Annotated in this window: 50 protein-coding genes (2 of these 50 cut by a window edge); 43 read left to right on the top strand and 7 right to left on the bottom strand. The window is 68.6% G+C overall.

Annotated elements, in window-relative coordinates; translation table 11 throughout:
- The 8 genes from mftG to C8K38_RS08020 form a co-directional block, all read left to right on the top strand.
- Positions 1-1120, top strand: partial view of a mycofactocin dehydrogenase MftG gene (gene mftG / locus C8K38_RS07985; RefSeq protein WP_097211011.1) — the 3' portion only. 377 nt of this gene lie to the left of the window's left edge; only the last 1120 of its 1497 coding nucleotides appear in the window; the start codon falls outside the window, past its left edge; its stop codon occupies positions 1118-1120.
- Positions 1121-1234: 114 nt separating this feature from the next.
- Positions 1235-2473, top strand: coding sequence for a transcriptional regulator (locus C8K38_RS07990; protein WP_257017313.1), 1239 nt, complete (start codon positions 1235-1237; stop codon positions 2471-2473).
- 116 nt (positions 2474-2589) lie between these two features.
- The gene (adh, locus tag C8K38_RS07995) at positions 2590-4113 is read left to right on the top strand and encodes an aldehyde dehydrogenase (protein WP_027500587.1); all 1524 of its coding nucleotides are present in this window, start codon (positions 2590-2592) and stop codon (positions 4111-4113) included.
- A gap of 154 nt (positions 4114-4267) precedes the next feature.
- Entirely contained in the window at positions 4268-4819 is a 552-nt protein-coding gene (locus C8K38_RS08000; protein ID WP_245221160.1) for a DUF779 domain-containing protein, read from the top strand.
- A gap of 110 nt (positions 4820-4929) precedes the next feature.
- Positions 4930-6363, top strand: a complete 1434-nt coding sequence (gene eat, locus C8K38_RS08005) for an ethanolamine permease (RefSeq protein ID WP_097211013.1) — start codon at positions 4930-4932, stop codon at positions 6361-6363.
- Positions 6360-7772: an ethanolamine ammonia-lyase subunit EutB gene (locus C8K38_RS08010; protein WP_097211014.1), complete on the top strand. Its 1413-nt coding sequence runs from the start codon at positions 6360-6362 to the stop codon at positions 7770-7772. Before eat ends, C8K38_RS08010 begins: the two co-directional genes overlap by 4 nt.
- The gene (eutC, locus tag C8K38_RS08015; RefSeq protein WP_097211015.1) at positions 7769-8566 is read left to right on the top strand and encodes an ethanolamine ammonia-lyase subunit EutC; all 798 of its coding nucleotides are present in this window, start codon (positions 7769-7771) and stop codon (positions 8564-8566) included. The genes C8K38_RS08010 and eutC overlap by 4 nt, the downstream gene beginning before the upstream one ends.
- 111 nt (positions 8567-8677) lie before the next feature.
- Positions 8678-9973: a haloacid dehalogenase-like hydrolase gene (locus C8K38_RS08020; RefSeq protein WP_373560238.1), complete on the top strand. Its 1296-nt coding sequence runs from the start codon at positions 8678-8680 to the stop codon at positions 9971-9973.
- A 53-nt stretch (positions 9974-10026) separates the two neighbouring features.
- On the opposite strand, the gene C8K38_RS08025 is transcribed toward C8K38_RS08020, so the two are convergent.
- The 3 genes from C8K38_RS08025 to C8K38_RS08035 all read right to left on the bottom strand — a co-directional run bounded on the left by C8K38_RS08025 (position 10027) and on the right by C8K38_RS08035 (position 12989).
- Positions 10027-11373: an MFS transporter gene (locus tag C8K38_RS08025; RefSeq protein WP_097211016.1), complete on the bottom strand. Its 1347-nt coding sequence runs from the start codon at positions 11371-11373 to the stop codon at positions 10027-10029.
- A gap of 49 nt (positions 11374-11422) precedes the next feature.
- Complete coding sequence (locus tag C8K38_RS08030) at positions 11423-11809, bottom strand: carboxymuconolactone decarboxylase family protein (protein WP_097211017.1); 387 nt, start codon at positions 11807-11809, stop codon at positions 11423-11425.
- A gap of 175 nt (positions 11810-11984) precedes the next feature.
- Positions 11985-12989 (bottom strand): AraC family transcriptional regulator, encoded by a 1005-nt coding sequence (locus C8K38_RS08035; protein ID WP_097211018.1) that lies wholly within the window; start codon positions 12987-12989, stop codon positions 11985-11987.
- A gap of 245 nt (positions 12990-13234) precedes the next feature.
- On the opposite strand from C8K38_RS08035, the gene C8K38_RS08040 reads away from it, so the two are divergent.
- The 16 genes from C8K38_RS08040 (at position 13235) to C8K38_RS08115 (ending at position 30497) form a co-directional block, all read left to right on the top strand.
- Complete coding sequence (locus C8K38_RS08040) at positions 13235-14209, top strand: quinone oxidoreductase family protein (protein ID WP_097211019.1); 975 nt, start codon at positions 13235-13237, stop codon at positions 14207-14209.
- 80 nt (positions 14210-14289) lie between these two features.
- Positions 14290-15138 carry a TauD/TfdA dioxygenase family protein gene (locus C8K38_RS08045; RefSeq protein ID WP_097211099.1) on the top strand — a complete coding sequence of 283 codons (849 nt, stop codon included), beginning with the start codon at positions 14290-14292 and terminating at the stop codon, positions 15136-15138.
- A gap of 58 nt (positions 15139-15196) precedes the next feature.
- Positions 15197-16252 (top strand): 3-keto-5-aminohexanoate cleavage protein, encoded by a 1056-nt coding sequence (locus C8K38_RS08050; RefSeq protein WP_097211020.1) that lies wholly within the window; start codon positions 15197-15199, stop codon positions 16250-16252.
- A 158-nt stretch (positions 16253-16410) separates the two neighbouring features.
- Positions 16411-16992, top strand: a complete 582-nt coding sequence (locus C8K38_RS08055; RefSeq protein ID WP_097211021.1) for an RBBP9/YdeN family alpha/beta hydrolase — start codon at positions 16411-16413, stop codon at positions 16990-16992.
- On the top strand, positions 16989-17753 hold the full coding sequence (locus C8K38_RS08060; RefSeq protein WP_097211022.1) for a CoA transferase subunit A: 765 nt from the start codon (positions 16989-16991) through the stop codon (positions 17751-17753). Before C8K38_RS08055 ends, C8K38_RS08060 begins: the two co-directional genes overlap by 4 nt.
- 76 nt (positions 17754-17829) lie before the next feature.
- Positions 17830-18477 (top strand): 3-oxoacid CoA-transferase subunit B, encoded by a 648-nt coding sequence (locus C8K38_RS08065; RefSeq protein ID WP_097211023.1) that lies wholly within the window; start codon positions 17830-17832, stop codon positions 18475-18477.
- A 43-nt stretch (positions 18478-18520) separates the two neighbouring features.
- A complete protein-coding gene (locus tag C8K38_RS08070; RefSeq protein WP_097211024.1) occupies positions 18521-20092 on the top strand; it encodes a long-chain-fatty-acid--CoA ligase in 1572 nt (523 codons plus the stop codon).
- A gap of 62 nt (positions 20093-20154) precedes the next feature.
- Positions 20155-21009: an alpha/beta fold hydrolase gene (locus C8K38_RS08075; protein WP_257017277.1), complete on the top strand. Its 855-nt coding sequence runs from the start codon at positions 20155-20157 to the stop codon at positions 21007-21009.
- 99 nt (positions 21010-21108) lie between these two features.
- The gene (locus C8K38_RS08080; protein WP_097211025.1) at positions 21109-21627 is read left to right on the top strand and encodes a hypothetical protein; all 519 of its coding nucleotides are present in this window, start codon (positions 21109-21111) and stop codon (positions 21625-21627) included.
- A gap of 127 nt (positions 21628-21754) precedes the next feature.
- Entirely contained in the window at positions 21755-23089 is a 1335-nt protein-coding gene (locus C8K38_RS08085; protein ID WP_097211026.1) for an MFS transporter, read from the top strand.
- Between the two features lie 159 nt (positions 23090-23248).
- Positions 23249-24922 (top strand): AMP-binding protein, encoded by a 1674-nt coding sequence (locus C8K38_RS08090; RefSeq protein ID WP_097211027.1) that lies wholly within the window; start codon positions 23249-23251, stop codon positions 24920-24922.
- A 12-nt stretch (positions 24923-24934) separates the two neighbouring features.
- Positions 24935-26602 carry a sigma-54-dependent Fis family transcriptional regulator gene (locus C8K38_RS08095; RefSeq protein WP_097211028.1) on the top strand — a complete coding sequence of 556 codons (1668 nt, stop codon included), beginning with the start codon at positions 24935-24937 and terminating at the stop codon, positions 26600-26602.
- Positions 26603-26687: 85 nt separating this feature from the next.
- Positions 26688-28190 carry an aldehyde dehydrogenase family protein gene (locus C8K38_RS08100; RefSeq protein WP_097211101.1) on the top strand — a complete coding sequence of 501 codons (1503 nt, stop codon included), beginning with the start codon at positions 26688-26690 and terminating at the stop codon, positions 28188-28190.
- Between the two features lie 22 nt (positions 28191-28212).
- On the top strand, positions 28213-29322 hold the full coding sequence (locus C8K38_RS08105) for an NDMA-dependent alcohol dehydrogenase (RefSeq protein ID WP_097211029.1): 1110 nt from the start codon (positions 28213-28215) through the stop codon (positions 29320-29322).
- A gap of 182 nt (positions 29323-29504) precedes the next feature.
- A complete protein-coding gene (locus C8K38_RS08110; protein WP_179800489.1) occupies positions 29505-29768 on the top strand; it encodes a GlsB/YeaQ/YmgE family stress response membrane protein in 264 nt (87 codons plus the stop codon).
- Positions 29769-29825: 57 nt separating this feature from the next.
- Positions 29826-30497, top strand: a complete 672-nt coding sequence (locus tag C8K38_RS08115; RefSeq protein ID WP_097211030.1) for a YoaK family protein — start codon at positions 29826-29828, stop codon at positions 30495-30497.
- A 111-nt stretch (positions 30498-30608) separates the two neighbouring features.
- Here C8K38_RS08115 and C8K38_RS08120 read toward each other — a convergent pair whose 3' ends face one another.
- Entirely contained in the window at positions 30609-31208 is a 600-nt protein-coding gene (locus C8K38_RS08120) for an SACE_7040 family transcriptional regulator (protein ID WP_097211031.1), read from the bottom strand.
- A gap of 116 nt (positions 31209-31324) precedes the next feature.
- On the opposite strand from C8K38_RS08120, the gene C8K38_RS08125 reads away from it, so the two are divergent.
- The 12 genes from C8K38_RS08125 (at position 31325) to C8K38_RS08180 (ending at position 46845) form a co-directional block, all read left to right on the top strand.
- Positions 31325-32926: a carboxyl transferase domain-containing protein gene (locus tag C8K38_RS08125; RefSeq protein WP_097211032.1), complete on the top strand. Its 1602-nt coding sequence runs from the start codon at positions 31325-31327 to the stop codon at positions 32924-32926.
- 5 nt (positions 32927-32931) lie between these two features.
- Complete coding sequence (locus C8K38_RS08130; protein ID WP_097211103.1) at positions 32932-34977, top strand: acetyl/propionyl/methylcrotonyl-CoA carboxylase subunit alpha; 2046 nt, start codon at positions 32932-32934, stop codon at positions 34975-34977.
- Entirely contained in the window at positions 34974-36137 is a 1164-nt protein-coding gene (locus C8K38_RS08135) for an acyl-CoA dehydrogenase family protein (RefSeq protein WP_097211033.1), read from the top strand. Before C8K38_RS08130 ends, C8K38_RS08135 begins: the two co-directional genes overlap by 4 nt.
- On the top strand, positions 36134-36619 hold the full coding sequence (locus C8K38_RS08140; RefSeq protein WP_077040797.1) for a MaoC family dehydratase: 486 nt from the start codon (positions 36134-36136) through the stop codon (positions 36617-36619). Before C8K38_RS08135 ends, C8K38_RS08140 begins: the two co-directional genes overlap by 4 nt.
- Positions 36616-37452 (top strand): HpcH/HpaI aldolase/citrate lyase family protein, encoded by an 837-nt coding sequence (locus C8K38_RS08145; RefSeq protein WP_097211034.1) that lies wholly within the window; start codon positions 36616-36618, stop codon positions 37450-37452. The genes C8K38_RS08140 and C8K38_RS08145 overlap by 4 nt, the downstream gene beginning before the upstream one ends.
- A gap of 59 nt (positions 37453-37511) precedes the next feature.
- Complete coding sequence (locus tag C8K38_RS08150) at positions 37512-38708, top strand: acetyl-CoA C-acetyltransferase (RefSeq protein ID WP_097211035.1); 1197 nt, start codon at positions 37512-37514, stop codon at positions 38706-38708.
- Between the two features lie 65 nt (positions 38709-38773).
- Positions 38774-39121 (top strand): carboxymuconolactone decarboxylase family protein, encoded by a 348-nt coding sequence (locus tag C8K38_RS08155; protein ID WP_083742898.1) that lies wholly within the window; start codon positions 38774-38776, stop codon positions 39119-39121.
- Positions 39122-39136: 15 nt separating this feature from the next.
- Positions 39137-41095, top strand: a complete 1959-nt coding sequence (locus tag C8K38_RS08160) for an acetoacetate--CoA ligase (RefSeq protein WP_097211036.1) — start codon at positions 39137-39139, stop codon at positions 41093-41095.
- A gap of 203 nt (positions 41096-41298) precedes the next feature.
- Entirely contained in the window at positions 41299-42522 is a 1224-nt protein-coding gene (locus C8K38_RS08165; protein WP_179800490.1) for an ABC transporter substrate-binding protein, read from the top strand.
- 27 nt (positions 42523-42549) lie between these two features.
- On the top strand, positions 42550-45267 hold the full coding sequence (locus C8K38_RS08170; protein ID WP_097211038.1) for an ABC transporter permease subunit: 2718 nt from the start codon (positions 42550-42552) through the stop codon (positions 45265-45267).
- Positions 45264-46001 (top strand): ABC transporter ATP-binding protein, encoded by a 738-nt coding sequence (locus C8K38_RS08175; protein WP_097211039.1) that lies wholly within the window; start codon positions 45264-45266, stop codon positions 45999-46001. Before C8K38_RS08170 ends, C8K38_RS08175 begins: the two co-directional genes overlap by 4 nt.
- Before the next feature lie 88 nt (positions 46002-46089).
- Positions 46090-46845 carry a FadR/GntR family transcriptional regulator gene (locus C8K38_RS08180; RefSeq protein WP_097211040.1) on the top strand — a complete coding sequence of 252 codons (756 nt, stop codon included), beginning with the start codon at positions 46090-46092 and terminating at the stop codon, positions 46843-46845.
- A gap of 18 nt (positions 46846-46863) precedes the next feature.
- Here C8K38_RS08180 and C8K38_RS08185 read toward each other — a convergent pair whose 3' ends face one another.
- Both C8K38_RS08185 and C8K38_RS08190 read right to left on the bottom strand, forming a co-directional pair.
- Entirely contained in the window at positions 46864-47859 is a 996-nt protein-coding gene (locus C8K38_RS08185) for a DUF6777 domain-containing protein (protein WP_257017279.1), read from the bottom strand.
- Positions 47860-47993: 134 nt separating this feature from the next.
- The gene (locus C8K38_RS08190) at positions 47994-49526 is read right to left on the bottom strand and encodes an MFS transporter (RefSeq protein WP_097211042.1); all 1533 of its coding nucleotides are present in this window, start codon (positions 49524-49526) and stop codon (positions 47994-47996) included.
- Between the two features lie 57 nt (positions 49527-49583).
- Here C8K38_RS08190 and C8K38_RS08195 point away from each other — a divergent pair, with 57 nt between their 5' ends.
- Both C8K38_RS08195 and C8K38_RS08200 read left to right on the top strand, forming a co-directional pair.
- Positions 49584-50048, top strand: coding sequence for a MarR family winged helix-turn-helix transcriptional regulator (locus C8K38_RS08195; protein WP_097211104.1), 465 nt, complete (start codon positions 49584-49586; stop codon positions 50046-50048).
- A 27-nt stretch (positions 50049-50075) separates the two neighbouring features.
- On the top strand, positions 50076-50990 hold the full coding sequence (locus tag C8K38_RS08200) for an SDR family oxidoreductase (protein ID WP_097211043.1): 915 nt from the start codon (positions 50076-50078) through the stop codon (positions 50988-50990).
- 8 nt (positions 50991-50998) lie between these two features.
- Here C8K38_RS08200 and C8K38_RS08205 read toward each other — a convergent pair whose 3' ends face one another.
- On the bottom strand, positions 50999-51892 hold the full coding sequence (locus C8K38_RS08205; RefSeq protein ID WP_257017282.1) for a TetR family transcriptional regulator: 894 nt from the start codon (positions 51890-51892) through the stop codon (positions 50999-51001).
- Between the two features lie 145 nt (positions 51893-52037).
- Between C8K38_RS08205 and C8K38_RS08210 the strand changes: the two genes are divergently transcribed.
- The 5 genes from C8K38_RS08210 to C8K38_RS08230 all read left to right on the top strand — a co-directional run.
- A complete protein-coding gene (locus C8K38_RS08210) occupies positions 52038-53246 on the top strand; it encodes an acyl-CoA dehydrogenase family protein (protein ID WP_097211106.1) in 1209 nt (402 codons plus the stop codon).
- A gap of 11 nt (positions 53247-53257) precedes the next feature.
- Positions 53258-54265: a phosphotransferase family protein gene (locus C8K38_RS08215; protein WP_097211044.1), complete on the top strand. Its 1008-nt coding sequence runs from the start codon at positions 53258-53260 to the stop codon at positions 54263-54265.
- Positions 54262-55011: an SDR family NAD(P)-dependent oxidoreductase gene (locus C8K38_RS08220; protein ID WP_097211045.1), complete on the top strand. Its 750-nt coding sequence runs from the start codon at positions 54262-54264 to the stop codon at positions 55009-55011. The genes C8K38_RS08215 and C8K38_RS08220 overlap by 4 nt, the downstream gene beginning before the upstream one ends.
- 41 nt (positions 55012-55052) lie before the next feature.
- The gene (locus tag C8K38_RS08225) at positions 55053-55478 is read left to right on the top strand and encodes a PPOX class F420-dependent oxidoreductase (RefSeq protein WP_097211046.1); all 426 of its coding nucleotides are present in this window, start codon (positions 55053-55055) and stop codon (positions 55476-55478) included.
- 629 nt (positions 55479-56107) lie between these two features.
- Positions 56108-57671, top strand: the 5' portion of a protein-coding gene (locus C8K38_RS08230; RefSeq protein ID WP_097211047.1) for a non-ribosomal peptide synthetase. 31124 nt of this gene lie beyond the right edge of the window; only the first 1564 of its 32688 coding nucleotides appear in the window; it begins with the start codon at positions 56108-56110; its stop codon lies beyond the right edge, outside the window.

A 57671-nucleotide genomic window follows, 5' to 3' on the forward strand; every position in this document is an offset into this window, starting at 1 on the left:
GGACCCTCGCTGGCACGGTGACGACGGTCCGATGCCGGTGACCAGGATCGGTCGCGAGGACATGCATCCCGTCAGCTCGGCCTTCCTCGATGCCTGTGAGGCTGAGGGGTTCGGGTATGCCGCGGATCTCAACGAGCCGAACGCGGACGGTGCGGGTCCGGTGCCGCTCAACGCGGTCGCGGGGCGTCGGATCAGCACTGCGTCCGCATACCTCGAACCGAATCTCGCCAGACCGAACCTGCGGGTGCGGACCGGCGTCGTCGCCCGCCGCGTGGTGTTCGACCGCGCGCGGGCGGTGGGAGTCGAGGCCGAGATCGCGGGTGAGCGGCGCCTGCTGCGGGCCCGACAGGTGGTGCTGTGTGCGGGTGCGATCGGTACCGCCCATCTGTTGATGCACTCCGGAATAGGACCGGCACAACATCTTTCGGGACTCGGGTTAACGGTGGTCGCGGATCGGCGCGGCGTCGGACGCGACTTCGGCGACCATCCCGAGGTGACGCTCGCCTACCGGCCTCGCCTGCTCGTTCCGAGGAACGAGCACACCGCCGTCCTGGAGGCGGTGTTGGAGGCGGACGACATCGAGATCCGCCCGTACACCGCGCCCTTCGCGGAGATCATTCCCGGCGTGCTCGACGCGGAACCACGGCTCGGGGTGGCGCTGATGCGCCCGGACAGCAGGGGCGAGCTCACCCTGCGGTCGTCCGACCCTACGGACCCGCCGGTCATCCGGTACCGGTACCTGACGTCCGCAGCCGACCGGGCGGCGATGCGGTCCGGCCTCGATCTGGCGCGGGGGTTGCTGACCTCGGCGGCGTTCGGGCGGGTGGCCGCTGCCCCGGGGGCGGGGTCGCCGATCGAGCCATTCGAGAACCTCGGCACGTCCCTGCACCTGTCCGGAACCTGCCGGATGGGGTCGGAGGCCGACCGCGACGCCGTCGTGGACGACCGCTGCCGGGTGATCGGCGTGGACGGGGTCCTGGTCGCCGACACCTCGGTGATGCCCGTGGTGACCTCGCGCGGCCCGCACGCGACCGCGGTGATGATCGCGGAACGGGTGTCCGCGCTGATCGAGGGCGGCACGAGTCCCACCCATGATGCCCAGGGAAGTGGCAGAGTGTGACCGGCGTTACAGTTGTGAGGACGTCACGGAGGAACTCGATTGACCAGAGCAACGCACGGCAACCCCTGGATTGCCGTACGGCCGGGCGATGATGTCGCGCAGCTGGCGCGGCTGATGTCGTCTGCCCACAGGTCGTTCGTCGACGGTGGACCGGGACAGTCCGTCGATCCCGCGGGCGTCGGGCACGATCCGGTCCGGTCGGTGGTGCTCGATTCGTGGTTGCGCAGCCGGAACAAGGGCGTGAACCCCGATGCCGTCGGCGACGGCGTCGACCTCGACGGCATCGAACTGGAGCGGTACCGCTCCGCGCATCCGATGGCGCTGATCCGTCCCGTGGTCCGCAAGCTGTTGGTCGACGATGCCGCCGACACCGGCCTGCTCGTCGCGATCAGCGACGCCGAGGGGCGCCTGCTCTGGGTGGAGGGCGACTCGCAGGCCAAGGACCGGGCGCTCGCGATGAACTTCGTCGAGGGTGCCGATTGGAGCGAGGACCGCGTCGGCACCAATGCCCCCGGCACCGCGCTCGCGCTCGACCACTGCGTACAGATCTTCGAGGCCGAGCACTTCAGCCGCACGGTCCACGATTGGAGCTGCTCCGCGGCTCCCGTGCACGACCCGATGAGCGGCCAGATCCTCGGCGCCATCGACATCACCGGCGGACCGCGGGTTGCGGTGCCCGAGGTGCTCTCGTTGATCCGGGCCACCGTCGCCGCGGCCGAGTCCGAGCTCCGCCTGCACCTGCTGAACTCGCCCCGCCTCCTCGGCAATGCCTCACCGCGTCTCCAGGTACTCGGATCCGAACGGCCGACCCTCGTGCGGGACGGCGACCGGACGAGCCTCTCGCAGCGGCACGCCGAGATCCTGCTGCTGCTGGCCGAACATCCAGAGGGTCTCAGTTCCGACCACCTCGCGGTGCTGCTCGACGAGTCGGAGCTGGACTCGGTGACCATCCGGGCGGAGATGTCGCGCCTGCGCAAGGTGTTCGGTGCCGCGGGTCTCGGTTCCCGTCCGTATCGGTTGTTGACCGAACTCGGCTCGGACGTGCAGGAGGTCCGTCACGCGCTCGATCGAGGTGACGCGGCGGCCGCTCTGCGGGTCTATCGCGGTCCGGTCCTGCCCGGCTCGGTCGCGCCCGGGGTCGAGGAGATCAGGGCGGACCTGCGCGGCCGCATGCGTGCGGCGCTGCTGAGGGCGGGCGACCAGGGCCTGCTCGCCAAGTGGACGAGCACGGTCGATGGCCGCGAGGACACCGGCGCGTGGGCCGCCTATCTGTCCTCGATGGACCGCCGATCGCCGATGTATGACCAGGTCAAGTCTAGGATCGAAACGCTCGACCGGCGGCTGGGAGTCTGAGTTCCATCGGACGCAACGTTGTTGCAACCCTCGCAATCCTAGTGTTCTGAATCACACCCCATGGCGACAGTCGCGTCGCCGGCAGGGGAGAGACAGCACACCACGAGGAGCCTTCGATGACCGTGTACGCCCGTCCGGGTTCACCCGATTCCGTCATGTCCTTCCAGTCCCGCTACGACAACTGGATCGGTGGACAATGGGTGCCGCCCGTCAAGGGCCAGTACTTCGAGAACCCGACCCCGGTCACCGGTCAGCCGTTCTGCGAGATCGCCCGTGGCACCGCCGAGGACATCGAGCTCGCCCTCGACGCCGCGCACGCCGCCGCCCCGGCATGGGGCAAGACCTCCGTGGCCGAGCGCGCGGTCATCCTGAACAAGATCGCGGACCGGATGGAGCAGAATCTCGAGTCGATCGCCCTCGCCGAGTCCTGGGACAACGGCAAGCCGATCCGCGAGACCCTGAACGCCGACATCCCGCTCGCCATCGACCACTTCCGGTACTTCGCGGGTGCCATCCGGGCGCAGGAGGGCTCGCTCTCGGAGATCAACAGCGACACCGTCGCGTACCACTTCCACGAGCCGCTCGGTGTGGTCGGTCAGATCATCCCCTGGAACTTCCCGATCCTGATGGCCGTGTGGAAGTTGGCGCCTGCGCTGGCCGCAGGAAACGCGATCGTGCTCAAGCCCGCGGAGCAGACCCCGGCGTCGATCCTGCACCTGATCGGCATCATCGGCGACCTGCTGCCCGCAGGCGTGCTCAACATCGTCAACGGCTTCGGCACCGAGGCGGGCAAGCCGCTCGCTTCGAGCCCGCGGATCAAGAAGATCGCCTTCACCGGCGAGACCACCACCGGCCGGCTGATCATGCAATACGCGTCGCAGAACCTGATCCCGGTCACCCTGGAGCTCGGCGGCAAGAGCCCGAACATCTTCTTCTCCGACGTGCTCGCTGCCAACGACGACTACCAGGACAAGGCGCTCGAGGGCTTCACCATGTTCGCGCTCAACCAGGGCGAGGTGTGCACCTGCCCGTCCCGCGCGCTCATCCAGGGCGAGATCTTCGACGAGTTCCTCGCGATGGCGGCCGTCCGTACCAAGGCGGTGCGCCAGGGTGATCCGCTCGACACCGAGACCATGATCGGCGCGCAGGCCAGCAACGACCAGCTGGAAAAGATCCTGTCCTACATCGAGATCGGCAAGGCCGAGGGCGCCCAGCTGGTGACCGGTGGCGAGCGCGCCGAGCTCGGTGGCGACCTGTCCGGCGGCTTCTACGTGCAGCCGACGGTGTTCACCGGCAACAACAAGATGCGGATCTTCCAGGAGGAGATCTTCGGGCCGGTGGTGTCGGTGACGTCCTTCAAGGACTACGACGAGGCCATCGAGATCGCCAACGACACCCTGTACGGCCTCGGTGCCGGGGTCTGGTCCCGCGACGGTGGGGTGGCCTACCGCGCCGGCCGCGACATCCAGGCAGGGCGGGTGTGGACGAACACGTACCACCAGTACCCCGCGCACGCGGCGTTCGGCGGCTACAAGCAGTCGGGGATCGGCCGCGAGAACCACCACATGATGCTCGACCACTACCAGCAGACCAAGAACCTGCTCGTCAGCTACGCCCCGAAGGCACAGGGCTTCTTCTGACCCGCAGGCTCGGGGCCTCTCACGGCCCGAGCCCCCGATCTCACGGCGCCCGCCAATGCCCCCCTGCGGCGGGCGCCGTGACCATGACGCGGCGCCCGCTCATCCCCCCGAGGCGGGCGCCGTGTCTCCACTTCTCGCCGAGACGGAGGTCCCCATGGCCGACCCGATGACGGTGCCCGGCCGTATCGTCGCGACCGCGGCGGCGATGGATCTGCTCCGTCGCCTCGGCGTGGTCCACGGACCCCTGATGATGCACCAGTCCGGCGGATGCTGCGACGGCTCGGCCCCGATGTGTTATCCCGCAGGCGAATTCATCGTCGGCGACCGTGACGTCCTGGTCGGGCTGCTCGACCTTCGGCTCGGTGTCGGCGAGGTGCCGAGCTCGGTTCCCGACGGTGACGACGCGGTGCCCGTGTGGATCTCGGGCACACAGTTCGCGGCCTGGCAGCACACCCAGCTGGTGCTGGACGTGGTCCCGGGGCGCGGCTCGGGGTTCAGCCTCGAGACGCCGGAGGGAGTGCGCTTCCTGAGCCGGGCTCGCGCGTTCACCCCCGAGGAGAACGGCGCGCTCGCCGAGGTCGAACCGGTCACCGGGCAGAGCTGGGAAGAGGGCAGGCGGCCCGAGCCGCCCGCCGAACCCCAGGTGGTCGCCGAGGCCGTCGACGCCTGTCCCGTCCCTGGCGGCCCGAGGGCCGATCAGTCGTAACTCCGTGGACATCAATCCATGACGTAGATCTTCAACACTATGCGCAGCCGCGCCGCCCCTGGTGGCGCCGCCGGTGTCGTGTGATCATTCACTAGGAGAAGGAGGTCGCCATGGCGATCACCACCAAGAAGGCCTCGCACGAGGACTTCCACAACGAGGACAGCGAGTACCTCGCGAAGCGGACACTCAAGTCGGGCTCCGCCGGCTGGTTGCTGCTGGCCGGGCTCGGCGTGAGCTACGTGATCTCCGGTGACTACGCCGGGTGGAACAACGGGCTGGCCGAGGGCGGCTTCGGTGGTCTGCTCATCGCGGGCGTCGTCATCGCCGGCATGTACCTGGCGATGGTGCTCGGCATGGCCGAGATGTCCTCCGCGTTGCCCGCCGCGGGCGGTGGCTACACCTTTGCCAGGCGAGCGCTCGGGCCATGGGGCGGATTCGCAACCGGCACAGCGATTCTCATCGAGTATGCGATCGCGCCCGCCGCGATCGCCACCTTCATCGGTGGCTACGTCGAGTCGCTGAACCTGTTCGGGATCACCGACGGCTGGTGGGTCTATCTCGCGGTCTATGCCATCTTCATCGGCATCCACCTCACCGGTGCGGGCGAGGCGCTGAAGGCGATGTTCGTGATCACCGCGATCGCACTGGTCGGGCTGGTGGTGTTCGCGGTGTCCGCCTGGGGCCTGTTCGACGCGAGCAATCTGACCGATATCGCGGCCGACCCAGGCGCGGCGGGCAGTTCCAGCTTCCTGCCCTTCGGCTGGTTCGGAATCTGGGCGGCGGTGCCGTTCGCCATCTGGTTCTTCCTTGCGGTGGAGGGTGTTCCGCTCGCCGCGGAGGAGGCCCGCGAGCCGGAGAAGAACGTGCCGAAGGGCATCATCATCAGCATGCTGCTCCTGATCGTCACCGGGGCGGCCGTGCTCTTCCTCGCCACCGGCGCGCTCGGAGCCGAGGCCCTGTCGACCTCGGGCAACCCGCTGGTGCAAGCGCTCGGCGACGGCGGAGCGGCCAAGGCCGTCAACTACATCGGCCTGGCGGGCCTGGTCGCCAGCTTCTTCTCGATCATGTACGCCTACTCCCGCCAGACCTTCGCGCTCTCGCGCGCAGGGTACCTGCCGACCAGGCTCTCGGTGACCAACTCCCGCAAGGCCCCGACCCTCGCGTTGATCGTCCCCGGCGTCATCGGCTTCATCCTCTCGCTCACCGGCGAGGGCGCGATGCTGCTCAACATGGCGGTGCTGGGTGCGGCGGTCAGCTACGTGCTGATGATGGTCAGCCACATCGTGCTCCGTAAGCGCGAGCCGGGCATGGCGCGTCCGTACCGAACCCCGGGCGGCATCGTCACGACATCCTTCGCGCTGGTGATCGCCATCGCGGCGGTGATCGCCACCTTCCTGGTCGATCCGACGGCGGCGATGTGGACCGTGGTCGCGTTCGGCGCCTTTATGGCCTACTTCGGCTTCTACAGCCGGCACCACCTGGTGGCCAACTCGCCCGATGAGGAGTTCGCGATTCTCGCGAAGGCGGAAGAAGAACTCGAATGACGCTCTACAGCCAGCAGATCGGCGGCACCACCCACACCTTCGACGGGCTCGTCGAGCTGATGGCGAAGGCGACCCCGCTGCGCAGCGGCGACGAGCTGGCCGGATGCGCGGCCGCCTCGGATGCCGAGCGGGCGGCCGCGCAGTGGGCCCTCGCCGATGTCCCACTCGACCGGTTCCTGCACGAGTTGCTGGTGCCGTACGAGACCGACGAGGTCACCAGGCTGATCATCGACTCGCACGATCGCGCTGCGTACCAGGCGATCTCGCACCTGACGGTCGGGGGTCTGCGGGACTGGCTGCTCGAGGTGGCCGCGGGTGACGGCGCGGCCGCCACGCTGCGGGCGGTGGCGCCGGGCCTGACGCCGGAGATGGTGGCGGCGGTCAGCAAGATCATGCGGAACCAGGACCTCATCGCGGTCGCGCGGGCGGCCGTGGTCACCGCCGGGTTCCGGACCACGGTCGGGCTGCCCGGCAGGCTGAGCACCCGGCTACAGCCCAACCATCCGACCGACGACCCGCGCGGCATCGCGGCCGCCACCCTGGACGGGCTGCTGCTCGGCTGCGGGGACGCGGTGATCGGGATCAACCCGGCAACCGACTCTCCGCACGCCACCTCGGACCTGCTCCACCTGCTCGACGAGATCCGGCAGCGGTTCGAGATCCCCACCCAGTCCTGCGTGCTCTCCCACGTGACCACGACGATGGACCTGATCGAGGCGGGCGTGCCGGTGGACCTGGTGTTCCAGTCCATCGCGGGCACCGAGGGCGCGAACGCGAGTTTCGGTGTCACCGTGCCCCTGCTGCGGGAGGCCAACGCCGCGGGCCGCTCGCTCGGGAGGGGCACCGTCGGCAACAACGTCATGTACCTCGAGACCGGCCAGGGCTCGGCCCTGAGTGCCGGTGCCCACCTCGGCACCGGCGGCCGTCCCGTGGACCAGCAGACGCTGGAGACGCGCGCGTACGCGGTGGCCCGCGACCTCGAACCGCTCCTGGTCAACACGGTGGTCGGTTTCATCGGTCCGGAATACCTGTATGACGGCAAGCAGATCATCAGGGCCGGGCTGGAGGACCATTTCTGCGGGAAGCTGCTGGGGCTGCCGATGGGCGTCGACGTCTGCTACACCAACCACGCCGAGGCCGACCAGGACGACATGGACACCCTGCTCACCCTGCTGGGTGCGGCGGGGACGGCGTTCGTCATCGCGGTCCCCGGGGCGGACGACGTGATGCTCGGCTATCAGAGCCTGAGCTTTCACGACGCGCTGTATGTCCGGCAGGTGCTGGGGCTGCGTCCAGCCCCGGAGTTCGAGGCCTGGCTGCACAGGCTCGGCATGACCGACGCGGCGGGCCGGGTGCTCCCGGTGGATGCGGCGGCCTCACCGCTGCGCGCACTGACGGGGGCGCTGTGAACCTCGAGAAGCGTGCGGGCACCGCACGGACCGATACGGATCCACCGGACTTCTGGGACGAGCTGCGGCTCAGCACCCAGTCACGGATCGGGCTGGGCAGGGCCGGGGACTCGCTGCCAACCGACCGGGTGCTCGAGTTCCGTGCCGCGCACGCCGCGGCCCGCGATGCGGTGCACCTACCGTTGGACGCCGACGAGCTGGCCCGGCAGGTCGAGGCGCTCGGTCTCGGCAGCCCCGTGCGGGTGACGAGCCGAGCAGGCAGCCGCGCCGAGTACCTGCGTAGGCCCGATCTCGGACGACTGCCTGCCGATCTGGCGGGCGTGCCGCACAGCGGTGCCGATCTGGGATTCGTTCTCGGGGACGGGCTTTCACCCCGTGCCCTGATGGATCACGGGGCCGGGCTGCTGGGGGCGCTGGCCGAGGAACTCTCGGACAGGTACTCGCTCGCGCCGCCGGTGATCGCGACGGAGGCGCGGGTGGCGCTCGGCGACCACATCGCCGAGGCGATGGGGGTGCGCACCCTGATCGTGTTGATCGGGGAGCGGCCGGGATTGTCGGTGGCGGACAGCCTCGGCATCTACCTGACGCACCTGCCCCGAGCCGGCCGCACCGATGCCGATCGGAACTGCGTCTCCAACATCCACCCGCCGGAGGGACTCGGCTACGCCCAGGCCGCAAAGGTGGTGGCGGGCTTGGTGTCCGGTGCCCGCAAGCTCGGACGCTCCGGTGTGGACCTCAAGGACACCTCGCGGTCCGACGCGTTGTCCTCCGGAGAGGTCCTGACCCTCGACTGACCTGCTCGGGCTCCGGCCGAGAGGTTCTCCCTTCGTCGCCGCTGTGTGTACCGGCGTGGTTCGTGTGCCGGTGTGCTTCCGCGCGCCCGCATCCTTCGAGAAAGAGGATTCCTGGTGAAGTCTTTCCATACCCGCGCAGCCTGGGTGGGTGCCCTGGCCGGTGTGATCGCGCTGACCGCATCCTGTTCGTCCGGCGGTGACGGAGCCGCCGCTGCCGCGCCCGACACCAGCAGCTGCGCCGCCCTCGACGCGGGGCTCGAATGGTTCGGCGAGAACCGGCAGCTGCTGGACCGCATGATCGCGGAGAAGGGCACCTGTGGCGTCGACGGAGACGCCGCCAAGGGCGCCCCGCTCGCGCTGTTCGACTGGGACAACACCGTGGTCAAGAACGACATCGGCAGCGCGACCGCCTACTGGATGATCAGGAACGACAAGATCCTTCAGCCCGAGGGCGCGGATTGGGCGTCGACGAGCCGATTCCTGGCCCCGGATGCGATCGCGGCACTCGGGGCGGCGTGCGGCAACGAGGTGCCGCCCGGTCTCCCACTGCCGACAGCTTCCGATCTCGACTGCGCCGACGAGATCGTCGCCGTGCTCGACGACGAGACCACCTCCGGGAAGCCGGCCTTCGCCGGGTACGACCATCGGCGGACGAAGCCCGCGTACGCCTGGGCGGTTCAGTTGATGGGTGGTCATTCGGTCGACGAGGTGACCGAGTACGCCAGGGCGGCGAGAACGGAGAACCTCGCCGCCCCCGAGGGCGCCGAACAGACCGTGGGGACCACCGAGGTCGACGGGTACGTCAGGTACTACCCCCAGATCGCCGACCTGGTGAAGGTGTTGCGCACCAACGGCTTCGATGTCCGCATCATCTCGGCGTCGGCGGAGCCCGTGGTGCGGGTGTGGTCGGAGGAACTGGGCCTGACGCCCGAACGGGCGATGGGGGTCCGTCCGGTGGTCGAGAACGGTGTCCTCACGAGGCACCTCCAGGGCTGTGGCGGCGTGGCCGACGGCGAGGACTCGGTCATCCCGTACATCGACGGCAAACGGTGCCAGGTCAACGAGGTCGTGTTCGGGGTCAACGGCCCAGCGGCGTTCGATCAGTTGCCCGCGGATCGGCGCCAGGTCTTCGCGGCAGGCGACTCGGTGACCGACGTGACGTTCCTCGGGGACGCGACCGGGGCGCGCCTGGTGATCAACCGCAACAATGCCGAGCTCATGTGCAATGCCTACGACAACAGCGACGACCGGTGGTTGGTCAATCCGATGTTCCTCGATCCGAAGGACCGTGCGGAGGAGCCCTACCCCTGCTCGACCAAGGCCTACACCGCTGCGGACGGCGGCAAGGGAGCGGTCCACCGGGCCGATGGATCGGTGATCGAGGACCAGGCCGACACCGTCTATTGACGTGCGAACGCAGCGAGTGGGGTCGGTTCGGTGACCGACCCCACTCGCTGCGTTCAGGCCGCCGCGGCTGCGCTCTGTGCCGCGAGCTTCTGGAGCCCGGCGGGGTAGAGGCGCTTACCTGCGACAAGGGCGACGATGGCGAGGACGTACACCAGGGGCGACAGCTGCAGGGCCTCGAGCAGGCCCAGGCGATCGGCGAGGATGCCGATGACGAAGGGACCCAATGCCAGGCCGAGGACATTGTTGGCCACGGTGAGGGTGCCGAGTGCGGACGACCGCACCGACGGGTGGGTCAGGCTGGCCACCATGGCGGCGGACGGGCCCGAGGATCCCGCGGCGAAGAAGGCTCCGATTCCCAGCAGGACCAGCTGCGGGGCCCCGGTGTCCAGGCGAAGTCCCACTCCGAGCGCGAGGAACGAGATCAGGCAGAAGGCGACGGCGCTGGACCACTTCATGGCCGGGTTGGTCCTGCTGACCCGGTCGGTGATGATGCCGCACACGATCATGCCGGTACCGATGAGCAACACGAACACCGATGCGATCGCGCCCGCCTTGTCGGGAGCCATGCCGTAGTACCGGTTGAAGAAGCTCGGGGTCCAGGCGAGCAGCACCGCGGCGGTGAACATCTGCAGGCCGCCGCCCAGATACGCGCACCACACCGCGGAATTGGTGAACAGGCTCGACACCGGGACCCGGATGGTGGTTCCCGTCGTTCCGACCGTCGCGACATTCTGGTCGGCGGCGTGCTCCGCCAACCGGCGCTCGGTGACGAGGGCACGGAACAGGGCGACGAGCAGGAGGCCGAGCACCGCCATCGCGGCGAAGGACCAACGCCAGCTCAGATGCACGGCAATGACGCCGCCGAGTGACACGCCGACAACCGAGCCGAAGGAGCCTCCGGCCATGAAGGCGCCGCTCAGAGTGGAATGGACTCGCGGCGCGAAGACTCCGAGCACGACGGCGATCCCGACGCTCCCGTAGGCGGCTTCGCCGACACCGACGAGGAAGCGGGCGGCCAGCATCTGCTCGTAGTTGGATGCGACCGCACACAACAGCGTCGCGATGCTCCACAGCGTGGCCATCAGCACCAGGCTCTTGACCCGGCCCCATCGGTCCGCCAGGAGGGAGAGCGGCAGTGTCAGCAGGCCGACCATCAGCGCGACGATGCTGGTGAGCGACGCGAGCTGCGAGTCCGACAGGTCCCAGTCGGTCTTCAGGAAAGGAAAGACGGCACTGAGTACCTGGCGAGACATATAGTCGGACAACAGCAACGCGAAGGTGAGGGCGAAGACGAGCCAGGGATAGTACGAGCGCCGGCTGCGGCGTGCGGTGGCTGTCACCGAACTCGGCGGATCGGTTGCTGCGATCTCGAGTTCGGGCGTGGTGGATGTCAGTCCCATGGATGCTCCTGGGGGTGCGGCTGGCAGGGGGAAGGTGTGGGGCCGGCGCTCAGTTGGTCGCGCGGCGGGACTCGTACGCGTCGAGTTCCTCCGCGAGGATCGGCACGCCGAGATTGCAGGCGTGGATCCCGAGGACGCTCACCATCTCGAGGACGGTGAGGATCTCCTCCCTGGACACGCCGAGCTCGAGTGCGGCTCGGATGTGCCGACGAACTCCAGGCGCGTACATGTGGGTGGCGGCGGCATCGATGGCGATGCTCAGCAGTTCGACGAACTCGGGTGTGAACACCCCACGCCGCACGGGCGTGGCGTTCATCGCCATGAACTGCTCGGTCCACTCCGGATCCCACTGGGACAAGGTGTCCCACAGTGGATTCCAGCTTCCAGCCTGCTTCATTCGGTCGAGCGTCGGAGTGGGTATCGGCTCAGCGGTCATGGCTGCTCGTTTCACGGAGAACGAATCGGGTGTGATGTGGGCTATTGGCCCGGCCCGATAGTGGCCTGGATCACGTTACGTCGCTCGTGAGTCGAATAATTGCCCGTGCGGGACGGAATTCTTTGCATTTCGGGACATGCTCCCGGGGTGGGGGCACCTGCCGTTGGAAACCGACCTAACCCTCGGTTTGTTTGCGCCAATCGCGGGGGCTCATGCCGAACTGCTGATGGAACCACCGGGAGAAGCTGCTCGGTGTCGAGAAGGCGAGCAGCTCGGAGATCTCGGTGAACGAGTAGCGGCGGCCGGCGACCATGCGTTTCGCGAGTTCGGCCCGGGTCGAGTCGACGACCGAGGTGAAGGTCTGTCCTGACTTCGCGAGGTGCCGATGCACCGTGCGACGGTCGACGCCGAGGCTGCGCGCGACCTGCTCGATCGAGCAGCGTCCGCTCGGCAGCAGGAGTTCGACGAGTTCGCGTACGCGATTGGTGAGCGTGGGTTCCTCGGGCGTGGTGAGCGTGTCGAGGAACTGTTTCGCGTAGGAGCGCAGCAGTGGGTCGGACAGCCTGTTCGGCTCGTCCAGATCGCCTGTGTAGGTGATGATTCCGGTGAACTCGCTGTTGAAGTGCAGCGGCGCGTCGAAGACCTGGCGGTGCGTCGTGTCGTCGGCCGGTCGGTCGTGTTCGAAGCTGACGGACACCGGATGCCACCGCTCGCCCAGTAGGTGCCTCAGCAGCTGGTGGGTCACCGTGACCGCCAGTTCGACGGACTGCCGGACCGGTACGGGTTCGCCGGGATCGATGCTGATGCGGATCGTGGCCAGGCCGTCGCGCTCGGACAGCCGGATGTTCAGCGACTCGTTGTAGGTGTGCTGGTACCGGATCAGCATCCGGAGCGCGCTTCGGGCGTCCGGCTCGTCCCGGATGCTTACGCTCAGTGGGCCGAGGGTGGACAGACGACGGCGCTCGGCCAGCTTCAGGGCGAAGTCCTGGCGACCCGAGGTCGCCGCGGACAACTCGAGGAGACGGGCGACGGAGGCCGCGGGCACCCAGCGGTCTTGCAGGTCCAGCCCGGCCGGGTCGAGCCCAGCGCTCCTGAGCAGCTGCACCGGGTCGAGCGACAGGGCACGGCTCAATTCGATGTAGCCGGTCAGTGAGGCATACCGGGCGAGCGGCTTGGCCATTCGCGTCGCCTTCCATCTCGGGTGTCCCGCTCGGCGCCCCGCAGTGGGGTGTCCCGAACGGGAAACAAATATGTCCCGTCAGGATAAGTGTGAACCCCATCGCGTGGCTACTGTTGTGTCAGCTGAGTCACACCGGATGCGTCGATCGCCTCCGGTTGCGGGCCCCGCGAAGGGCACATCGACCGCTGCGCCACAGCGCAGCGAGATGCCCGACCAGGGGTGGAACCACGATCAAGGAGAAGGCAATGGCAAAGGCGATCCGCTTCTACGAAACCGGCGGCCCGGAGGTTCTGCGGTGGGAATCCGTTGAGGTCGGCGACCCGGGGCCGGGTGAGGTGCGGATCCGCCACGGGGCGGTCGGCCTGAACTTCGCCGACACCTACTTCCGTACGGGGATGTATCCCGCGCCGCTGCCCGCAGGCATGGGTGTGGAGGGTGCGGGCGTGGTGGAGGCGGTCGGTGCCGGTGTCACCGACTTCCAGGAGGGTGACCGCGTCACGTACACGGGTAGCCCGCTCGGTGCGTACAGCACCGAGCGCGTGATGCCCGCCGCACACCTCATCGCACTTCCGGATGGGATCGAGTTCGAGACCGCGGCCGCGATGACCATGCGCGGCCTCACCACCTCGTACCTGCTGCGCCGGATCCACCCGCTGAAGGCAGGCGACACGGTGCTGCTGCACGCGGCCGCGGGTGGCGTCGGGCTGATCTTCTGCCAGTGGGCGAAGTTGCTGGGCGTCAACGTGATCGGCACCGTGTCGACCGACGAGAAGGCGGCGGTCGCGCGTGCTCACGGGTGCGGAGAGGTCATCGTCTACACGCGGGAGAACGTCGCCGAGCGGGTGCGTGAGCTCACCGGCGGGGCAGGCGTGCCGGTGGTCTACGACAGCATCGGGGCGTCCACGTTCCAGACCTCGATCGACTCGCTGGCCCGCCGGGGTCTGCTGGTGGCCTTCGGAACCGCCTCCGGCCCGATCCCGCCGATCGATGCCATGCAGCTCGCGGTCAAGGGGTCGCTGTTCGTGACCCGGCCCGCGCTCGCCGACTACATCGCCGATCCGGCCGAGCGGGCGGAGCTCGCGGGTGAGCTCTTCGGTCATGTCGCAGCCGGCCGCATCTCGATCGAGATCAACCAGCGTTACGGGCTCGAGGATGCCGAGAAGGCTCATCGCGACCTGGAGGCCGGTATCAGCATCGGCTCTTCGGTCTTCTCGGTCTGAACCCGAAACACGAACAGGAGAGCGTCATGACCACAACCATCGACCGCGTGACCGGTCGAACCGACATCGCCGCCGCGGCGATGGATGCGCGACCGCTGACCTGCAGCATCGGCGCGGAGATCCACAACGTCGATCTCGCCGATGTCGCGCGCGACGACCAGCGCTTCGCGGAACTGAAGTCGCTGCTGCTCGAGCACAAGGTGCTGTTCTTCCGTGACCAGAACATGAGCCGGGCAGAGCACGTCGCCCTCGCCGAGCGGTTCGGGTCGCTCGAGGACCACCCCGCACTCGGCAGCGACCCGGATCACCCGGGCCTGGTGCGGATCTACAAGGACCTCGACAGCCCGCCGGAGCGGTTCGAGAACGCCTACCACTGCGACGCGACGTGGCGGGAGAACCCGCCGATGGGCTGCGTGCTGCGGTGCATCGAGGGACCGGAGGTGGGCGGCGACACCATGTGGGTGAACATGGCGCTGGCCTACGACCGGCTGCCCGAGCACGTCAAGGAGCAGATCGAGGGCCTGCGGGCGCGACACAGCATCGAGGCGACCTTCGGAGCGCGGCTGCCGATCGAGCAGCGACTCGAACTGAAGGAACGCTTCCCGGACGCCGAGCATCCGGTGGTGCGTACGCACCCCGAGACGGGCGAGAAGATCCTGTTCGTCAACTCGTTCACCACCCACCTGACGAATTTCCACACCGCCGAGAACGTGCGCTGGGGAATCGATTACGCGCCAGGAGCCGGTGAACTGCTGCGCTACCTGCAGAGCCAGGCCTCCATCCCCGAGTACCAGGTGCGGTGGCGGTGGACGCGCAACAGCGTGGCGATCTGGGACAACCGGTCGACGCAGCACTATGCGGTCCAGGACTACTGGCCCGCGGTCCGAAAGATGGAACGCGCGGGCATCGTCGGCGACCGTCCCTTCTGATCCATACGAATTCTCTTCCACTCCAGGCTTTTCCAGCCAAATCGACAGGAGAAAAGACATGCACTTTCACGACGACGCGCTGTTCCCGGAAAACCAGGACAAGCTGGTCATCACCGTTGCGCCGTACGGCCCGGAGTGGGCGGTGGAGGACTTCCCCGAGGACCTACCCCTGACGATGGACGAGCACGTCCAGCAGGCCGTCGACTGCTTCGAGGCCGGCGCCACCGTGCTGCACATCCACGTCCGCGAGGAGGACGGCAAGGGCTCCAAGCGCCTGTCGAAGTTCAACGAGCTCCTCGGCCGCCTCCGCGAGGCAGTCCCGGAGATGATCCTGCAGGTCGGCGGCTCTATCTCCTTCGCCCCCGAGGGCGACGGTGCGGACGCCAAGTGGCTCTCCGACGACGTGCGCCACATGCTCGCCGAGCTGGACCCGAAGCCGGACCAGGTCACCATCGCGATCAACACCAGCCAGATGAACATCATGGACCTGATGACCCCGGGCGACATCAAGGGCACCTCCCTTGAGAACGCCGAACTGGCGCATACCTACCGCGAGATGACCGTCCCCGCCGGCCCCGAGTGGGTCGAGGAGCACCTGCGCCGCCTGCAGGCCGCAGGCATCCAGCCGCACTTCCAGCTCTCGAGCATCCCCCAGCTCGAGACCGTGGAGCGCCTGATCCGCCGCGGCTTCTACACCGGCCCGCTGAACCTGACCTGGGTCGCGATCGGCGGCGGCTTCGACGGCCCGAACCCGTACAACATGATGCAGTTCATCAACAGGGTCCCGGACGGCGCCTGCCTGACGCTGGAGACGCTGATGCGCAGCGTGCTGCCGGTGAACACGATGGCCATCGCGATGGGCCTGCACCCGCGCTGCGGCAACGAGGACAACTTGTGGGCGCCAAGCGGCGAGGTCAAGATCACCTCCGCCGAGCAGGTCCGCCAGCTGGTGCGTGTCGCCAACGAGCTCGGCCGCGAGGTCGCCACCGCCAAGGAGGCCCGCGACATCTACCGGATCGGCGAGACCTACGCCGATGCCGATGAGACCCTCGCCAAGCTCGGCTACGCGCCGAACCGCAAGCCCGGGCAGGTCGGGTTCACCCAGCACGCCTGATCCGGCCACCCAACCGATCGTCGAGCCGAGGCAGCAGCGCCGGCTCGACGATCGACGGACGGGTCGGGACGCGGCACCTGCTTGTGCCGCGCCCCGACCCGACAGGGATCCGATCCGGATCCCGATCTCATTGTGAAACAGCAGCTTCGGGAGTCCACTTGAACAGCATCGCCGATCCGACCGTGGTGATCGTGCCCGGTCTGCGCGACCACGTCGCCGACCACTGGCAGACCCTGCTCGCAGACAAGCTCGACCGAGTGCGCACGGTGCCGCCGCTCGAACACGACAAGCTCAGCCTGAGCGCGCGTGTCGCGGCGCTCGACGCCGTGCTGGCCGAGATCCCGGGGCCGGTCGTCCTGGTCGCCCACAGCGCGGGCGTCATGATCACCGTGCACTGGGCCCAGCAGCCGACCCGGACGATCCAGGGCGCTCTGCTCGCCACCCCCGCCGACCTGGAACAGCCTCTGCCCGAGGGCTACCCGGTGATCGAGGACCTCGAGCGCAATGGCTGGAACCCCATCCCGCGGCGCCGGCTGCCGTTCCCCAGCATCGTCGCCGCCAGCAGCAACGACCCGCTCGGGAGCCACCGACGGATCGCGGGGATGGCCGAGACGTGGGGCAGCCGCCTGGTCGATCTCGGTGAGGTCGGACATCTCAACCCCGCTTCCGGCTACGGGTATTGGCCGGAAGCCGAGGAACTCCTCCTCGAGCTGACTCGTGCGAAGCAGGTCGCCTCGTGACCCGGGTGTTCGTCTCGGCCGCGGATGCGGTCGCCGACATCCGCAGCGGTGCCTCGTTGGCGGTGGGCGGGTTCGGTCTGTGCGGGATCCCCGACGCGCTGATCGCCGCGATCGCGGAAGGGTCGGCGACCGATCTGGAGGTCGCCTCGAACAACTGCGGAACAGACGGCCACGGGCTCGGTCTGCTGTTGGAGCAGAAGAGAATTCGTCGGGTCATCGCGTCGTACGTCGGTGAGAACAAGGAGTTCGCCCGGCAGTACCTGGCCGGTGAGCTGGAGGTCGAGCTGTCGCCGCAGGGGACACTGGCCGAGCGGCTCCGCGCCGGTGGTGCGGGCATTCCTGCGTTCTTCACCCCGGCCGGGGTCGGTACCCCGGTGTCGGAGGGTGGGCTGCCGTGGCGCTACGACGGCGACGGATCGATCGCCGTGGCGTCCCCGCCGAAGGAGGTCCGCGAGTACGCGGGCAAGCGGTACGTGCTCGAGGAATCGATCACCACCGATTTCGCATTGGTGCACGCGGCGATCGGGGACACCGAGGGCAACCTGGTGTTCAACATGGCGGCACGCAACTTCAACCCGCTCGCCGCGATGGCGGGCCGGGTGTGCATCGCGCAGGTGGAGACCCTGGTGCGGCCCGGTGTGCTGGATCCGGCGCAGGTCCATCTGCCGGGGATCTTCGTCGACCGCATCGTCGCAACGGGCGTGCAGGACAAGCAGATCGAGAAGCGCACGGTGACGGCGCGGAAGGCGGCAGTGGTATGACCGTGTTACCCGGTACGGCCCTTCCATTCGCTCCTCGCTCGTTCCTCGCTGCGATGCTCCGAAAGGACCTTCCCTCATGACCTCGACCTTGACAGTGGTCGGCTGGACCCGCGAGCAGATGGCGGCCAGGGCCGCGGCGGAGCTCTCGGCGGGCGAGTACGTCAACCTCGGCATCGGGCTGCCGACCCTGATCCCGAACCACCTCCCGCCCGGGCTCGAGGTGGTCCTGCACAGCGAGAACGGGATCCTCGGTACCGGGGCATATCCGGACGAGGACGGAGTGGACGCGGATCTGATCAACGCAGGGAAGGAGACCGTCACGGTCAACCCCGGCGCCTCGTTCTTCGACTCCGCGCTGTCGTTCGGGATGATCCGTGGCGGGCACATCGACACCGCCGTGCTCGGCGGGATGCAGGTGTCCGAGACCGGCGACCTGGCGAATTGGATGGTGCCCGGCGCGATGGTCAAGGGCATGGGCGGCGCGATGGACCTCGTCCACGGCGCCCGCCGGGTCCTCGTGCTGATGGAACACACCGACAGGTCGGGGGCATCGAAGATCGTGCGCGAGTGCACCCTTCCGCTCACCGGTCAGGGTGTGGTGCACCGGATCATCACAAACCTCGCCGTCCTCGACGTCACCGAGGCGGGTCTGGTGTTGCGCGAATGCGCACCCGGCGTGACGGAGGAGTCGGTGCGCGCGGCCACCGACGCGCCGCTCGCATAGGCCACCGACCACCTCCACCACGACAACCGAAAGTGAGTTCAGCGTGCTGAACCTGTCCATGCTCCTCGAAGACTCCGCCCGCCGGTACCCCGACCGGGCGGCGCTTGTCCTCGACGGGGAGCGGTTGACCTACGCGCAGCTCGACGCCCGTGCGAACCAGGTGGCAAATCTGTTGACGTCGCGGGGCATCGAGCCGGGAGACCGGGTGGCGCTTTCCTGCCCGAACCTGCCCCAGTTCCCGATCGTCTATTACGGGATCCTCAAGGCCGGTGCGGTCGTCGTCCCGCTCAACGTGATGCTCAAGGGCCGCGAAATCGCCTACCACCTGGCCGATTCGGGCGCGAAGGCGTACTTCTGCTTCGAGGGCACAGCGGACCTGCCGATGGGCGAGTTCGGCCGCGCCGGGTTCGACGCGACGGACGGGTGCAGGCAGATGTACCTGATCACCGCGGAACCAGGCGCGGTGGCACCGGTCGACGGCGTCACCACGCTGACCGCCGCACTCGACGGCGTGTCGACGGAGGCGAAGTCGGTGGTCCGTGAGGCGGGCGACGCCGCGGTGATCCTGTACACCAGCGGCACCACCGGCAAGCCCAAGGGCGCCGAACTCACCCACTCCAACATGGTGATGAACGCTGCGACGGCGAACCGGCTTTTCGACAGCAACCCGGTCCGGCACGACAACTACCTGGTGACCCTCCCGTTGTTCCACTCCTTCGGGCAGACCGTCACCATGAACGCGGGCCTGTCGGTCGGTGCCACCCTGGTGCTGCTGCCCCGATTCGAGGCCGCCGCGGCCCTGCGCCTGATGGTCGACGAGGCCATCACCGTATTCGCAGGGGTCCCGACCATGTACTGGGCCCTGCTCGGCGCGCTCGACGGCACGGTGGACGTCGACCGGATCGCAGGCACCATTCGCCGCGCCATCTCGGGCGGTGCGGCGCTGCCCGTCGAGATCCTGACCCGGTTCGCCGAGCGGTTCGGCGTCCAGATCCTCGAGGGGTACGGGCTGTCCGAGTCCTCCCCGCTGGCCCTCTTCAGCGACCCCGAGCGGGACCCGCGTCCCGGGTCGATCGGCGTTCCGGTCTGGGGCGTCGAGGCGCGGTTGATCGACGACAACTGGAACACCGTGTCGGGCGCCGACGTGGTCGGGGAGATCGCGCTGCGGGGGCACAACATCATGGCGGGCTACCTCGATCGTCCCGAGGCCACCGCCGAGGCGATGCACAACGGATGGTTCCGGACGGGCGACCTCGCCCGCCGCGACGCGGACGGCTTCTACTACATCGTCGACCGTGCCAAGGACCTCATCGTGCGTGGCGGGTTCAACGTCTACCCGCGCGAGATCGAGGAGGTCCTGCTGACCCACGAGGCCGTCTCCCTCGTCGCCGTCATCGGCGTGCCGCACGAGAGCCACGGCGAGGAGATCAAGGCGTTCGTCATCCTCGAGCCGAATGCGCAGATCACCGAGGATGAACTGATCGCCTGGTGCAAGGAACAGATGGCGAGCTACAAGTACCCGCGCTCGATCGAGTTCGCCACCGTCCTGCCCATGACCGCCACCGGCAAGATCCTCAAGCGCGAACTCGCGGCGATGTCCGAACCCGCGCGCTGATCCGGGCACGTCCACCGGCACCGCCCACACGGCGGTGCCGGGCGCTTCCTACGGTGTGAGGCGTGAATGAAACCATCGAGTTCCGCGGGGGAGCGGGGGCCATCGCCGCCGACCGCTGGACATCGGACGACGGGCTGGCCGGCCGCGGTGCGGTCCTGATGCTGCACGGCGGCGGCCAGACCCGTCACTCCTGGAACCGGGCCGCGGCGACCCTGTCGCGCGACGGCTGGACCGTCTACACCCTCGACGCGCGCGGTCACGGCGACAGCGACTGGGCGCCGGACGGCGACTACCGGGTCGACGGCCTGGTCGACGACCTGCGCGGCGTCATCGACCAGCTCGGCGAGATGCCGGTGCTCTTCGGGGCCTCCCTTGGCGGGATGACCGGATTGATCGCCGAGGGTGAGAACCCCGGACTGATGCGTGGCCTGGTCCTTGTCGACATCACGCCCAAGGTGGAACCCGAGGGCGTCAGGCGGATCGCCGACTTCATGCGGGGCAATCCCGACGGATTCGCCAGCCTCGACGAGGTCGCCGACGCGGTGGCCGCCTACCAGCCGCACCGCACCAGGCCGTCGAACATCGAAGGGCTGCGCCGAAACGTCCGGGAACGGTCGAACGGTCGCCTGTACTGGCACTGGGATCCCGCGTTCGCCCGGCCGGGGGGAGTTGGCGACGTCATCACCTCCGACCACCACGGCCGGATGGTCGCGGCGGCGAGGGCCGTCGAGGTGCCCACCCTGCTGGTGCACGGCGGCAAGTCGGACATCGTCAGCACCGACGGGGTCGAGGAGCTGCTCGGGTTGATCCCGCACGCCTCCGCCGTCAACGTCTCCGCTGCGGGGCACATGGTCGCCGGGGACGACAATGCCGTGTTCACCATGGAGGTCGGCGGCTTTCTCGACGGCCTGGCGTAAGTGTTGACGCCGGTGACGGTCATCCAAAAGGATGTAGCTCGCCCCTGACCCTCGGGGCGGTGACGACGCCCGGTTCCGGGCACCAAAAGGAGATACGCAATGGCCTTTGCAGGCAATGTCGATGAGCTGGCTCTGTTGCAGTCGGTGCGACTGAAGGGTTCGGTGTCGGCACCGGTACTGGCCGTGCAGCTCGGGGTCACCGAGTCCTCGGCGCAGGCCGCGCTCGACGCGCTGGTCGCGGCTGGCCGCGCCTCCGATTCCGGCGACGCCGGGGTCTCGCTCACCGACGCGGGGGTGACCGAGCTCGAGGATCAGCTCGACGCCGAGCGCGTCTCCATCGACGAGGACCTGTTCGCGGAGGTCGTCGAGCGCTTCGAGCCGCTCGACGAGGAGTTCGCCGAGCTGACCGAGGATGACATCGATTCGCTCGTCGACCTGGACCGCCGCGCGTCGGACGTGTTCGACGACGTCTCCGCGTACGTGCCCCGCCTGGCCCGCTACCAGGAGCTGCTCGCGGATTCCCTCGACCGGGTGAAGTCGGGCGATTCGTTCTCGGACACCTACGCGGTGGTGTGGTCCGAGCTGCGCCGCGAGATCCTCAGCGCCTCCGCGCAGTAGGCCGACAGTGGCGTGGCTCACGCCACCCCCCTTTCGGGGGTAGTCGTCACGTGAGCCACGTCACTACCTTTCCTCGCAGTCAGTGACGCCCGACCGGGCATCACTCCTGGCTCGAGAAGAGGAACACATGACGACAGTGTCGCCAGTAGAAGGAACGGTGATCGCCGCGCCCCCGCGCACCAGCGTGCGCCGGGTGGCCATCGCGAGTTGCATCGGCACCACCATCGAGTTCTACGACTTCTTCATCTACGGGACGGCAGCGGCGCTGGTGTTCCCGAAGGTGTTCTTCCCGGCATTGGGATCGACAGCAGGAACAGTCGCCTCGTTCGCGACCTTTGCCGTCGCGTTCATCGCCCGGCCCGTCGGCGCGATGCTGTTCGGCCACTACGGCGACCGGATCGGCCGCAAGAAGACCCTGATCTCGACGCTGCTCCTGATGGGCATCTCGACCCTGCTCATCGGTCTGCTGCCGAGCGCCTCCACGATCGGGGTCGCGGCCCCGCTGATCCTCGTGCTGCTCCGTTTCGGGCAGGGCTTCGCGGTCGGCGGCGAGTGGGCAGGCGCGACGCTGTTGACCGCCGAGTACGCACCGCCGGGCAAGCGCGGCCTGTACGCGATGTTCCCGCAGCTCGGCCCCGCCATCGCCTTCATCCTCTCCAGCAGCACCTTCCTCATCACCGGGGCCGTGCTCGGCGACTCGAACGAGGCCTTCCTCACCTGGGGTTGGCGTGTGCCGTTCCTGTTCTCCATCGTCCTGGTCGGCATCGGCCTGTACATGCGCCTCGCCATCGAGGAGACCCCGGTTTTCCGCGCCAACCAGGCGCAGCGGGCACTCGACGGGCCGGACGCGGCGCCCAGGACCCTGCCGTTCCTCGACGCCTGGCGCTACCAGCGCAAGGAGATCCTGCTCTCCGCAGGGGCCCTGGCCACGCTGTTCGCCTTCTTCTACCTCGGCACGGCCTTCCTCACCAGCTACGGAACCAAGACGCTCGGCTTCAGCCGTCCGTTCGTGCTGATGGTCGGCATCGCCTCCGCCGTCGTCTTCGGTATCGCGATCATCGTCTCCGCGCTCTACTCGGACCGGATCGGTCGCCGCAAGGTGATCATGGCGTCCTGCGTCGCCGCGCTGGTCTGGGCGCTTGCCCTGTTCCCCATCCTCGACACCGGATCGCCCGTCGCGTTCGTGATCGGCATGTTCGGCACGCTCGCCATCTTCGGGATCGCCTACGGCCCCTGCGGTGCGCTGCTGCCCGAGATGTTCCAGACGCGGTACCGCTACACCGGCGCGGGCCTGGGCTACAACCTGGCGGGCGTGCTCGGTGGCGCCATCCCGCCGCTGATCGCCGCGCCGCTCGCCTCCACCTACGGCAGCTTCGCGATCGGTCTGATGCTCGCCGGACTGTCGGTGCTGAGCTTCTTCTGCACCAAGGCGCTGGTCGAGACCAAGGACCACGCGCTCTAGCCACCCGCGGGCGGGGTGTCCGGACCTTGGACAGTTACGGTCACCCCGCACCGCCGACTATGTCGTAAGTCACATCCGCACGAGTAGGTTCGACCACGGGAGGGCCCGCACCGGCGGGCCCTCCCCGAGGCGCTCACCGGCGCCCAGGAGAGGAATCACATGAGCACCGCACTGCCCAGCTACGCCTCGGGAGTCTGGGATGCCCCCATGCTGGGCGACACCATCGGGGACAACTTCGATCGGACGGTCGCGGCGCACGGCGACCGTGACGCGCTCGTGGACCGGCCCTCAGACAGGCGATGGACCTATGCCGAGCTGGCCGCCGACGTGAACGGTGTCGCGGCGGGCCTGCTGCAGCGCGGGGTCGGCATGGGTGACCGGGTGGGCATCTGGGCCCCGAACTGCCCGGAGTGGACGCTGATCCAGTTCGCCACCGCGAAGATCGGCGCGATCCTGGTGAACATCAACCCCGCCTACCGGTCGCACGAATTGCAGTACGTGCTCGAGCAGGCGGGCATCAAGATGCTGGTGGCCGCGCCGAGCTTCAAGACCTCCGATTACGCCGGGATGATCGAGACGGTCCGGCCGCAGTGCGCCGACCTGGAATCGGTAATCCTGCTCGGCAGCACGGATTGGCAGGCGCTGGTCACGGACGGGACCGCAGCCCAGTCCGCCGACCCGTCGAGGCTGGCGACGGCGCAGTCCGCACTCTCGGCGGACGACCCGATCAACATCCAATACACCTCGGGTACAACGGGATTCCCGAAGGGTGCGACGCTCAGTCACCACAACATCCTCAACAACGGATTCTTCGTCGGCGAGCTGTGCCATTACACCGAGGCGGACCGGGTGTGCATCCCGGTGCCGTTCTACCACTGCTTCGGCATGGTGATGGGCAACCTCGCGTGCACCACCCACGGCGCGACCATGGTGATCCCCGGCCCCGCGTTCGATCCGAAGGCCACCCTCGAGGCCGTGCAGGCCGAGCGGTGCACCTCCCTGTACGGGGTGCCGACGATGTTCATCGCCGAGCTCGCCGACCCGGACTTCGCGAGCTACGACCTGTCCAGCCTGCGCACCGGGATCATGGCCGGTTCGCCGTGCCCGGTCGAGGTGATGAAGCAGGTGATCGAGCAGATGGGAATGGCGGAGGTGTCCATCTGTTACGGCATGACCGAGACCTCGCCGGTCTCGCTGCAGACCCGATCCGACGACACGATCGAGCAGCGGGTGTCCACCGTCGGCCGGGTGGGTCCGCACCTGGAGGTGAAGATCGTCGACCCGGCGACGGGGCTGACGCTGCCCCGGGGACAGGCGGGCGAGCTGTGCACGCGCGGGTACTCGGTGATGCTCGGCTACTGGGAGAACACCCCGGAGAAGCCTGCCGGAGCGGAGCCTGCGGAGCGACCATACAAACTGGGGCCCATCGACACCGCACGGTGGATGCACACCGGCGACATCGGAGTGATGGACGCCGACGGCTACGTCGCCATCACCGGCCGGATCAAGGACATGGTGATCCGCGGTGGCGAGAACATCTATCCCCGCGAGATCGAGGAATTCCTCTACTCGCATCCGGACATCCTCGACGCCCAGGTGATCGGCGTGCCGGACGCGAAGTACGGCGAGGAACTGATGGTGTGGATCCGGATGCGTGAGGGCGCGCCGGAGCTGGACGCGGACTCGGTGCGGGCCTTCTGCGCGGGGAAGCTGGCGCACTACAAGATCCCGAAGTACGTCCACGTCGTGGACGAGTTCCCGATGACGGTGACCGGCAAGATCCGCAAGATCGACATGCGCGAGCAGTCCGTCGAGTTGATCGGGCGGGGCTAGGCGGGCCGGCTGATGAACCCCGGCGAGACGAGCGGGCGGGAACCGGTCCGGCCCGAGATAGCGCTGTCCTGGAAGCGATCCGCGTTGAGTGGCGTCGGCCCGGGGGACGGCTTCGACGCTGACCCGGCAACCGACCTGGACCTCTCCAGCCGATTGCTGCGGGCCGCGCGCCCGATCCTCGACGAGGTTGCGATCCAGATCGCGGGCACCGGGCTGTGCCTCCTGCTCGCCGACCGGGACTGCCGGATCGTGGCGCGGGTGTTCGACAACCATCAGGTCGAGCGGAAGATGGAGAAGCTCGGCGCGGTGATCGGCTCGAGGTTCGGTGAGGACACCGCGGGCACCAACGCGATCGGTACCCCGGTCGAGGTGCGGCGCGGAATCGTCATCAACGGCGAGGAGCACTACCTGGAGCGCCTGAAGGGGCTGAGCTGCTACGGGCATCCGATCCTGCATCCGGTGACGCACAGGGTCGAGGGGATCCTGGACATGACCTGCATTGCCCCGCGGGCGAACTCGCTGTTCGCGCCCTTTCTGCAGCGCGCCGCGGCGGACATCGAGCGGCGCCTGCTCGAGGGTTCGCGGGCGTCGGAGCAGCGGTTGGTGGACGCCTTCCAGCGGGTATCGCCGCAACGCCATGTCGCCGTCGCCGCGATCGGCGAGGACATCCTGCTGAGCAACCGGACCGCGCTCGATCTCCTCGACGTGGCCGACCACGCCGCGCTGCGCGGGCTCGCGGCCGACCTTTTGCCGGACCAATCGCGCACGGTGAACCTCGAACTGGCCTCCGGCCAGCTGGCGAAGGTGCAGGCCGACCGGATCGCCGGAACGAACGGGGGCACACTGTTTCTGGTCGAGCAGGTGCACCGACAGCACGTGCCGATCAGGCGCCGCGCCGACCGTGCGGGGGTCGTGGACCGGGCGCGCTCGGAATTGCGACGGGTGCGCGCGACCGCCGAGTCCGTTGCGATCGTCGGCGAGTCCGGTTCGGGCCGCACCACGGCCGTGCGCGATCTCGCAGGCGTCGACGCCGTGCACTGGACGGATGCCTCGCGGATACCGATAGTCGGGCAGGGTCGATGGTTGTCGGCGCTGCTGGAGCAGGCATCGACGTCGGGTGGCGTGCTGGCCGTCGAACACGCGCACCTGTTGCCCGCGTCGATACTTCCCGTGGTCACGGACCTCCTGGTCGCCGAGGGCGGACCTCGGATGGTGCTGACGAGCAGCCCGATCGAGGAACTCCCCCCGGCCGCGGCGGCGATGATCGCGCGGTGCCCCGAGCGCATCGCGGTGCCCCCGCTCCGTCAGCGGCTCGGCGAACTGCCGGAGATCGCCCAGGCGATGCTCGACGAGATCGAGCCCGGGCTGAGCCTGACCTCGACCGCGCTCGAGGCACTGGTGGCAGGGGAGTGGCCGGGCAACCTGACCGAGTTGCGGGTGGTGCTGACCAGGACGGCGCGCGACCGCGCGAGCACCAGGCTCGGGCTCGCGGATCTGCCCGATGCGTACCGGACCAGCTCGCGCGTCTCCCGCCTCGCGGGCCGCGAGCGTGCGGAACGCCAGGCGATCATCGATGCATTGCAGGAATGCGGCGGAAACAAGGTGCATGCCGCCGCGAAGCTCGGAATCAGCCGTAGCACACTGTATTCGAGAATCCGTGCGCTCGAGGTGACGCCCTAGGGCTGTCCGGAAGTCGCACAGTTATCCGTATCGGAACCGGCGAAGTATGGCGTGCATCACACACCAACTCTCGCAGGAGGAACCGATGACGGCGATCGCCGATTTCCCGCTCAAGACCGAGGTGCAGGGGTTCTTGACCGGCGGCCCGAAGAAGCTGCTGATCGGCGGCGAATGGACCCCGGCCGCCTCGGGTCGCACCTTCCCGACCTACGACCCCGCGACCGGGAACGCGCTGACCGAGGTCGCACATGGTCAGGCCGAGGACGTCGACCGGGCGGTTCGCGCCGCGCGGGTGGCGTTCGACGACGGCCCGTGGCCCGGCATGAAGCCGAACGAGCGCGAGCGCCTGCTCTGGCGCGTCGGCGACATCCTCAGCGAGCGGGCCGAGGAGTTCGGTCAGCTCGAGGCGCTCGACAACGGCAAGTCGGCGGGCATCGCGTCCGCGGTGGATGTCGCCTGGGCCGCGGACGTGTTCCGCTATTACGCCGGCTGGGCAACCAAGATCGAGGGCAGCACGGTCAACGTGTCGATGCCCTTTGCGCCGGGTGCCCAGTTCCACGCCTACACGTTGCGCGAGCCGGTGGGTGTGTGCGGGCTGATCGTGCCGTGGAACTTCCCGCTGCTGATGGCCTCGTGGAAGCTGGCGCCCGCACTCGCCGCAGGTAACACCGTCATCCTCAAGCCCGCCGAGCAGACGCCGCTGACGGCGCTATTGCTCGGTGAGGTGTTCCAGGAGGCAGGCTTCCCGCCCGGCGTCGTGAACATCATCAGCGGATTCGGTGACGCGGGCGCCGCGCTGTCCGCGCACGACGACGTCGACAAGATCGCCTTCACCGGCTCGACCGAGGTCGGGAAGAAGATCGTCGAGGCCGCCAAGGGCAACCTGAAGAAGGTCTCCCTCGAGCTCGGCGGCAAAAGCCCGAACATCGTCTTCGCGGACGCCGATTTCGATGCCGCCGTGGAGGGTTCGCTCAATGCCTGGCTCTTCAACCACGGTCAGTGCTGTGTCGCCGGGACGCGGCTGTTCGTCGAGGACAGGATCTTCGACGAGTTCACCCAGGCGGTCGCCGACGCGGCGAGCCAGGTGAAGATCGGACCCGGTCTCGACCCGGCGACCCAACTGGGCCCGCTCGTCTCGCAGGAACAGTTCGACAAGGTGACCGGCTACCTGCGCGAGGGCCTCGCGGACGGCGCCCGGGCGCTGACCGGCGGCAAGCGGTGGGGCGAGACCGGTTACTTCGTCGAGCCGACCGTCTTCGTGGACGTCAAGCCGGAGTTCAGCATCGTCCGCGAGGAGATCTTCGGCCCCGTGGTCGCGGCGCTGCCGTTCAACGCCGAGGCCGGCGTCGCCGCTGCCGCGAACGACTCGATCTACGGCCTGGCCGCGGGAATCTGGACCCGCGACATCTCCAAGGCGCACCGCACCGCGCGGCAGATCAAGGCCGGCTCCGTGTGGATCAACCAGTACAACGGCTTCGACACCGCGATGCCCTTCGGTGGATACAAGCAGTCCGGCTGGGGCCGCGAGCTGGGGTCGGCCGGACTCGACGCCTACACGATCACCAAGTCCGTCAACATCGCGCTCTGACAACAACTTACGAGGAGAAACCATGAAGACGACCGCAGCCGTGCTCCTGGAGCCCGGAAAGCCGTTCGAGTTGATGGAGCTCGATCTGGACGGCCCCGGCCCCGGTGAGGTGTTGATCAAGTACACCGCCGCTGGCCTGTGCCACTCGGACCTACACCTGACGGACGGTGACCTGCCGCCGCGCTATCCGATCGTCGGTGGGCACGAGGGATCGGGGATCATCGAGGAAGTCGGGCCGGGCGTCACGAAGGTCAAGCCCGGCGACCACGTGGTGTGCAGCTTCATCCCGAACTGTGGCACCTGCCGCTACTGCTCGACGGGCAGGCAGAACCTCTGCGACATGGGTGCCACCATCCTGGAGGGTTCGATGCCGGACGGCACCTTCCGGTTCCACTCCAAGGGAACCGATTTCGGTGCCATGTGCATGCTCGGCACGTTCGCCGAGCGGGCCACCATCTCGCAGCACTCGGTGGTCAAGGTGGACGACTGGCTGCCGTTGGAGACCGCGGTGCTGGTCGGCTGCGGGGTCCCCTCGGGGTGGGGAACCGCGGTCAACGCGGGCAACCTGCACGCGGGTGACACCGCCGTCATCTACGGCATCGGCGGCCTTGGCATCAACGCCGTGCAGGGAGCGGTCAGCGCGGGCTGCAAGTACGTGGTCGTCGTCGATCCGGTGGCCCTCAAGCGCGAGACCGCGCTGAAGTTCGGCGCCACCCATGCCTTCGCCGACGCGGCGAGTGCCGCCGAGAAGGTGAACGAACTGACCTGGGGCCAGGGCGCCGACGCCGCCCTGATCCTGGTCGGCACCGTGGACGCGGAGGTCGTGTCCGCGGCGACCGCGGTGATCGGCAAGGGCGGCACCGTCGTCATCACGGGGCTGGCCGATCCGGCGAAGCTCACCGTGCAGGTGTCCGGCTGCGACCTGACGCTGAACCAGAAGACCATCAAGGGCTCGCTGTTCGGGTCCATGAATCCGCAGTACGACATCGTCAAGCTGCTGCGGCTCTACGACGCGGGTCAGCTCAAGCTCGACGAGCTGATCACCACGCAGTACCGCCTCGAGGACGTCAATCAGGGTTACGAGGATCTACGCAGCGGCAAGAACATCCGCGGGGTGATCGTGCACGCCTGACCGGTGACGCCGGTTCCCCCGACCGGCCGTGCACCGAGTGCCCCGCTCTCCGGACCACAGGAGAGCGGGGCACCGCCGGTCTGGGGCGGCAGGGGTTCCTCCGACGACGTCACCGTGTCACTATCAAGATCGACAACCCAGCACGCGATCGCGCGACTGAGGTGGCACGAGAGGAGCCCACAATGATCGGCGACATCATCGGCACCATCATCTTCGGCGCGGTCATCGGCGTGCTCGCACGCCTGGTGATCCCTGGCAAGCAGGCAATGGGATGGGTCATCACCGTCCTGCTCGGCATCGCCGGTGCACTCATCGGGTACTGGATCTGGGGCATGATCAGCGACACCGGCGACACGAAGGGCATCGACTGGTGGCGCTGGATCATCAGCATCGCGGCAGCGGCCGTGCTGACCCTCGGTTACACCGCGCTGACGAGGAAGGAGTAGCCGCGACCGGCGTGCCGCCGCGGCGTCTGCGGCCGACCCCATCCGGGTAGGGACTCAGTGGTAGTCGATGTCGGGCGCCGAACGTTTGTCTACGCGGTGCTACTCGCGGCCCTGGCCGGCTACGTCGATGCCATGGGGTACATCACCCTTGGCGGGTTCTTCGTCTCGTTCATGAGCGGGAACTCCACTCGCATGGCGGTCGGTGCGGTCGACGGCCACTGGCATGTCGCCGCGGTCGGCGCCGCGGTCATCGGGCTGTTCGTGCTCGGTGTGGTGCTGGGTTCGGTGTTGGGGCGGATTGCTCACGCGCGCCGCAGATCGATTGTGATGTGCCTCGTCGCGGGCCTGCTGGTTGCGGCGGTGACGGCCTCGGCCATCGGCCCGCGGCAGGTCGTGGTCGCCGCGCTGGCGTTGGCGATGGGGGCGGAGAACACCGTGTTCGAGCGGACGGGCGAGTCCTCGATCAGCCTCACCTACATGACCGGCACGCTGGTCAAGCTGGGGCAGCGCATCGCCGCGGCGCTGACCGGCGGGCCGCGGTGGGAGTGGGTACGGTTCGCCGGGCTGTGGCTCGGCCTGGTGCTCGGGGTGGCCGCGGGCGCGGCGGTGCACCGCGGGGTCGGGCTGGCCGGCCTGTGGGCCGCGGTCGCGTTGGCGCTGCTGCTCGCGGTGCTGTTTGCGCGGGATCGCCTCAGCGCGGCGCGTGACATCCCGTCGATCGGGCCGTAGGCCGGAGCCGGCCGCGCACAGCTTTTGTTGAGAACGCACAGGATTTGGCGCCCCAAAGGGGGTGCGACCTTGTGAAGGGGTGTGCGTCCTCACGGCGAGGGCGCCGAGGCCTCAGACCCCAGGAGCCAGCGCCGCCGCCGTCATCGCGCGCAGCACCGCCCTGGTGTGGGCGGGAGCGGACGGGTTCACGCTGTGCGGGGTGGAGTTGATCAGGCCGAACGTCGCGTGCGCCTTGATCCGGGCATCCGACTCCGCCAGGTCCGCGTCGACCTTCCGGAGGACCTCGACCCACACCTCGACGTAGCGGCGCTGGAACTGCCGGACCTGCCTGCGCTCGGCCGCGGGCAGCGACTCCAGGTCGCGGTCCTGCACTCGAATGAGGTCGGGCTCGCCGAGCGCGAAGTCGAGGTGGAACTCGATCAGGCCGGCGAGCGCCTCGTCCGGGGTCGAGGCCACGTCGGCGACGGAGATACCGCCCTCGAGCAGGCGACGGCTGATGTCGACCAGCAGTTCGACCAGCAGCGCCTCCTTGTTGGGGAAGTGCCGGTAGACGGCGGGGCCGCTGATCCCGACCGCGGATCCGAGGTCCTCGAGGCGAACCCCGGCGAAACCACGCTCGGCGATCAGGCGGGCGGCGGCCTGCAGGAGCTGCCGACGGCGATCTGCTTTCGCGCGGCCGCGCTTGGTCAGCGCCGAATCATCGGTTGTCACGTCGGCACCTCCCTTCAACCTGTGGGTCTGGACAACTCAGTTAATCATAGTTATCTTAGATTCGGTTATTGGCAATTAACTGACCGCGAACCGATCTGAGCAGACAGGGCGACGACATGACCATCGACGGGGAGCGCAACCGGGGCGAGCACGTACGCCTGGTGACCGAGCTGCGCGAGCGGCTCGCGACCGCTGCGCTCGGCGGCAGTGAGCAATCGCGACAACGCCACGTGAGCAGGGGCAAGCTGCTGCCGCGCGAGCGGGTGGACACCCTGCTGGATCCGGGCAGCCCGTTCCTCGAGTTCTCGCCGCTGGCCGCGAACGGCATGTACGACGACGAGTGCCCCGGCGCGGGCGTGATCGCCGGCATCGGTCGGGTCTCCGGTCGCGAGTGCGTCATCGTGGCCAACGACGCCACCGTCAAGGGTGGCACCTACTACCCGATGAGCGTGAAGAAGCACCTGCGCGCGCAGGAGATCGCGCTGCAGAACAACCTGCCGTGCCTCTACCTGGTCGACTCCGGCGGCGCCTTCCTGCCCCGCCAGGACGACGTCTTCCCCGATCGCGAGCACTTCGGGCGCATCTTCTTCAACCAGGCCAACCTGAGCGCCAAGGGCGTCCCGCAGATCGCCGCGGTAATGGGCTCCTGCACCGCGGGCGGCGCCTACGTCCCCGCGATGAGCGACGAGGCCGTCATCGTGCGCAACCAGGGCACCATCTTCCTCGGTGGCCCGCCGCTGGTGAAGGCCGCGACCGGCGAGGTCGTCACGGCCGAGGACCTGGGCGGAGGTGACCTGCACTCGAAGGTCTCCGGCGTCACCGATCACCTCGCGGAGGACGATCAGGACGCGCTGCGCATCGTGCGGCGGATCGTCGCGACCTTCGGCCCGCGCACGGACCGGCCATGGGACGTGATCCCGACGGTCGAGCCGACCGCGCCGCAGGCGGAGCTCTACGACGTCGTCCCGACGGACCCGCGCACCCCGTACGACGTGCACGAGGTGATCACCCGGATCGTGGACGGTGGCGCCGGCGGTGCCGGCAATGGATCCGGCTTCCAGGAGTTCAAGGCGGAGTACGGCAAGACCCTGGTCACCGGCTTCGCCCACATCCACGGACACCCGGTCGGCATCGTCGCCAACAACGGCGTGCTCTTCGCCGAGTCCGCGATGAAGGGCGCCCACTTCATCGAGCTGTGCGACAAGCGCAGCGTGCCGCTGCTGTTCCTGCAGAACATCGCAGGGTTCATGGTCGGCCGCGATTACGAGGCGGGCGGCATCGCCAAGCACGGCGCCAAGATGGTGACCGCGGTGGCGTGCGCACGCGTCCCGAAGCTCACCGTGGTGATCGGCGGCTCGTACGGCGCGGGCAACTACTCGATGTGTGGCCGCGCCTACTCGCCCCGGTTCCTGTGGATGTGGCCGAACGCGCGGATCTCGGTGATGGGCGGCGAGCAGGCGGCCTCGGTGCTGGCCACCGTCCGCAGCGACCAGCTCGACGCCTCGGGCAAGCCCTGGTCCGCCGAGGACGAGGAGTCCTTCAAGGCGCCGATCCGGGCGCAGTACGAGGCACAGGGCAACCCCTACTATTCGACCGCCCGACTGTGGGACGATGGAATCATCGACCCCGCGGACACCAGAACTGTTCTAGGACTGGCACTTTCGGCGTGCGCTCAGGCGCCGCTCGAGCCGGTCTCCTACGGCGTCTTCAGGATGTGAGTGAGATGACTGAATTTTCCACCGTTCTCGTCGCCAACCGCGGCGAGATCGCGGTCCGCGTCATCCGCACCCTGCGTGCCATGGGCATCCGCTCGGTGGCGGTGTACAGCGAGGCGGACGCAGGCGCGCGACACGTGCGCGAGGCCGACACCGCGGTCCTGCTCGGCCCCGCGGCGGCGCGCGAGAGCTACCTCGACATCGTCAAGGTGGTCGACGCGGCGAAGCGGACGGGTGCCCAGGCGGTGCACCCCGGCTACGGATTCCTCTCTGAGAACGCGGCCTTCGCGGCCGCCCTCGAGGACGCGGGCATCGCCTTCCTCGGGCCCTCCGCCCGGGCCATCGAGGTGATGGGCGACAAGATCACCGCCAAGAACGCGGTGGCCGAGTTCGACGTCCCTGTGGTGCCCGGCATCGCCAGGCCCGGACTGACCGACGCCGAGCTGATCGCCGCGGCCGTGGACATCGGGTACCCGGTTCTCGTGAAGCCGTCCGCGGGCGGCGGCGGCAAGGGCATGCGGCTGGTCGAGGAGCCGGACAAGCTCGCCGACGCGCTGGCCAGCGCGCGCCGAGAGGCCGCCTCCGCCTTCGGCGACGACACCCTGTTCCTCGAGCGGTTCGTGCTGCGCCCCCGGCACATCGAGGTGCAGATCCTCGCCGACACCCACGGCAACGTCGTACACCTCGGCGAGCGCGAGTGCAGCCTGCAGCGTCGTCACCAGAAGGTCATCGAGGAGGCGCCGTCGCCGCTGCTCGACGAGGCCACCCGCGCCCGGATCGGCGAGGCGGCCTGCAACACCGCGCGGAGCGTCGACTACACCGGCGCGGGCACTGTGGAGTTCATCGTCTCCGCGGACCGCCCCGACGAGTTCTTCTTCATGGAGATGAACACGCGCCTGCAGGTGGAGCACCCGGTCACCGAGATGGTCACCGGGCTCGATCTGGTCGAGTGGCAGGTCCGGGTTGCCGCAGGCGAGAAGCTCGGCATCTCCCAGGACGAGATCACCATGACCGGCCATGCCATCGAGGCCCGCGTCTACGCCGAGGACCCCGCCCGCGGCTTCCTGCCGACGGGCGGACTGGTCCTCGACGTCGTGGAGCCGTCCGGCCCCGGTATCCGGATCGATTCGGGCCTGCGGGCGGGAACCGAGGTCGGCAGCGACTACGACCCGATGCTGTCGAAGGTCATCGCGCACGCCGCCGACCGCGCCGGGGCGCTGCGCAAGCTCGACCGGGCGCTCGCCGACACCGCGGTGCTCGGTGTGGTCACCAACATCGACTTCGCGCGGTTCCTGCTCGCGGACCCGGACGTCGTCGCGGGCCGCCTCGACACCGGTCTGCTCGACCGCAGGCTCGAGGACTATGTCGCGGCCGACGCCTCGGATGCGCAGTTCATCGCGGCGGGCGCCTACCGGTGGCTGACGCGCTGGCCCCAGGGCACCGAGGCCGACCTGTGGGAGCGACCGACCGGCTGGCGGGTCGGTACCCCGGCGCCGACCAGCATCCGGCTCGCCTCGCCTGCCCGCACCGACCACGTGCGGATCATCGGTACGCCCGGCGACGCGCTGGTGTCGATGGAGGATGGCGAAACACGAAGGCTGACCGCATCATTGGACGGTTCCACGCTGTCCGTCGCGGTGGACGGATTGCGGGCGAGCTACCTGGTGGCCGCCCACGACGGTCACATCTGGCTCTCGGGCACCGACGGGACCGCGGTCCTTCGCGAGGTTCGGGAGGTCAGTGTCCGCACGGGTGACGCGCACGCGGGGGAGGCCGAGATCACCAGCCCGATGCCGGGCGCGGTCATCGCGGTCGGCGTGGAGCACGGCGCGACCGTCGCCGCGGGCACCGCGGTGGTCGTGGTCGAGGCGATGAAGATGGAGCACTCGCTGACCTCGCCCATCGACGGCACCGTCGAGTTGCTCGTCGCGGCGGGCGACCAGGTGAAGGTCGACCAGATCCTCGCTCGCGTGATCCCACATGCATCCGAAACTTCCGATAACTCAGGACAACCCGAACTCGCAGAGACGACAACGAAGGGCGCCGCGTCATGACCGATTACCTCTCCTCCGGATCGCTGCCCGACGAGTACCAGCAGCTCGCGAAGGTGGTCCGCGACTTCGCGCAGACCGTCGTCGCGCCGGTCGCCGCCGAGCACGACGCGAACCACACCTTCCCGTACGAGGTCGTCGCGGGAATGGCCGAGCTTGGCCTGTTCGGCCTGCCGTTCTCCGAGGAGTACGGCGGACAGGGCGGCGACTACTTCGCGCTGTGCCTCGCCCTCGAGGAGCTCGGCAAGGTCGACCAGTCCGTGGCCATCACCCTGGAAGCGGGCGTCTCGCTCGGCGCGATGCCGATCTACCGTTTCGGCAACGAGGCGCAGAAGCAGGAGTGGCTGCCGCAGCTCACGAGCGGCAAGGCGCTGGCCGCGTTCGGCCTCACCGAGCCGGGAGCGGGCAGCGACGCAGGGGGCACCAGGACCACCGCGAAGGAAGACGGCGGCGACTGGATCATCAACGGCAACAAGCAGTTCATCACCAACTCCGGCACCGACATCACCCGCCTGGTCACCGTCACCGCGGTCACGGGCGAGAAGGAGAACGGGAAGAAGGAGATCTCCACCATCCTGGTGCCGACCTCCACGCCGGGATTCACCGCGGAGCCGGCGTACAACAAGGTCGGCTGGAACGCCTCCGACACCCACCCGCTGACCTTCCAGGATGTTCGGGTGCCCCAGGAGAACTTGCTGGGCGAGCGCGGGCGTGGGTATGCGAACTTCCTGCGCATCCTCGACGAGGGTCGGATCGCGATCGCGGCGCTGAGCGTCGGTGCGGCGCAGGGCTGCGTGGACGAGTCGGTCAAGTACGCCAAGGAGCGCGAGGCGTTCGGCAAGCCGATCGGCGCCAACCAGGCCATCGCCTTCAAGATCGCGCGGATGGAGGTGCGCGCGCACGTCGCCCGCACCGCGTACTACGACGCGGCCGCACTCATGCTGGCGGGCAAGCCCTTCAAGAAGCAGGCCTCCATCGCCAAGCTGGTCGCCAGCGAGGCCGCGATGGACAACGCCCGCGACGCCACCCAGATCTTCGGCGGCTACGGCTTCATGAACGAGTACCCGGTCGCCCGGCACTACCGGGACAGCAAGATCCTCGAGATCGGCGAGGGCACCACCGAGGTGCAGCTGATGCTGATCGCGCGCGAGGCCGGGCTGTGAGCCAGCCCGACCGCAAGAGGGTCGTCCAGCGCGGGCTCTGGTTCGAGGAGTTCGAGACCGACGTCGTCTACGAGCACCGCCCCGGTCGCACCATCACCGAGGCGGACAACGTCCTGTTCACCACGCTGACGATGAACACTCAGGCGCTGCACCTGGACGCCGCGTTCAGCGAGCAGTTGCCGCCGTTCAACCAGCGGCTGGTGAACTCGATGTTCACGCTGTCCACCCTGGTCGGCCTGTCGGTCGCCCAGCTCACCCAGGGGACGATCGTCGCGAACCTCGGGTTCTCCGAGATCTCCTTCCCCAAGCCGCTCTTCCACGGCGACACCATGTACGCCGAGACGGTGATCACCGACAAGCGGGAGTCGAAGAGCAGGCCAGGCGAGGGCATCATCACCCTGGCGCACACCGCGCGGAACCAGCACGGCGACGTGGTGGCGATCGCGGTGCGCAAGACGCTGGTCAGGAAGAGGCCGTCATGACAGCGAACTCCGGTCACTCCTCGGGGTGGACACCGCCCGGCCCAGCCTGGCTCTTCTGCCCAGCGGATCGGCCGGAGCGCTACGCGAAGGCCGCGGCCGCCGCGGACGTCGTCATCCTCGACCTCGAGGACGGCGTCGCCCCCGCGGACAAGGCGGCCGCACGTCGCGCGCTGATCGACACCCCGCTCGACCCCGAGCGCACCGTGGTGCGGATCAACGCGGCGGGCACCGAGGACCAGGCGCTCGACCTGGAGGCGCTGCTACAGACCCGCTACCCGAGGGTGATGCTGCCCAAGTGCGAGTCGGCGGAACAGGTGCGCTCCCTCGCCCCGCGCCAGGTGATCGCCCTGATCGAGTCCCCGCTCGGCGCCCTGACGGTTGCCGAGTCCGCACAGGTCGCGAACGCGATCGGGGTGATGTGGGGTGCGGAGGACCTGGTCGCGGCGCTCGGTGGGAACGCCAGCCGCCACACCGACGGCTCCTATCGCGATGTGGCCAGGCACGTGCGCTCCGGCTCACTGCTGGCGGCCAAGGCACACGCCAGGTTCGCGCTGGACTCGGTCTACCTCGACATCAAAGACCTCGATGGTCTGCGCGCGGAGTCCCTCGACGCGGTCGCGGTCGGGTTCGACGCCAAGGTGGCAATCCATCCGAGCCAGGTCGCGGTGATCCGGGCCGCCTACGAACCGAGCGCGGAGGACCTCGCCTGGGCGCGCAGGGTGCTCGCCGCGGTGTCCGAGGAGCGCGGGGTCTTCGCCTTCGAGGGGAAGATGGTGGACGCGCCGGTGCTTCGGCACGCGGAGGCGATCGTCCGCCGGAGTGAATCGTTGTGAACAGTTCAGTCGCCGAGAAATCCGAAGTGGCTGAGAAATGTGAAGGGAACAGCAAGCTGATGTCCGAGTCCACTGTCATCGTCGCCGGAGCCCGTACCCCGATGGGTCGGCTCCTCGGTTCGCTGAAGGGCTTCTCCGGGTCCGATCTCGGTGGCATCGCCATCAAGGGCGCGCTGGAGAAGGCGGGCGTCGCGCCCGAGAGTGTCGAGTACGTGATCATGGGCCAGGTGCTCACCGCGGGCGCCGGTCAGATGCCCGCGCGCCAGGCGGCCGTCGCCGCGGGCATCCCGATGGACGTGCCCGCCCTGTCGATCAACAAGGTGTGTCTCTCTGGTGTCGACGCGATCGCGCTGGCCGACCAGCTGATCCGCGCGGGCGAGTTCGACATCGTGGTCGCCGGTGGCCAGGAGTCGATGAGCCGCGCACCGCACATGCTGGAGAAGAGCCGTGAGGGCTTCAAGTACGGCGACGTGACCATGCGTGACCACATGGCGTACGACGGCCTGCACGACATCTTCACCGACCAGGCGATGGGGCTGCTGACCGAGCAGGTCAACCAGCAGGAAGCCACCCACATCACCCGCGAGGAGCAGGACGCGTTCGCGGCGGCCTCGCACCAGAACGCCGCGCGCGCCTGGAAGAACGGCCTGTTCGACAACGAGGTCGTGCCGGTGGAGATCCCGCAGCGCAAGGGCGATCCGATCGTCTTCGCCGAGGATGAGGGCATCCGGGCCGACACCACCGTCGAGTCGCTGAGCACGCTGCGCCCTGCGTTCAGCAAGGACGGCACGATCACCGCCGGCTCGGCCTCGCCGATCTCCGACGGCGCCGCCGCCGTGGTCGTGATGAGCAAGGCCAAGGCGCAGGAGCTGGGCCTGAGCTGGATCGCCGAGATCGGCGCGCACGGCGTGGTGGCCGGCCCCGACTCCACCCTGCAGTCGCAGCCCGCACGCGCGATCGCCAAGGCCTGCGCGAAGGAGGGCATCGCACCAACCGATCTCGACCTCGTCGAGATCAACGAGGCCTTCGCGGCCGTCGGCATCGCGTCCACTCGCGAGCTCGGTCTGGACCCGGCCAAGGTCAACGTGAACGGCGGTGCGATCGCCGTCGGACATCCGCTCGGCATGTCCGGTGCGCGGATCGCGCTGCACCTGGCGCTGGAACTGGAGCGTCGCGGCGGTGGCGTCGGTGCGGCCGCGCTGTGCGGCGGCGGCGGTCAGGGTGACGCCCTGATCATCCGGGTCCCGAAGAAGTGACAGGCCAGGGCCAAGGGGAGGGCGACGGCAGGTTCGACGCCGGCCTCGCCGTCCGGCGTGAGGTGATGGGCGACGACTTCGTCGATCGCGCGTTGACCCGCGACCTCGGCACCGACAGCGAGGCGATCCAGCGGCACATCACCGAGACGGTATGGGGTTCGGTCTGGACCCGCGACGGTCTGAGCCGGCGGGACCGCAGCCTGCTGAACCTGGGCATGCTGACGGCGCTGCGCGCGGAATCGGAGCTGCGCGGGCACGTCCGCGGTGCACTCCGGAACGGCCTGAGCCGCGAGGAGATCACCGAGGCGATCATCCACACCAGCGGGTACTGCGGCGCGCCTGCCGCGCTCGCCGCGATGCGCGTGGTGCAGGAGGTCCTCACCGAGGACCTCGGGCCGAAACAGACTGACTGAGAGAGGACGAACCGCATGGAATCGCTTCAGCCGCAGTGGGAACCGACACGCGACGACGTGCGGAACGCCCGGATCACCGATTTCGCCTCATGGGTGGAGCGGGAGTACTCGGTGTCCGTGCCCGACTACCACTCGCTCTGGCGATGGTCGGTCGAGCATCTCGACGATTTCTGGCGGTCGGTCTGGGACTACTTCGGGCTCAGGTCCGCGACGCCGGTCGGCGAGGTGCTCGCGCAGGACCGGATGCCCGGTGCGGTGTGGTTCCCCGGGGTCCGGCTCAACTACGTCGACCAGGTGCTGCGCAACGAGCGCTCGGACCGGCCCGCCATCGTCTACTCCGGTGAGACGGCCGCCGAGGACGTCACCATGTCCTGGGCGGAGCTGCGCAGGCAGGCGGGTGCGCTGGCCGCGACCCTGCGGGCGAACGGCGTCGGTCCGGGCGACCGGGTGGTCGGCTACCTGCCGAACATCCCGGAGACCGTCGTGGCCTTCCTCGCGACGGCGAGCCTCGGCGCGATCTGGGCGGCCTGCGGCCAGGACTACTCGGCCCCCGCCGCCTTGGACCGGCTGGGCCAGCTCGAACCGTCGGTGCTGATCACCGCGGACGGCTACCGCTTCGGCGGCAAGCTGCACGACCGCCGCGACTCGATCGCGGAACTGCGGGCCGGGATGCCGAGCCTGACGACGACCGTGCTGGTGCGGCGGCTCGGTGCGGACCCAGGTTCCCAGTCCGGTGAGCCCGAGGGAGTCCTGTCCTGGGCCGCGGCGACCGCGGGCGAGGCGCCGCTCGAACCGGTGGGCGTCGACTTCGACCATCCGCTCTGGGTGGTGTTCTCCTCGGGCACCACCGGCCTGCCGAAGGGGATCGTGCACGGGCACGGCGGTGTGCTCCTCGAGCACCTGAAATCGGTTGCCCTGCAGATGGACATCGGGCCCGAGGACACCTTCTTCTGGTACACCAGCCCGAGCTGGATGATGTGGAACTTCCAGATCGCCGGACTGCTGGTCGGTGCCACCATCGTCTGCTTCGACGGCAACCCCGGGTACCCGGACGTCGATTCGCTGTGGGCGCTCACCGCGCGGCACCGGGCCACCGTGCTCGGCACCAGTCCGGGCTACGTGCTCGCCTGCGCGAAGGCGGGCGTGGTCCCGCGTCGCGACCACGACCTGAGTGCGCTGCGCACGGTGGGGATCACCGGATCGACACTGCCGGCGTCCTCCTCGCTCTGGATCGCCGAGAACGTCGGTGTGCCGGTGGCTTCCATCACCGGTGGCACCGACGTGGTCTCCGCATTCATCGGCGGCGCGCGCACCGTCCCGGTCTGGCCGGGCGAACTGTCCGCGCCCTTCCTCGGTGTCGCGCTCGAGGCCTACGACGAGGGCGGCGTGCCCATCCGTGGTGATGTGGGGGAACTGGTCATCACCAAGCCGATGCCGTCCATGCCGATCCGATTCTGGAACGACCCCGACGGAAAGCGCTACCACGACGCGTACTTCGACGACTTCCCCGGAGTGTGGCGGCACGGCGACTGGATCACCATCACCGAGCGGGGAAGCGTGCTGATGCACGGCCGCTCGGACTCGACGCTCAACCGCAACGGGATCCGGATGGGCAGCGCCGACATCTATCAGGCCGTCGAACGCCTGCCCGAGATCGCCGAGGCGCTCGTCATCGGGGCCGAGCAGCCGGACGGCGGGTATTGGATGCCCCTGTTCGTTGTGCTCGCGGACGGGGCGGTGCTCGACGGCGCGCTCGAGGATCGGATCAAGTCGACGATCCGCGAGCAGGCGTCGCCGCGGCACGTGCCCGACGAGATCATCGCGGCGCCCGGTGTCCCGCACACCCGCACCGGCAAGAAGCTGGAGGTGCCGATCAAGCGGATGTTCCAGGGCGCCGACGCGGACCGGATCCTCGATCGGAGCGCGATCGACGCCCCCGAGCTGATCGACTGGTATCTCCAGCAGAGGCCCTGACCTGGGCGGGAGATAATTGCGTCTCATCATGTAACTGAATTTTTGTGAAGTTCGCCATATTTTGCATCGCGTTCCCATACGCTGCAGCCAAGGCGGGCGGCAGCGCGGTTCCGCGACGGAGGGCGAGCGGGTAACCGCAGTTCAACGGGGTGGAACTGCGTTGGCGTCCGAGATGGAAGCTGCCCACATGCAAAGGACGCGCCGTGAACTTCAAGAGAATCGCCCCCGCGATCGCCGCTCTCGCGACCGCAAGCCTGCTCGCCGCGGGCTGTAGCAGCGACAGCGGCGCAGACGCGGCCGACAACGCCGCGACCGGTGATCCGATCAAGGTCGGTCAGATCGTGCCCATCGAGGCGCCGGGCCTCGGATCCGCCACCTACGCCGCGAGCACGGTCGCGTCGGTCGACGCATTCAACGAGCGGGGCGGCGTGAACGGACGCCCGCTCGAACTGCTGCAGTGCGACTCCATGGGCGATCCGAACAAGGAGGTCGACTGCGCGAACAAGATGGTCTCCGAGGGGGCAGTCGCGACCCTCGCAGACTTCACGCCGGCCTCGTCCGAGGCGACGTCGAAGATCCTGTTCGACGCCGGCATCGCCCGGGTCGGGCTGAACCCGGTGAACATGGCGGACTTCACCGCCACGAATGTCTACACCCCGTTCTCCGGCTCGCTGCTCAACCTGTACGGGATGATCGACATCCTGGTGGCGCAGGGCAAGACCAAGCTTTCCCTGATGCGTCCCGACCTGCCGGTCACCGCGCAGCTGGTCGGCCTGCTGACCCCGGCGGTACAGGCGAAGGGCGCCGAGATCGTCAACGACGTGGCGGTGGGCGCGGGCGCGACCGACTACACCCAGTTCATCGCCGCGGCCGAGCGCAATGACGCACAGGGCGTGATCATGGCGCTGGGCGCCACCGACGCCAACCCGATCGCCCAGGCGTTCGAGCAGCTCGGGTCGAAGCTGACCTTCGCGCTGGGGACGGCGGGCTTCACCCAGGCCGACCTGCAGGACCTCGGCACCTTCGCCACCAGCTCGACGTACACCAGCCCGACCCCCGCGCCCTCGTCGAGCACCGAGGACTTCCCCGGCCTCAAGGACTTCCTGGCGGACATGGACAAGTCCGGCAAGGAGGAGCTCGAGCTGCAGAACCTCACCGGCGATGCGGTGAACCCGTGGTTGTCGGTGCGCGCGTTCGGCGAGGTGGCAAAGAACCGGACGATCGACGCCGCGGACATCTGGAAGGGATTCGAGAACGCCAAGGACATCGACATGGCCGGCCTGATCCCGGCCTGGACTCCGGGAGCGGTGGAGCAGTTCGGGATCTTCCCGCGGATCTCGAACTCGATGATGTACAAGATGTCGTTCGACGGTGACGTGCTTGTCACCGATCCCACGCAGTACGACCTGCGCACCCCCACCGCCTAGTTCACGCCCCACCATGGAGATTGACGAATGACTGAGTTCTTGCAGTTCGCGATTCTCGGCCTGGGAGCGGGCTCCGCCTACGCGCTCCTGGCGCAGGGCATCGTGCTGGTTTACCGCGGATCCGGAGTGGTGAACTTCGCCCAGGGCGCGATCGCCATGGTGGGGGCCTACATATGCCTGGAAACCCTTCGGCACGACCAACACTGGGGGCTGCTGCCGGCCTTCCTGGTGGCGGTCGTGGTGGCCGGACTGATCGGCTTGGCATTTCAGCTGCTGGTGTTGCGGTGGCTCGCCAACGCCGCGCCGATCGTCCGGCTGGCCGCCACCCTCGGCCTGATGGTGATCCTGCAGGCGGGGGTGCAGCAGTACTACGGCAGTACGTCGATCCGGGTGAAGACCTTCCTGCCCGACGAGGCGTATCGCTGGGGAGGCGTTGTGGTGCAGCAGGATCGGATGATCCTGCTGGGTATCGCGATCCTGTCGACGGCTGCGCTATGGGCGTGGACCAACTTCACCCGGGTGGGCCTGGCAATCACCGCGTCCGCCGAGAACGAGCGGGCCGCCGCCGCGCTCGGCTGGTCGCCGCAGCGGCTCGCCACACTGACCTGGACCGTCGGCGGCGCCCTTGCCGGTGCGGCCGGCATCATGGTGGCGCCCCTGACCGGGCTCACCCCGTCGGCCTTCGTGGTGATCGTGACGGTCTCGGCGCTGGCCGCGGCGCTGCTCGGCGGCTTCCGTTCCTTCCCCCTGACCCTGATCGGCGGCCTGCTGCTCGGCGTGGGTGAGAGCCTGGTCGTCCTGTACCAGGACGACCTGCGGGATCTGCTCGGGATGGAAACGCTCACCGGCGTCAACCGGGCTGTGCCGTTCCTGGTGATCCTGGTGGTGCTGGTGGTGCGGGGGAAGGGGCTGCCGTTGCGCAGCCATGTCTCAGAGCGGCTGCCCAAGCTCGGTTCCGGCGAGATCCGCTGGCCGCTCGTCGTCCTCGGGATCCTGGTGGCCGTGGGCATCATCCTGGGCGGTGGCGACTGGCTGCGGTCGCTGACACTGACCCTGGCCGCGGCGGTGTTCCTGCTCTCGATCGTGGTGCTGACCGGCTTCGCCGGCCAACTCTCGCTCGCCCAGTACACCGTCGGCGGCCTGGGCGCGCTGTTCGCCGCGCGACTCGTCGGCGAGGCCGGCTGGCCACTGGTGCCCGCGGCCCTGGTGAGCGTGGCGGCGGTGATCGCGATCGGTGTGGTGTTCGCACTGCCGGCGTTGCGGACGCGCGGTGTGAACCTGGCGGTGGTCACCCTCGGACTCGGGTTCACCATCCAGGAGATGGTGTTCAACAACCCGACCTTCACCGGCGACAAGCTCGAGGGCTCGGTGAAGATCCATCAGCTGAGCCTGTTCGGACTCGATGTGACGCCCAGTGTCCATCCCGAGCGGTGGGCGACGGTGTGCCTCGTGGCGCTGGTCGTCTGCGGTCTGATTGTCGCGAACCTGCGGCGCTCGCGCACCGGGCGACGGCTCATCGCCGTGCGCACCAACGAGCGGGCCGCGGCCTCCCTCGGCATCAGCGTGTTCGGGGTCAAGATCTACGCCTTCGCGCTCGCGTCCGGCCTCGCCGCGGTGGCAGGCATCCTCCTCGGCCTGCGCAACACCGCCGTCACCTACCTCGAGTTCAACGTGTTCGCGTCGATCAACGCCGTGGTCCAGGCGGTGACCGGCGGCCTCGGGTTTGTCACGGGTAGCCTCATCGGCTCGCTCATGGCGCCCGGCGCGGTCTTCAGCCGGCTGCTGTCGGGCTTGGCCATCGCCGCGCTGCTCGGCGGCGTGATCCTCATCGTCACCCTGCTCACCAACCAGAACGGCATCGCCGACATGATCTCCCGCGGGGTGCGGAAGAACCCCGCACTGGCTGCGGTGCTGGCGCGCAAGAAGCGCCGTGGACATGAGCTGTCAGACGAGGCGCCCACCGGGTCGGTCACCCCGACGCCACTGACGGTGCGCGGCCTGACAGTCCGGTTCGGTGGTGTGACCGCCGTCGACGGCGTCGACCTCGACATCGCGCCCGGGCAGGTAGTGGGCCTGATCGGGCCCAACGGCGCAGGCAAGACCACCGTCATCGACGCCATCACCGGATTCGTCAGCCCCGCGGCCGGCAAGCTCACGCTGGGGGACCAGGACATCACCGGCTGGTCCACCGCGCGGCGCTCCAAGGGCGGCCTGCGCCGGTCCTTCCAGTCGCTCGAGCTGTTCGAGGACGTCACGGTCGGCGAGAACATCCACGCCGGCGCCGACGAGTCCACCTGGCTCGCCCGGCTCACCGACCTCGTCACCCCGGGCCGCCATCCCCTCTCACCGAGTGCATCGGCGGTGGTGCGGGACTTCGAGCTGGAGAACGACCTGGACGTGCTGCCGAGCGAGCTGTCATACGGCCAGCGCCGGCTGGTGGGTATCGCCCGCGCCGTTGCCTCCGCTCCCTCCGTCATCCTGCTCGACGAGCCGGCGGCCGGACTGGACGACGCAGAGAGTCGAGAACTCGCGGTCGCCATTCGGCACCTGGCCGTGCAACGCGGGGCCGGGGTGCTCCTGATCGAACACGACATGGGTCTGGTGATGTCCACCTGTGACCGGATCGTGGTGCTCGCAGCCGGCCAGGTGCTCGCGGCCGGCACGCCCGAGGAGATCGCCGCCAGCCCGGCGGTTCGCGACGCCTACCTGGGCACAGAAGACGACACGACGGAGGCAGCACGATGACCACCACCCAGGAGAAGGCCGTGCCGTCCACGACGGTGCTCGAATGCCAGGGCCTCAGTGCCGGCTACGGCGGGACCGTGGTGTGCCGCGGCCTCGACATCACCGTGCGTTCGGGGGAGGTGGTGGCGCTGATCGGAGCCAACGGCGCAGGCAAGTCCACGACGATGCTGACGGTGGCAGGCGAGTTGGCGCCGATCTCGGGCCGAGTGTCCGTGCTCGGTTCCGACAAGAAGGCATCGCTCGCCACCCTGGCGCGGCGCGGCCTGAGCTATGTCACCGAGGAGCGGTCGGTGATCATGGGGCTGACAGCCGCGGACAACCTGCGGCTGGCGGGCGTCAAGGCCGATGCCGCGTGCGCGATCTTCCCGGAACTGCGCGCGCTGCTCGGGCGACCGGCCGGCCTGTTGTCCGGCGGCGAGCAGCAGATGCTCACCCTGGCAAGGGCGCTGGCCAGGAACCCGAAGCTGCTGTTGGCGGACGAGCTGTCGCTCGGGCTGGCACCGCAGATCGTGGCGCGGCTCCTCGACGTGGTGCGGGCGGCCGCGGACACCCAGAATCTCGGGGTGTTGCTGGTTGAGCAGCACGTTCGCCAGGTCCTGCGGGTCGCGGATCGCGTGTACGTGATGCGCCGCGGTCAGGTGATGCTGGAGGGGACGGCCGCCGAGATCGGCGCGGACCTCGACGCGGTTCAGCGGGCCTATCTCTCGTCGGGTGAGCCGGGGGAGAGTGGTTAACAAGCAATTCGGTCAACTCTTGTACCCTTGGTCGGTCATCCGTCCTGGTCAGCGCGGGGCGTGACCCAAAAAGGAGCGAGGGGTGCGAGTGACGTCCGGAACGAAGTCGACGGTGGTCCGGGTGCCGAAGGCCGGTGAGTTGGTGGCAGCCAACCTGCGGCGCCGGATCATCACCGGCGAACTCAACGTGGGCGACCCGTTGCCCAACGAGGCCGTGCTCATGGAACAGTTCGGGGTGTCGCGGCCGACCCTGCGCGAGGCATTCCGGATCCTCGAATCCGAATCGATCATCACGGTGCTGCGCGGCGCACACGGGGGCGCGAGGGTCTTGGCGCCCGACGCATCGGTGGCCGCGCGGTACACCGGCCTGCTGCTGCAGTACCAGGGCACACCGCTCATCGACGTGTACCGGGCGCGGGCATCGCTGGAGGTGTCCGCGGTGGGAATGTTGGCCGAGGGCAACCGCGGCGAGGCACTCGCGACCTTCGCGGAACTGATCGAGGCGGGTGCCGACCTCGTGGAGGACTCCGCCGGGTTCGCCCGCCACGACGTCGATGTCCACCAGGCGCTCATCGACCTCGCCGGAAACCAGACGCTCGCGGTGCTCGGCGGGATGCTGGTGCACATCATCGATGCACACAACGCCCTCTTCATCGCCTCGCATGGCGGCGGCAACGAGCGTCCCGCCGCCCGTGCGGCGCATCGCGCCTATCTCAAGCTGCTCGGGCTGCTGCGCGAGGGCGATGCCACCGCCGCTCAGGAGTTCTGGCGCAAGCACCTCGACGCGATCGAGAAGTACATGATCGGCGACACCGAGACGACCCTCGTCGAGGTGTTGTCGTAGCTCTGTAGACCGTAGGGATCAGGGCACCTGGATCACCAGCGGCGGCAGCCCGGGTATCTGGACCTGGATCTGCGGCGGTGGGGGTGGGGCCGCGGGAACCGGCGCGGGCGCGGGCGGCGGTGGTTCCGGCGCGGGTGGGGGCGGTGCGGGCGCCGGTGGTGGTGGCTCGGGCGCCGGAGCGGGCGCCTGTCTCTGGACGGGTGGCGGCGCGACCGCGAGCGGCTCTAGTTGTGCCGCGGGCGGAGGCGGCGGGGGCGGGCCCGGGGGTGGCATCGGGGGCGGCGCGCCGGGCCGATCCGCCGGCTGCTGGGGTCCCGCCCCGATCGGTACGGCCGCGAGGCCGCCGGTCGTCAGGTCCACGACCGTGACCTGCGCCATCGGCTGCTGGGCGGGTTGTACGAGCAGTAGTCGCTCGGCGTCGTAGCCGGGCCACTCGTCCTCCGCCGCGGCAGGCTCCGAACTCGAGCGCGGATCGCTCAGCGGGCTTCCCCGCGCGCATCGGACCCGCGGCGTTCCGTGGTCGTCGATCAGCACGATGGTCCCGGCTTCGAGGACCGACTGATACGACGTCGCGCGCTGTCCGCTGTAGCCGTGGTTGGTCACCCTCGTGTCCGCGCGCAGCAGCACGGGCGTGAGGGTGCGCACGTAGCTCCGCACGTCGTCGACATCGAGCACGCCGGACCAGGCCTCCACCTTGACCGGATCGCTCTCGAGGTCTGCGACCAGCCGCTCCCGGTCGCACAGGACCCGGTCGAGGCTTCCGCCGTACAGACCGACGCGATCGCCTGAGACGCTGACGCCTGCGTCCGCGTTCGGGAGGTCGGCGCCGGGCGGACCGGGCGGGACGACCGTCGGGATCTGCGGGGGTAGCAGGCGGTCGGTCCAGGGCAACCGGCCGTCGGAGATCACCCGGTCCAGCGCCAGGGGCCGCGGCTGGGTCTCCTGTCCGTTCGAACACGCCGCGACCACCACGGCACACGCGACCACGAGCCATCGACCCGGCACGTGTCCCACACGTGGACCGGTCCTTGCGACAGTGCTTCGTCGGGCAGACCGTGCGGCCTGCCCGGCGATGACGGTGGCCACGCACACATCGTAAGCACTCGGTGGGGCGGCCGGGCTCTATTACGGGACCTCGGGCGCGGTGCTCAGCGAGCCGGTTCGGGCTCCAGGTCCGCGGCCGGCGTGGGGGCAACGACGGACGCGGGGACCCGACGCGGGATGAAGGCCGCGATGAGCAGCGCCAGCAACGCGGCCGCGGCGCCGATCAGGAATGTCACCACGAACGCCCGGTGCGTCGGCACAAGGGCCGGGCCGAACGACATGGTCATGTTGGCCAGCACCACGGTCATCACGGCACTCGCGAAGGACGTTCCGACCATCCGCATCAGGGAGTTGAGGCCGTTCGCGGCCGCCGTCTCGTGCAGCGGGACCGAGCGCATGATCAGGGCGGGCATGGCCGCATACGCGATGCCGATCCCCGCACCGATGATGGTCGAGACGAGCGCGATCTGCCAGACCTCGTTCATCAGCACGGCGCCGATCAGGTAGCCGACGGCGATGACGACGGTGCCGACCATCAGGGTCGTCCGCGGGCCGTACCGGTTGGTGATGCGGGCCGAGACCGGCGAGAGCAGCATCATCACGATGCCTGCGGGCGCCATGCACAGCCCGGCCATGACCATCGACTGGCCGAGTCCGTAGCCGGTCTCCGGCGGTGACTGCAGCAGCTGCGGAACCGTCAACGACGTTGCGTACATGGCGAATCCGGTCATGACCGAGGCCAGGTTGGTCAGCAGGATCGGTCGGGAGGCGGACACCCGGAGGTTGACGAGGGGCGCTGCTGTGCGCAGCTCGGCGAACCCCCACGCCAGGAACACGACGAGGGCCGCGGCGAGCAACCCGAGGGTGGTCGCACTGGTCCAGCCCCACTCGGCGCCCTTGGTGATCGCCAACAACAGCGAGACGAGGCCGGCCGCGAGCCCCACCGCGCCGAGGTAGTCGAACCGGCCCGGATTGCGGACGGATGACTCGGGGACCAGGATCGCGACCGCGATCGCGACCAGGGCGCCCAGCACCGCGGATGCCCAGAACAGCATGTGCCAGTTGAAGTTCTGTGCCGTCGCCGCGGCCAGCGGCAGGCCGATCGCACCGCCGACGCCCATCGTCGAACTCATCACCGAGATCGCGCCGCCCACCTTCTCGGCGGGCAATTCGTCGCGAAGGATGCTGATGCCGAGCGGGATCGCCCCGGTCGCCGCGCCCTGCAGGATGCGGCCGATGATCACAAGGGGGACGGTCTCGCTCAGCGCGCACACCACCGATCCCGCGACCAGGAAAGCCATGCTGACCAGGATCATTCGCCGCTTGCCGAACATATCGCCGAGGCGGCCCGAGACCGGCGTGACGACGGCCGCGGCCAGCAGGGTGGAGGTGATGACCCAGGACGCGGTGGAGGCCGAGGTGTTCAACAGCTCGGGCAGGATGTGGATCAGCGGCACGACGAGGGTCTGCATGAGCGAGACCACGATGCCGGAGAACGCCAGCGTGGCGAGGATCCAGGTGGAGGAGCGGGTGCGCCGCGTCGCGCTGTCGGCAGCAATGGTCACGACGGACCTCTTCTCTTGTGTTCTATGCGCTGATCGAGTTCGAAGAAAGCAATAGATGTGTACGGTACACATCGTATGTATCGTGCACAATCGGTGGGAGTATGGCGGCGTGATGCGAGGATGACCCCGATGGAATCCGAGGAGATCGACCCGGGTCGCGGGTTGGAGCGCGAGATCACGCTGATGGCCCGCCACACCACCCTGGTGACCAAGCGATGGCTGGAACAGCAGGCGCTCGACCGATCCGCGTATCTGTTGTTGAGTCGCCTCGAGATCGGCGAGCCGATGACGTTGAAGGAGCTGGCGGACTCGTTCGGCCTCGACGTCTCGACGATCAACCGGCAGACCGCCGCGCTCGTCCGGCAGGGACTGGCCGAGAGAATTCCCGACCCGCAGGGCGGCACGGCGAGGAAACTCCGGCCGACGGAGGGCGGACTGCGCGCGCTGCGTTCCGACCGGCAGCACAACGTCGACGGCATCAACTCCCTCGTCGCCGATTGGGACGAGAAGGATCGACGGGATCTGGTTACCTTGTTGCGGCGGCTGAACGAACAGATCGAGGACCGACAGGGTCTCAGCTGGCCGAGGGACTGACCGACAAGCTGCGAGGGAGTTGCACGGATGGGCATCAACGAGGGACGCGTCGTGATCGTGACCGGCGCCGCGGGCGGCATCGGCCGTGAGCACGCGCTCGAGTTCGCCAGGCAGGGAGCGAAGGTCGTCGTCAACGACCTCGGGCCCGCCGAGGCGGTCGTCGAGGAGATCAAGGCGCTCGGCGGCGAGGCCATCGCGAACAAGGACGACATCTCGGACTTCGACGGCGCAGGCCGGCTGGTGCGCAGCGCGATCGATACGTTCGGCACCGTGCACGTGCTCGTCAACAACGCGGGCATCCTCCGCGACAAGATGTTCGTCAACATGACGGTCGATCAGTGGGACGACGTCATGCGCGTGCACCTGCGGGGGACGTTCGCGCCGTCGCAGCACGTGGCGTCGTACTGGCGGGAGCAGCACAAGGCGGGCACCCCTGTCGCGCACCCGCGCATCATCAACACCTCCTCGCCCTCGGGCCTGTACGGCAACATCGGGCAGGCGAACTACGGCGCCGCGAAGGCGGGCATCGCGGCGTTCACCGTGATCCTCGCCGACGAGCTGGCCCGGCTCGGCGTCACCGTCAACGCGATCGCCCCCACCGCTCTCACCCAGATGACCGCGGACCTAGAGGGTTTCGTCGCTGCGATGGAGGCCGAGAAGGAACGCACCGGCTTCGATGCCGCCGCACCGGCGAACATCTCGCCGACCGTCGTCTGGCTCGGATCGCCGGAGTCCGACGGCATCACCGGCCGGATCTTCAATGTGCACGGCGGTTCGATCAGCGTCGCGGAGACCTGGGTGGCGGGCCCCGGGGTGTCGAAGAACGCCCGTTGGGATCCGGCGGAGCTGGGGGAGGTCATCCCGGCGCTGGTCGCCGAGGCGCGACCGAACTCGGACATGGCCGGGCAGTCGCGCAACGAGAACTCGCGTCAGGGCCTGTAGCCCCGCACTCACCCCCGCCCGAGCAGATCGAGAGCGAAGCTCGCGTACTCCGCGGCGATCTGCTCGGGCGAGGACGGTCCATCGATCCGGAACCACTGCGGCAGTGATGTGCACATCGTCGAGATGGCCCGTCCGGCATCCCTCGGATGCCGCGTCATGAGGCTTCCCTCGGCGATCGCAGCGTCGATCTCGTCGTCGAGAAGGTATTGGATCTGATTGCGGGAGTCGGTGATCCGCGCCCGGTTCGCCGGTTCGAGGCTACGCATCTCGCTGGCGCCGATGAATGCGAGTTCCCTGCGGTGCGTGTGATAGAGCGCGAGCGCCTCGACGATGAGGCCGACGCGCTCGATCCCGCCGGTGCCCTGGTCCCGTGCCGCCCGCACCCGCCAGTGCAGCTCGTCCATCGTGAGATCGAGCGCCCGCACCAGTAGCTCCTGCTTGTCCCGGTAGTGGTGGTACATGCCGGGAACGCTCATGCCCGCCCGCTCGGCGATCGAGCGCATGGTCGCGCCGTGATACCCGGTCTCGACGAACGAGTCGATCGCGGCCGCGAGCACGGGGTCGACGCGCAGTGACGGGAACAAACGCCAGTCACCCGTCGACTGTGCAGTTGCCGCCGCCGCTCCTGGGGATTCGCGCCAGGAAGTGCGCACTCGGCGGTCCGCGGTGGAGGGTCCGCGGGCGAGGGTGGTGCCGGCATCGCCCACCAACCGTGCGGCGGTGGTGTCGAGCGCCCCGGCGAGGGCGTGCAGTCGCTCGACCGAGACGCCGGTCTTGCCGTTCTCGATGGCGCTGAGCGTCGCCGGGCTGATCGCCATCCGCCCCGCGAGCTCTCGCAATGTCAGGCCCGCCGACCGGCGCGTCCGCCTGATCGTGTCGGGCAGGTGCTCCGGCTTGGTCAACTCTCGATCCAATCTGTTCAGGAATGCTGAACATGCTACACGTTGGCATCTACTGAACTCCTTTGACGGGCAGACAAACCTGTGAGATCGTGTGGAAATCAGCTGCCGAGCGATCGTTCGGCTACGTGACGAAGGAGGAGTGAGTGTGTCGATCGATCTGACCTATTCCCCCGAGGTCCAGGACCTCATCGACCGCACCAGGACCTTCACCCGCGACGTCATCCTGCCCATCGAGGACGAGCACGCCGGGGACATCACGGCCGGCGGCGGCGACGCGCTGCGGATCGGCATGCAACAGGCGGCCAAGGCCGCCGGGGTGTTCGCCCCGCACGCCCCGCTCGAGTTCGGCGGCCACGGGTTGAACATGTCGGACCGTGCCCCGGTGTTCGAGGAGGCCGGCTACTCACTGTTCGGTCCCACCGCGTTGAACATCGCGGCGCCCGACGAGGGCAACGTCCACATGTTGGCGCACATCGCCAACCCGGAGCAGAAGCAGCAGTTCCTCGCGCCACTGGCCCACGGGGACGTCCGTTCGGCCTTCGCGATGACGGAGCCGGCACCGGGAGCGGGATCGGACCCGTCGGCGCTGACCACCCGCGCGGTCCGAGCGGATGGCGGCTGGCGGATCAACGGGCACAAGTGGTTCATCACCGGCGCCGACGGCGCCGGATTCTTCATCATCATGGCGCGCACCTCGGGCGAGCCCGGTCAGCGTGGCGGGGCCACGATGTTCCTCGCGCCCGCCGACAGTCCCGGGATCCGGGTGGGGCGACACATCGACACCCTGGACCGGGCGATGATCGGCGGGCACTGCGAGGTCTTCTTCGAGGACCTGCTGGTTCCCGACGCCGCGGTGCTCGGCGAGGTCGACCGCGGCTTCGAGTACGCCCAGGTGCGGCTCGGCCCGGCCCGGATGACCCACGTCATGCGCTGGCTGGGCGCCGCGCGCCGCGGCCATGACGTCGCGGTTGCCCGGGTAGCCGAGCGGGAAGGCTTCGGATCCAGGCTGGGCGACCTCGGCATGGTTCAGAAGATGGTGGCGGACAACGAAATCGACATCGCCGCCACCCGGGCTCTGCTGATACGGGCCTGCTGGGAGCTCGACAGCGGCGACCCGGCGTCGAACGCGACATCGATCGCGAAGACCTACGCCGCCGAGGCGGTCTTCCGGATCGTCGACCGCAGCATGCAGATGTGCGGCGGGATGGGGGTCTCCGGCGACCTGCCGCTGGCGCGGCTCTCCCGGGAGGTCCGTCCGTTCCGGGTCTACGACGGGCCGTCCGAGGTGCACCGTTGGGCCATCGCCAAGCGGGTCGTCGGGGCAGCCAAGCGCGAGCTGAGGGGTGCGAAGTGAGCCTTCCCGGAATGAACATCGCTGCGCTGCAGCGGTTCCTGTCCGACAGCTGCATCGAATTGCATGGGGAGCTGCACGTCGAGCTGATCAGCGGCGGCCGATCCAATCTGACCTACCGGGCCTGGGACGACCGGTCGTCGTGGGTGGTGCGACGGCCACCGACCAGTGGGTTGACCCCGTCGGCGCACGACATGGCTCGGGAGTACACCGTGACCTCGGCGCTGCAGGGCACGGCCGTGCCGGTTGCGCGGACGGTGGCCTTCGATGCCGACGGCTCTGCACTCGGCGCGCCGATGACGGTGGTCGAATTCGTCGAGGGCACGGTGGTCCGGGATCAGGCCGACCTCGCCGGGCTCTCCGATGATCAGGTCGAGGCCAGTGCCGACACGCTGGTGCGAGTCCTGGCCGATCTGCATGCGGTGGACTACCGGGCGGTGGGGCTGGGCGACTTCGGGCGGCCCGACGGCTTCGTCGCGAGGCAGGTGAAACTCTGGGCGGGACAATGGGATCGGGTCAAGACGAGGGAGCTTCCCGATGTGGCGGTCCTGCATGCCGCGCTCACCGAGGCCATGCCCGCGACCTCGGCCGCGTCGATCGTGCACGGCGACTTCAGGATCGACAACACGATCCTGGATCCCCGTGACCCGGGGCGGGTCCGGGCGGTGGTGGATTGGGAGATGTCGACGCTGGGTGATCCGCTGACCGACGTCGCCCTGATGTGTGTGTACCGGGACCCGGCGTTCGACCTTGTGCTCGGATCCCAGGCGGCCTGGACCAGCGATCGGCTGCCGTCGGCGGGCGCGCTGGCGCAGAGCTACGCCGTCGCGTCCGGCCGCGACCTCGGGGACTGGAACTTCTATCTCGCGCTCGCCAACTTCAAGTTGGGTGTGATCGGTGAGGGCATCACCCATCGCGCGCTGCAGGGATCGGACTCCGGCGCCGGCGCGGTGCGGGCCGCCGAGGCGACGCCCGAGTTCATCGCGGCGGGGCTGCGGGCACTGAAGGGAGTGACGCTGTGAGCGACGGCGAGAACAGGACGGCCCTGGTCACGGGGGCCTCGCGGGGGATCGGGCTCGGGATCGCGACTCGGCTCGCGCAGTCGGGATACTCGTTGACGATCACCGCAAGGGACCCCGCGCGGCTCGACTCCGTCGCGGATGGGCTGCGCGCCGCAGGGGCGCCCGAGGTGGTGCCGATCGCGGGCGACATGGCCGACGAGACCGATATCGCCAGGGTGACGGCCGCACACGCGGACCGGCTCGGCCCGATGACCGCGCTGATCCTGAACGCGGGAGTCGGCACCGCGGGGGAGATCGGGGACTTTCCGCTGCGCCGGTTCGACAAGACCGTTGCGGTGAACTTCCGCGGGCCGTTCCAGTTGCTCCAGGAGTCGTTGCCGTTGCTGCGGGCGGGCGCCGCCGCGAACCCGGGCCGTGGTGCCAAGGTGATCGCGCTCGCGTCCATCACCGGTGTGTACGCGGAGCAGGGCCTCGCGGTCTACGGCGCGACGAAGGCGGCGCTGATCAGCATGGCGGCGACGTTGAACGCCGAGGAGTCCGGCCGCGGGGTGTGCGCCACGACCATTGCGCCCGCGTTCGTGGACACCGATATGAGCGCGTGGACCCACGAGCAGGTGCCGCCGGGGGCGATGCTCGAGGTCAACGATGTCGTCGAGGTGGTCGACGCGCTGCTGAGGCTGTCGTCGCGGGCCGTGATCCCGAATATCATCATGGCCAGGGCGGGCACCGACGGCTATCGCGCCTGAAAGTCGCGCGCGCGACGGCCCGACCGCGTAGCCTCCCGCGGGTGATCACTCTGGCCGATCCCGCGATACGCGAGTTCCTGTCGGCGGGCACCCGGACGGGCAAGCTCGGTTTCACCGCGTCCGACGGCCGGCCGCTGGTCGCTCCCGTGTGGTTCGTCGTCGACGGTGACGATCTGGTCTTCAACACCGGCGCCGGCTCCGCCAAGGGCCGCGCCGTGGCGCGCGACGGCCGGGTGGTGCTCTGCGTGGACCTCGAACAGCCGCCGTATGCCTTCGTCCAGGTGCAGGGCGTGGCCACCGTGTCCGAGGACCCCGAGGAACTGATCCGCATCGCGACCGCGATCGGTGGCCGGTACATGGGGCCGGACCGGGCGGAGGAGTTCGGACGTCGGAACGGCGTGCCAGGGGAGCTGGTGGTGCGGCTCCGTCCGACCAAGGTGATCGCCGATCTGGACGTCACCGGCTGACCGGATCGTGTCCCAAGGTCACGGCCTGTGACCGAATCACAATACCGCTGTGACTAGCGCACAAGGTGCGTTCGCGTGCTGTGAAACGCCGCTGAGCTGGGAAGATGATCGAGCGTCCGCCGCGTCGAAGCGCTGGACGAGCGTGCGGATCGCGACAATCCGGGCCAGGTCTTGGACGCTTGTTAGAAGAAATACCAAAAGGGCATGAGCGGACCTGGTTGAGATGTAGATTACATCCTGCGGTGCGGGCAGAACTCGCCGCGATTTCGGGACGTTGCCACTCGTGGCGGCGTGATTGTTCCTCGGGAGGGCGATCAATGAGCGCAGGGTGGATCCATGGACTCGGTGCGCAGGGGGCTGCTTCGGTGTCCTTCACGATGAGGTTGAGACCTCGTCGCAGTTCGGCGATCGCGCGAACCGCGGGAAGTTGTGTGACCACGTGACAGGTCGCATGACCAGACGATAGTTCTCAGTGCGCTCGGCGCGCACCCGTTCCCGCTCGCGCGTATCGGCGATGCGGTCTCTTCCTTGTCGAATCTGATTTGGATCCTTACCTGTCTTTGCTGCGCCCATGGGCTGGGGGCGAGGGGATTCAAGTGGTTGTTTGGGACTCCGCGGTGTTCCGGAAAATGAGGTATCAGTTGAAGCCGATCATGCTCAACGAAGACAACGACGGCCGCAGCTCGATCGAGTGCCAGTCCGATGTCTTTCCGCTGTCGCCCGCGCAGCTCGGAATGTGGTACGCGCAGCATGTCGACCCTGAGGTCCCCATCAACATCGCGCAGTTCGTGGACCTGCGTGGCCCGCTCGATCTGCAGATTCTCGACGACGCCAGCCAGATCGGATCCGCCGAGTTCGGCACCGGGTTCCTTCGCCTGATCGAGGTGGACGGCACCCCGCAACAGGTGATCGACCTGACGATCGACGACCATGTCGGTTACCAGGACTTCCGCGGCTACGAGAACCCGGAACGTGCCGCGCAGGACTGGATGCAGGCCGAATTCAGCGCACCGATCGACCTGCTCGAGGACCGCCTCATCGCCGCGGTCGTGCTGCAGATCGAGGACGAGCGGTACTTCTGGTACTCCCGCGTGCATCACATCGCGCTCGACGGCTTCGGTGCGATGGCCTACATGACCCGCGTCGCCGAGCTCTACTCGACGCTGATCGAGGGGCACGAGCCCACCCCGTCCAAGGCGAGCACGCTGCGCAGCCTCTACGAATCGGAGGTCGCGTACCGCGAGAGCACCCGGTTCCAGTCCGACGCCGCCTACTGGGCCGACCGCGTCAAGGGCATGGAGGAGGGCACCAGCCTGACCGAGCGGACCGCGCCGCCCGCCGCGCTCAACGGCATCGCGAGCGCGGCGCTGTCCGCCGGCACCGAGGCGCTGATGGCCGAATCGGTGGCCCGGCACGACTCCTCGCCGTCGGGGATGCTCATCGCGGCGTTCGCCGCGTACCTGGCCCAGATGACCGATGCCGGCGACGTGATCCTCAGCCTGCCGGTGACGGCTCGGACGACGGCCTCGATGCGCAAGTCCGGCGGCATGCTCTCCAACGTGGTCCCGCTGCGGCTGCACGTTGGCACGGGCACGACCGTCGAAGAGCTGCTCAAGTCCGTTCAGGTCGCGGTCGCCGGGGCGCTGCGCCACCAGCGGTACCGTCACGAGGACATCCGGCGCGATTCGTCCAACAGCACGATGCAGCGCGAATTGCTCGGCCCGTTGGTCAACATCATGTTGTTCCACAACGAGCTCGCCCTCGGTCCCGTCGTCGGTGAGCTCAGCATTCTGTCCACCGGCACGGTGGAGGACCTGGCCGTCAACTTCTACCAGAGCGTCGCAGGCACCCGGACGCACGTCGATTTCGAGACCAACCCGAACCTGTACACCGAGGAGCAGGCGAAGGGGCACCACGACCGGTTCCTCGCCTTCTTCGATCAGTTCCTCGCCGCGGACCCGGCCCAGCGGGTGTGGGACCTGACCGTCACCACCGAGGCCGAGCGGACCCTCGCACTGTCGGGTTGGAACGCCACCGATCGGGTGGTCGAGGACGGCACGTTGGTGTCGATGTTCGACGCTCAGGTGGTGCGGTCGCCCGGTGCGGTCGCATTGTCGTTCGACGGCGAGTCGGTGACCTACTCGGATTTCGATTCTCGGGTCAATCGCCTTGCGCGACATCTGATCTCCATCG

This window comes from Rhodococcus sp. OK611 (assembly GCF_003050885.1).
Lineage (GTDB): Bacteria > Actinomycetota > Actinomycetes > Mycobacteriales > Mycobacteriaceae > Rhodococcus_G > Rhodococcus_G oryzae.

What these genes read in the sequence shown, in the direction of transcription:
- C8K38_RS07990 (WP_257017313.1), top strand. Translation starts at nt 1,235, where the DNA reads ATGTCGTCTGCCCACAGGTCGTTCGTCGACGGTGGACCGGGACAGTCC.
- adh (WP_027500587.1), top strand. Translation starts at nt 2,590, where the DNA reads ATGACCGTGTACGCCCGTCCGGGTTCACCCGATTCCGTCATGTCCTTC.
- C8K38_RS08000 (WP_245221160.1), top strand. Translation starts at nt 4,268, where the DNA reads ATGGCCGACCCGATGACGGTGCCCGGCCGTATCGTCGCGACCGCGGCG.
- eat (WP_097211013.1), top strand. Translation starts at nt 4,930, where the DNA reads ATGGCGATCACCACCAAGAAGGCCTCGCACGAGGACTTCCACAACGAG.
- C8K38_RS08010 (WP_097211014.1), top strand. Translation starts at nt 6,360, where the DNA reads ATGACGCTCTACAGCCAGCAGATCGGCGGCACCACCCACACCTTCGAC.
- C8K38_RS08025 (WP_097211016.1), bottom strand. Translation starts at nt 11,373, where the DNA reads ATGGGACTGACATCCACCACGCCCGAACTCGAGATCGCAGCAACCGAT.
- C8K38_RS08030 (WP_097211017.1), bottom strand. Translation starts at nt 11,809, where the DNA reads ATGACCGCTGAGCCGATACCCACTCCGACGCTCGACCGAATGAAGCAG.
- C8K38_RS08035 (WP_097211018.1), bottom strand. Translation starts at nt 12,989, where the DNA reads ATGGCCAAGCCGCTCGCCCGGTATGCCTCACTGACCGGCTACATCGAA.
- C8K38_RS08040 (WP_097211019.1), top strand. Translation starts at nt 13,235, where the DNA reads ATGGCAAAGGCGATCCGCTTCTACGAAACCGGCGGCCCGGAGGTTCTG.
- C8K38_RS08045 (WP_097211099.1), top strand. Translation starts at nt 14,290, where the DNA reads ATGGATGCGCGACCGCTGACCTGCAGCATCGGCGCGGAGATCCACAAC.
- C8K38_RS08050 (WP_097211020.1), top strand. Translation starts at nt 15,197, where the DNA reads ATGCACTTTCACGACGACGCGCTGTTCCCGGAAAACCAGGACAAGCTG.
- C8K38_RS08065 (WP_097211023.1), top strand. Translation starts at nt 17,830, where the DNA reads ATGACCTCGACCTTGACAGTGGTCGGCTGGACCCGCGAGCAGATGGCG.
- C8K38_RS08080 (WP_097211025.1), top strand. Translation starts at nt 21,109, where the DNA reads ATGGCCTTTGCAGGCAATGTCGATGAGCTGGCTCTGTTGCAGTCGGTG.
- C8K38_RS08085 (WP_097211026.1), top strand. Translation starts at nt 21,755, where the DNA reads ATGACGACAGTGTCGCCAGTAGAAGGAACGGTGATCGCCGCGCCCCCG.
- C8K38_RS08090 (WP_097211027.1), top strand. Translation starts at nt 23,249, where the DNA reads ATGAGCACCGCACTGCCCAGCTACGCCTCGGGAGTCTGGGATGCCCCC.
- C8K38_RS08095 (WP_097211028.1), top strand. Translation starts at nt 24,935, where the DNA reads ATGAACCCCGGCGAGACGAGCGGGCGGGAACCGGTCCGGCCCGAGATA.
- C8K38_RS08100 (WP_097211101.1), top strand. Translation starts at nt 26,688, where the DNA reads ATGACGGCGATCGCCGATTTCCCGCTCAAGACCGAGGTGCAGGGGTTC.
- C8K38_RS08105 (WP_097211029.1), top strand. Translation starts at nt 28,213, where the DNA reads ATGAAGACGACCGCAGCCGTGCTCCTGGAGCCCGGAAAGCCGTTCGAG.
- C8K38_RS08110 (WP_179800489.1), top strand. Translation starts at nt 29,505, where the DNA reads ATGATCGGCGACATCATCGGCACCATCATCTTCGGCGCGGTCATCGGC.
- C8K38_RS08125 (WP_097211032.1), top strand. Translation starts at nt 31,325, where the DNA reads ATGACCATCGACGGGGAGCGCAACCGGGGCGAGCACGTACGCCTGGTG.
- C8K38_RS08130 (WP_097211103.1), top strand. Translation starts at nt 32,932, where the DNA reads ATGACTGAATTTTCCACCGTTCTCGTCGCCAACCGCGGCGAGATCGCG.
- C8K38_RS08135 (WP_097211033.1), top strand. Translation starts at nt 34,974, where the DNA reads ATGACCGATTACCTCTCCTCCGGATCGCTGCCCGACGAGTACCAGCAG.
- C8K38_RS08145 (WP_097211034.1), top strand. Translation starts at nt 36,616, where the DNA reads ATGACAGCGAACTCCGGTCACTCCTCGGGGTGGACACCGCCCGGCCCA.
- C8K38_RS08150 (WP_097211035.1), top strand. Translation starts at nt 37,512, where the DNA reads ATGTCCGAGTCCACTGTCATCGTCGCCGGAGCCCGTACCCCGATGGGT.
- C8K38_RS08155 (WP_083742898.1), top strand. Translation starts at nt 38,774, where the DNA reads ATGGGCGACGACTTCGTCGATCGCGCGTTGACCCGCGACCTCGGCACC.
- C8K38_RS08160 (WP_097211036.1), top strand. Translation starts at nt 39,137, where the DNA reads ATGGAATCGCTTCAGCCGCAGTGGGAACCGACACGCGACGACGTGCGG.
- C8K38_RS08170 (WP_097211038.1), top strand. Translation starts at nt 42,550, where the DNA reads ATGACTGAGTTCTTGCAGTTCGCGATTCTCGGCCTGGGAGCGGGCTCC.
- C8K38_RS08175 (WP_097211039.1), top strand. Translation starts at nt 45,264, where the DNA reads ATGACCACCACCCAGGAGAAGGCCGTGCCGTCCACGACGGTGCTCGAA.
- C8K38_RS08190 (WP_097211042.1), bottom strand. Translation starts at nt 49,526, where the DNA reads ATGTGTACCGTACACATCTATTGCTTTCTTCGAACTCGATCAGCGCAT.
- C8K38_RS08195 (WP_097211104.1), top strand. Translation starts at nt 49,584, where the DNA reads ATGGAATCCGAGGAGATCGACCCGGGTCGCGGGTTGGAGCGCGAGATC.
- C8K38_RS08200 (WP_097211043.1), top strand. Translation starts at nt 50,076, where the DNA reads ATGGGCATCAACGAGGGACGCGTCGTGATCGTGACCGGCGCCGCGGGC.
- C8K38_RS08215 (WP_097211044.1), top strand. Translation starts at nt 53,258, where the DNA reads ATGAACATCGCTGCGCTGCAGCGGTTCCTGTCCGACAGCTGCATCGAA.